We start from the raw sequence: 57,671 nt of genomic DNA, 5'->3' as shown, positions 1-57,671 counted from the left end.
CGCCGAAATAAGCGTCTCCGTCACGCTTGGAAAGCTTGTGCTGAGCGTCTCTCATAATATGCTCAACGTGAATGTACTGAGGGACCTCCCAGCCGAATGCCTCGTAAAGCAGATTATACTTGGGCGCAGAGGAAAGATACTCGTTTCCTCTTACAACGTGGGTAATGCCCATAAGATGGTCGTCGATAACATTTGCAAAGTTGTAAGTGGGCATACCGTCAGCCTTGATAAGCACCTGATCGTCAAGGATAGTGTTCTCAACGGTGATATCGCCGTAAAGCACATCATGGAAGGTAGTGCTGCCCTCGAGAGGCATTTTCTGCCTGATAACATAAGGAGTACCCGCGTCAAGCAGTCTCTGTACCTCCTCCGCAGGCAGATCGCGGCAGTGACGGTCATACATCATATTCGATACCTTTGCCTCCTGCTGAGCCTTGTGAAGAGCGTCGATCCTCTCCTTGGTGCAGAAGCAGTAATATGCGTGACCCGACTCAACAAGCTTCAGAGCGTATTCCTTGTACAGGTCCATTCTCTCCGACTGAATGTAGGGACCCACGGGACCGCCTACATCGGGACCCTCGTCCCAGTTAAGACCACATACTCTCAGGGTGTCATATATCTTCTCAACAGCTCCCTCAACGTATCTTTCCTGGTCGGTGTCCTCGATACGGAGAATGAAGTCTCCTCCGTATTTTTTCGCAATGATATAAGTATAAATGGCGGTACGCAGATTTCCGATATGCATAAAGCCTGTGGGGCTGGGAGCAAAACGGGTGCGTATTCTCTTTGAAACGTCCATTTTTAGCAAATTCCTTTCAGTTAAATTTTATATCAAGGGCAAAGCGGCTTCGGAAGCCGACATTACCCGTTTTACATCGCTGTTTATCTGAGCGCGAAGCTCGTCCGTATTGTTAAACCTTATCTCCGGGCGGATAAAATCGTAAAGTCTCACAACTATTTCTCTGCCGTAAATATCCCCCGAAAATCCGGGGAAATGGGTTTCTGCCAGGGGGATACCCGAGCTGTCCACCGTTGGCTTTACGCCGATATTGGTAATGCCTCTGTAAATTTTCCCGTCAAGCTCCGCATATGAAGCGTAAACTCCGAAACGGGGCATAACGTTTTTTTCGGGCATACTCTGGTTGGCTGTGGGAAAATTCATCGTCCTGCCCAAACAGTTCCCGTGTATCACCTTTCCGGTTATGGCATAGTTATGACCCAGCAGAAGATTTGCGGACTTGATATCCCCCTCGGAAATATATCTTCTGATGTCCGCCGAGCATATCCTGATACCCTTTTCGGTAACATCGTCCACCACGCAGAGCCTCATTCCGAGACGTCCGCATATTTCTTTAAGCCCCTCTGCCGAGCAGGCAGCATTTTTACCGAAGCGAAAATCCCTGCCGCATACAACTATACGGGCATTCAGAACTCCGCGGAGTATCTTTTCCGCAAAGTCCTCGGGACTCATATCCCTCACATCGGCAAAATCGGGAATGAATACATATTCGGCGCCCTCTTTTTCCAGCAGCACAAGCTTTGTTTCATCGCTGTATATCGGACGGTAGCCGCTTCCCTTAGTGTTTACAGTACCTGTTTTAAAGGTGCAGACCGCAGGAGCAAGACCGTTTTTTTCCGCCTCCTCCGCAGCCTTGTCAATGACCGCCCTGTGACCACGGTGTACTCCGTCAAAGATGCCGAGAGCGGCAGCGGTTCCCCTGCCGTCCATCTTAAAGCCGGGCGACAATTCTATCAAATCATATCACCTCAGAAAAAGTTCTTTTCCACCCGCAAAAGCCGTTCCGCAGGGCATATAGTGGCAGTCCCGATAAATCCCGAAACGCCGTATACGGCATATCGTTCGCTGTCACTAACTTCCCTGTTCACCCTGTCAATATCAAGCCGAACGCCGTTTCGGTACATTCTCTCCTGCGCTTCGCTGAGGCGAATTTTCGGCAGATATCCAAACACCTCCGCAACAGGCAGCAAAAATGTGGAGAAATCCCCTCCCCTGTCGGCTTCCTGCTGAAGTTCCTCAAGTGTAACGCAGTCGGACAGCGAAAATCCGCAGGCAGCAGTTCTCATGAGAGAAGTCATTATCCCGCCGCAGCCTATAAGCTCGCCCATATCGTGAATAAGCGTGCGGATATAAGTACCCTTCGAGCAGGCAATTTCCAGCCTGCCCGTCCTGTTTTCCTCGTTATATTCAAGAATATCAAGAGAATAAACGGTAATGGGACGGGGCTTGCGCTCAACTGTCACGCCCTGCCTTGCAAGCTCGTAAAGCCGCTTGCCGTTTACCGAAACAGCGGAATACATAGGCGGTATCTGCATAATATCGCCCCTGAACTTCTCCGCAGCCTTTTCCAGAGCCTCTCTGCTCACTGAAATATTGCTTTCGGAAAGCACCTTGCCCGTTGAGTCCTGCGTATCCGTGACAATGCCCAGCTGAAAGCCTGCTTCATACACCTTATCATGATCGGGCAGCATTTCGCTTGCCTTTGCGGCGCTTCCCGCAAAAACGGGCAGAACGCCTGTAGCCATAGGGTCGAGAGTTCCCCCATGTCCGAGACGTCTCATTTTAAGGATACCTCTCATTTTTGCGATTACGTCAAAGGAGGTGAAGCCCGCAGGCTTGTTTACGCATATAATTCCGTTAAGCTCGTTTACGACAGCCATAGATCAAACCCCATTGCAGGCGCAATTACCGACAAAAGCTTCAGCTTCACCTGAGAAAGATCTCCCTCAACGGTGCAGCCTGCGGCTCTCATATGACCGCCGCCGCCAAGCTTTGCGCATATATCAGAAACGTTAACGCTTTCTGCGCTTCTCATAGATACCTTGAATTTATTCGGCTCCTTCTCCTTGATGGTCACGCCCACCTCAACGCCCTCTATCTGCATGGGAATGGAAGCAAGCCCCTCAAATTCCTCCTGAGCAAGCCCTGTTTCCTTTACAGTCTCCGAGGTAACGGCTATCATTGCACATTTATCGTCAAGGTATGTTTCAAGATTGTTGATGACATACTGCTCCACCATAAATCTCGCCTTGCTCTTTATATCAAAAAGCTGGCGGTTTATCTTGGCAAAGGGAATACCGAAGCCCATAAGCTCGGCAGCTATCATATGCGCCTTGGGAGTGGTGTTTTCAAACTTAAAGCAGCCCGAATCGGTAGCGATGCCTGTGTAAAGGCAGGCAGCTACCTGTTTGTCAATGGGCATATTTCCCTCCTTGAGCACCTGATATATCACCTCGCAGGCAGCTGTGGCATTTCCGTCAAGAAGAAGCCTTGCGGCATATTTTGTATTGGAAATGTGGTGGTCTATGGCAAGATCAACATAATCCCCATAGACCTGCAGCTCTCTTCCGAACAGAGTCGTATCCGCCAGATCCACCGTTACGATGGTCTGGGGAGTGAACTTCATGGGAGCGTATTCGCCGTAAAGAAAGCTGTATCTTTTGGGAAAAGGGTCGGAGCAAAGAACGTTAGCCTTTTTTCCCATTGCCCGCAGAGCGAAGCAAAGCCCGAAACCGCTTCCCATAGCGTCTCCGTCGGGACTCAAATGGGTAAGGATATAAAAATTGTCGTTTGATTTCAGAAAGCCTGCAGCGTCTGCAATGCTTATGCTCTGAGATTTTCCGTTCATGCTCCTCGCCTCTCCTTTAATTTTTATTCTTCCTCTTCTCCGTCAGCTTCCTCATCGTCCCGTATATCCATATCCTCAAGCATTTTTGCGATCTCTGCGGAGTGCTCGATGGAATTGTCGGCAATGAATTTCAGCTCGGGACACTTTTTCAGATGGAGCTTGTTGGAAATTTCCTTTCTTATCATCCAGGAAGCGCTTTCAAGTCCCTTGACGGCGTTTTTGGAAGCCTCCATGCCGTCAAGATGGGAAATATACACCTTGCAGTGGGAATTATCTCCCGAAAGCTCGGTGCGGACTACTGAAACCAGTCCGAATTTTACTCTCGGGTCCTTGATTCGCTCGCATATGAGACCGGATATCTCTCTTTTTATGTCCTCGGATAATCTTGCGTTTTTAAAATTAGGCATATCTGCTGCGCCGCCTTTCTGTTATCAGTCGGGACGATATTCCTCAATGATGAATGCCTCGAAGATATCGCCTTCCTTGATATCGTTGAATTTTTCAAGTGTGATACCGCATTCGTAGCCCTCAGCAACTTCCTTTACATCGTCCTTGAAGCGCTTGAGGCTTGACATCTTATCCTCGGCGATAACAATACCGTCGCGGACAACTCTTATCTGGCTCTGTCTCGTTACCTTGCCGCTGAGAACGTAGGAACCTGCAACAAGACCAACGCTGGATATCTTGTAGACCTGTCTTACCTCGATGCGTCCCATAGCGATCTCTCTGAACTTGGGAGCAAGCATACCCTTCATAGCGGTGCTTATCTCCTCGATAGCGTCGTAAATAATGCGGTACAGACGGATATCAACGCCGTCACGCTCTGCATTGTCCGCAGCAACGGGGTCGGGACGTACATTAAAGCCTACAATAATTGCGTTTGACGCGCTTGCAAGCATAACGTCGCCCTCGGAAACGGCACCCACAGCTCCGTGGATAACTCTGATACGGACTTCCTCGTTGGAGAGCTTTTCAAGAGACTGCTTCACAGCCTCAACAGAGCCCTGAACGTCCGCCTTGACGATGATGGGAAGCTCCTTGATCTCGCCCTGCTCGATCTGGCTGAACAGGTTGTCGAGAGTTACCTTCTGATACTGCTTGAACTGCTCCTGCTTAGCCTCGTGCTTACGCTGCTCAACAAGCTCTCTTGCAAGACGTTCGTCCTCAACCGCATTGAAGATATCGCCTGCGGAGGGAACCTCTGCAAGACCTGTTATCTCAACGGGATAGGAAGGACCTGCCTCGTGTACAACAACGCCCTTGTCATTGGTCATAACTCTTACACGGCCCACAGCAGTGCCTGCGATGATGATATCGCCTGTGTGAAGAGTACCGTTCTGAACGAGAACAGTTGCAATAGGACCTCTGCCCTTGTCAAGACGTGCTTCGATAACAGTACCCTTTGCCAGTCTGTTGGGATTTGCTTTAAGCTCAGCAACCTCGGCAACGAGAAGGATATTTTCGAGAAGATCGTCAATACCCATACCTGTCTTTGCAGAAACGGGAACGCAGATAACATCGCCGCCCCATTCCTCGACAACAAGGTTATGCTCGGTGAGCTGCTGCATAACATTCTGAGGATTTGCACCCTCCTTATCCATCTTATTGATGGCAACGATAATGCTTACACCCGCAGCCTTTGCGTGATTTATAGCCTCAACGGTCTGGGGCATGATTCCGTCGTCAGCCGCAACTACCAGGATAGCGATATCCGTAACGGATGCGCCTCTTGCACGCATCGATGTGAAGGCTTCGTGACCGGGAGTATCCAGGAAGGTGATCTCCTTGCCCTTGCAGTTGACACGGTATGCGCCGATGTGCTGGGTAATTCCGCCTGCCTCGGAGGCGGTAACATTTGCGTTTCTTATCCTGTCGAGAAGAGATGTCTTACCATGGTCAACGTGACCCATAACAACTACAACAGGTGCTCTTTCAACACCCTCGCCGTCATCGTCGCTGTCATCGATAAGTCTCTCCTCAATGGTGATGATAACTTCCTTCTCCACCTTTGCGCCCAGCTCTTCTGCAACGAGAGAAGCGGTGTCAAAGTCGATGACCTGATTTATGGTGCACATCTCACCGAGACCCATAAGCTTCTTGATGACCTCGGTAGCGGTGACTTTAAGACGTGAAGCCAGCTCGGAAACCACGATCTCATCGGGGATAAGGACTTTGAGCTGCTGCTTTCTTGCACGCTCAAGCTCAAGTCTGCGGAGCTTTTCTGCCTCAGTCTCCTTTTTGCTGGAATACTGCTGCTTGTTTCTCTGAGCGGACTTCTGGGTGAGCTTCTGCTTCTTTGAGAAGTTATCCTTGCCGTGTCTGCCGCTTCCGCCGCCGTTCAGAGGAGCAATATTCTCGTACTTTTCGTTGTACTTGTCGATATCAACATAGCTTCCTCTTGTGTCAACGGTACGTGTCTTCTGCTCCACCTTTACGCTTTCTGCGGAGAAATTGCCGTCAAGCTTTGTCTTTGTGGACTTGTTGTCCGCGGGCTTGCTTTCCTGCTTCTTTTCGGAAGCCTTGGCAGCCTGATTTTTCTTCTGCTCGTTGGTTTTCTGTATCTGGCTCTCAAATTTCTCGACAGCGGATTTCTGAGTATCCTTGCGGATAGGAGCAGTCTGCTGAGGCTTGTTTTCAGCCTTGGGAGCGGCCTTGGGAGCTTCCTGCTTCTGAGCCTCAGGCTTTTTATTCTCCTTTGCAGGCGCGGGAGCCTTTGCAGTTTCCTGCTTTGCGCCCTTTTCGGCAGCATCTGACTTCTGAGCCTGCTTCGGCTCAGCCTTCTTTGCAGCAGGCTTTTTCTCGGCAGCAGGCTTCTTTTCCTCTGCGGGCTTCTGTGCAGGCTTATCGTTTCTTGATGCATAATAGGGATCGAAGCTGTCTACCTGATTATTCTGAGAATAATACTCGAGAATAATATTCAGCTCCTCCTGACTTACACTTGCGGACGGCTTCTTGGCAGCACCGAACTTTGCGCTAACAAACTCCGCAAGCTCCTGACCCGAAATTTTCAGATCCTTGGCTATATCGCTGATTTTATTTTTCGTCTGTGACTGTTTTGTACTCATAGGCTATAAGACCCTCCTAATATTACGTTACTGCCGTAAAAGCTCGTTTATCTTTTTAGCAAAGCCCTCATCGCATATGCCCATAACTCCCGCTTTTCTGCCCGTACCGAACTCTACTTCGGCAATGGTAACGGGAATGGTATGAACTTCTGCCGAGTTTTTATCGGCGAAAAATCTGACTTCCTTTTCCGTCTTTGCGGAAATATCCGAGGCAAGAAGAACAAGCTTGGCTTTTCCCGTCAGGATGGACTCCTTCACCGAGTCAAAGCCCATTGTCATTCTTCCTGCTTTTCTGCAAATCGTAAGCAGATCAAATATCTTTTGTTTACTGCCGTTCATTCAGCTCTCTCTCCATATTGTCGTAGACCTCGTCTGATATGCGGCATTCAAAGCTTTTCTCGAAGCGTTTTGCCTTTCTCGCAAGTCTGAGGCACTCCGCATTCGGACAAACATACGCTCCTCTTCCGGACTTCTTTCCCGTAAGATCGAGAGATATCTCACCCTCGGGAGACTTCACCGCACGGATAAGCTCTTTCTTTGGCTTCATCTCGCCGCAGCCGAGACACATTCTCATGGGTATCTTCTTAACGCCTGCCACAATATCACCTCGTTTTATCTGATGTATATATCAATGCGGATCACTCCACAGGATTTTCGGGCTTGATGTCTATCTTGAAGCCTGTAAGACGGGCTGCAAGCTTGGCGTTCTGACCCTTGTTTCCGATAGCGAGAGAAAGCTGATTGTTGGGCACGATAACGGTGCACATCTTCTCCTCGCCCTCGGCAATGTCAACTCTTATAACGTCCGCAGGAGCAAGAGCCTTTGCAATAAATACCGCAGGGTCCTCGTCGTAAACGATAATGTCTATCTTCTCGCCGCCCAGCTCTTCAACTATCTTGCTTATTCTGGAGCGTCTGGGACCAATGCAGGCGCCTACGCAGTCAACATTGGGGTCCTTGGAGCAGACAGCTATCTTTGTGCGTGAGCCTGCCTCTCTTGCTATGGACTTAACTTCCACCACGCCGTCATATATCTCGGGTATCTCAAGCTCAAAAAGTCTCTTGACCAGGTCCTTGTGAGTACGGGATATCTTGACGGAGGGCTTTCTGTCGGGGTTTATGATCCCAACTACGTAAATTTTGACAATATCGCCTTCGGTAAGTACTTCGCCGGGTATCTGCTCATTCTTGTACAGGCATATCTCATTCTTGTCAACAAGCATGATCGCGTTGCCTGTAGCAGGCTCCACCTTCTGAACGGTAGCGGAAATTATTTCATGTACCTTGTCCTTGTACTGAGCGATTATCTTTTCCTTTTCAAATTCCTTCACATCGTGCCTGATGGACTGCTTTGCATACTGAGCGGCAACTCTGCCGAACTTTGCGGTGTCAAGCTTGTAGGGAACAGCGTCTCCGCATACGCAGCCCGGAACGATGGTGCGCGCCTCCTCAATGTTTATCTCGTTAAGGTCGATAGGCTCGTCGTCAACAACATTTCTCATAACGCATACGTCAAACTTGTTTTCTGCAGGGTCAATGTCCACAAGAAAATCGTCACAATCGGGATATTCCTTTCTTACAGCCTTTAAAATACCCTGTTCGATCTTCTCCACAAGAGCGTCCAGCGGAATGTTGTTTTCACCTGCGAGACATTCAAGTGCGTCAAAAAATTCCTTATTCATTTTCCTTATATTCCTCCTGAAATTGTATTTTTAACTTATTCATCGCTCAGAAATTCTTCGGGCAGCTCCTCGTCGTCATAGAGCTTCACGAATGCGGTGTCGGACAATACTATCTCCTCGGTGCCCCGCTCGGTCTCAACGGTAATGCTGCCGCTTTCCTTATTATACGCTGTCAGCACGGCGATAAATTCCTTAACGCCGTCTTTTTCACGGATATATCTTATGCGCAGCGGACATTCAAGGAAGCGTTCAAAATGCTCCTGCCTTTTAAGCTCCCTGCCCAGTCCCGGTGAGCCGACCTCAAGCATATACTGCTCGTCGATAGGGTCACGCTCGTCAAGAGCCGCAGAAAGGGGTCTCGTCATAGCCTCGCAGTCGTCCATATCAATGAAGCCGTCGGGCTTTTCGATAAGGACCCTGAGATATCTGAGAGCGCCCTCCTTGTCGTAGGTGATGTCCCAGATGGTGAGCCCGAGACTGTCGGCAATGGGCTTTGCTATCTCAAACACAGCCGCCACCGTATTTCCGCCCTTGCCTCCCTTTTTAACTGCCATAAACATACCTCCATCAAACAAGAAAGACCGGATTGCTCCGATCTTTGCCTCAAACTATTGGTGTACTGTAATTATTATATCACATTTATCACTGAAATGCAAGGGCTTTTGAAAAAAATTTGTCGGTAATAGGTAAAAAAATACCGCTCTGCGCCTCGGAAATATGTACAAAATAGCATAAATACAGGCACAGAGACCGAAAAATCGCTCCCTGTGCCGTAATTATCAAAGCTCGGCGATGACCTCTACCTCTGCAAGAACGCCCTTGGGAAGCTTTGACACCTCCACGCAGGAACGTGCGGGCTTGCTTGTGAAATACTCGCCGTAAACCGCATTGAACGCTGCAAAGTCGTCCATATTGTCAAGGAAGCAGGTGGTCTTTACCACATTCTCAAAGGTGCAGCCTGCCTCGGCAAGAACAGCCTTGAGATTTTCGCATATCTGCCTTGTCTGGGCTTCTATCCCCTGAGCCTCAACATTGCCCGTTGCGGGATTGATTGCTATCTGACCCGATGTGAAAAGAAGATTTCCGCATTTTACTGCCTGAGAGTAAGGACCGATAGCGTCGGGAGCGTTTTTGGTGTAGATTTTTTCTGACATGATAAATTCCTCCTAAATAATTATTTATATTCATTGAGATAATTTTGCAGTCTTTCCGCAAATTTTCCAATGTGGATACCGTCAACAAACGAATGGTGTGCCTGAACCGAAACAGGGATAAATATCCTGCCGTTTTTCTCATAATATTTTCCCCAGTCAAAAAGCGGAGTGGCATTATCCTTCTTGCCGCTGTTTGTGTGGGAAATATGGGTATATGTTATCCAGGGCATGGGAGAACACTGGAAAACATCGTTTCCGAGAGGACCCGTAAAATATTCCCGCTGCTCCTTCGCCGTCCTTTTTGCAAGCTGAACGTATTCGTCAAGAGTGTCTGTCATGGGGACGTTTACCACCTTGAAAAGCTCTGTTTCCTTGTTGAGATAGGTAAAAGCCGTGTCAATGCTTTCAAAAAGCACTACCTTGCCGTCAGCAAAGCGGTATCTGAACTCTTCAATTTCATTGGCGCATTTGCAGACCGCATAGACCATGGAAAGGGTAAAGGAATATCCCTTTGCTTTAATTTTTCTCAGAAACTCTGTGATATCAGCCTCGAAGGTAACGCAGAAACACGGCTCAACGCTGTTTCTGAACACCATACAGTGCATTGCACGCTTCCACGTTTTTTCATCAATTATCGTGTATCTGTTCGGCATAGCTTACACCAGCTTAAATCCTGCACCCGTAAGTGCATTTCTTATCTGAGCGATATGCTCGTGATTTCTCGTTTCAAGGATAATTCTCAGGTAGCAGCCGTTGATGTCCGCACCCTCGTTTGCACGCTCGTGGTGAACGGAAATAACATTGCCGCTCAGAGAAGCGATAATATCCGAAACACCTTTAAGCTGACCCGGCTTGTCGATAAGCTCGATATTCAGCAGACAGGTCCTGCCCGATTTCAGCAGACCTCTCTCAATAACACGGCTGAGAATGGTCACGTCAATGTTTCCTCCCGAAACAAGGCATATGACCTTCTTGCCCTCTATCTCGGGTATCTTGTCAAACATAACAGCCGCCACGGGAACGGCGCCCGCCCCCTCGGCAATAAGCTTGTGCTGCTCCATAAGAGCAAGAATTGCGCTGGATATCTCGTCGTCGGTAACTGTAACTACACCGTCAACGTATTCCCTGCACATTTCAAAGGTGTTCACGCCGGGCTCCATTACCTTTATGCCGTCTGCAATGGTGGAAACGGAGGAAAGGCGCTCAATTTTGCCGTGTGCGAGGGACTGCTCCATGCTGGGAGCGCCTGCCGCCTGAACGCCGTAAACCTTTATCTCGGGCTTGAGCTTTTTGAGAGTGAACGCAACGCCGGAAATGAGTCCGCCGCCGCCCACGGGAACTACAACTGCGTCCGCCTCGGGCAGCTGCTCAAGAAGCTCCAGACCAATGGTTCCCTGTCCCGCGATAACATACTCGTCGTCAAAGGGGTGGATAAATGTGTAGCCCTTTTCGTCCCTGAGACTTATAGCCTTTGCGTATGCGTCATCGTAAACGCCGTCCACAAGACATATGTCCGCACCATAGGAACGGGTAGCCTCTATCTTCGAGATAGGCGCAGCGTCGGGAAGGCAAATAAGAGATTTTATACCGTTTTTAGCCGCAGCCAAAGCCACTCCCTGAGCGTGATTTCCCGCGCTGCAGGCAATAACTCCCCTTGCCTTTTCTTCGTCGGAAAGCTGGGAAATTTTGTAATATGCTCCTCTCACCTTGAAAGAGCCTGTTACCTGCAAATTCTCGGTTTTAAGATAAACGTCGCATTTGTCCGAAAGCTTGGGGGCAGGGATAATATCCGTTTTTCTGATGACCTCTTTAAGCTTGTAGGACGCACTGTAAACCATATCAAGTGTAAGCATAACCATTCTCCTTTTCATTTCGATATAACACGAATTTCGGAAAATAAAAAACCTCACCCCTTGTTATCAAGAGGTGAGGACAAATGTACCCACGTTACCACTCTTATTGCGCCGATAAACGGCGCCGCTCAGTCTGCCATCAAACAATAGCAGTTCTCTGTAACGGGAGAAGCCCGCTGCCGCCTAATAAGCATAGCCTTTCAGCCGCAAAGCTCAGGGGTGATGGGAGATTGCCTTTAAAGCCGCCTGCTCGCACCAAATGCAGGCTCTCTGATGACTTTTATGGGCGCTCCGTCCCCGTCAGCGCATTTGTAACATATCCGATACTTTTATTATAGCCTAAATTTAGGATTTGTCAAGTGTTTTTTTTCAAACAAATTCCCAAAATCAGTCAAGCACCTTTTTGATAGCCGCCATAAGTTCCTCATAGGTTTCATATGCGGGCATCTCGGGGTTGTCGTTCTTTATCTTATCTGTGCTCTTGAAAAGGAAGCCTGCCTTGCTTGCCTTTATCATACCCAGGTCGTTGTAGCTGTCTCCGCTGGCGATGGTGTCATAGCCGATGGACTGAAGAGCCTTTACGGTAGTGAGCTTAGACTGCTCGCAGCGCATTTTAAAGCCTGTTACCTCGCCGCTTTCGGAAACCTCGAGGGAATTGCAGAAAATAGTGGGCCAGCCCAGCTTCTTCATAAGAGGAGAAGCAAACTGTGTGAAGGTATCGCTGATGATGATGACCTGAGTCAGAGAACGAAGCTCGTCCAAGAACTCCTTTGCTCCGGGCATGGGGTCTATCTTTGCAATGGTGTCCTGAATTTCCTTGAGTCCCAAACCGTGCTCCTTGAGGATACCGATGCGCCATTTCATAAGCTTATCGTAATCAGGCTCGTCACGGGTGGTCTTTTTCAGCTCGGGTATACCGCTCGCCTCTGCAAATGCGATCCATATCTCGGGAACGAGAACGCCCTCAAGGTCGAGACAAACTATATTCATATCATATTTCCTCACTTTTCGTATTTTTTCTCCCGAACATTCGGGAAATTCTTATCTGATTATATCACATCATGCGCTCAAAGTCAATATTTCGGGAAAATTTGTGGTGATCCTCAGCTTACGAGTTATAACCCAAAGGGAAGATCTTGTCCTTTATCATATCCCGCATTTTAGTCACCGCAGGCATAAGCTCGGTAAGGCTGCCGCAGGAGTCAACACCGTTTGAAGTCCATGCCATAACGCCATTCCAGCCGTTGTTGTAGGCATTTTCGTAGTCCTCCTCGGGAGTTCTGCCGCTCTCGCTCTTAACAGCCGCCTCGCCTATGACACAGGGCTTTGTGCCGTCAAGTCCGAAGGAAACGGGAGACTGCTCAAAAGGATAGCCCATATATGCATTCTGCCAGAAATAATAGTGGGTGGAGTAAAAGTCAAGGTATGCATTCTCGCCGCCGAGAGATTTTAGAAATTCATCGGAAACATAGTTGCCGTCAAACTTGTCCGAGTTATACTTTATCATTCCCAGACCTACCGTTACCAGCTCGTCGGAATTTTCGTGAATGGCGGCGGAGCATTTTGCAAAGAAGTTAGAAAGCTTATCCCAGCCCACCTTGCCGCATTCTGCATTTTCATAGACCCAGTCGGGCTCGTTCATAAGGTCGATGCTCCAGAGACTGGGGCTGTTTCCGTATCTCTCCACAAAGGGGATAACGTATGAGTCGATATAAGACTGTGTGGCAGTATCATCGGATATCATCGTTCTGAATTTATCGCAGCCCGAGTTTCCGTCCTTGAAATGGTCAAAGGAAAGAAGGGTCGCCATTATGTAGATATCGTGCTTTTCCGCAAGCTCAAAAAGCTTGTCAAGGTCGGTCCAGTGCTGCTCGTCTATTGCCTGAACAGTTCCGTCGGATCTAAGGCGGACTATGCTCATTCCGTTGCAGTTGACCCATATTCTTGTGGCGTTGACCCCTGCCTCATGAAGCTCGGCAAAATGGCTGTCCCAGAAGCTTTCGTCAAAATTTCCGCCAAAGTCGTTCCAGTTCTGCCAGGGAGTATTTACTCCGTTTATCCAGAGCTCCTTGCCGTCAACCTTGAAGGTCGTACCGTCAACGGTAACGCGCTTTTTTTCATAATCATTGGCAGAAACTGCCGCAGAAGCTTCTTCCGCCGGAGCGGAATTGTTCTGAGAGTTATCCGCTGTATCGTTCTCTCCCCCGCAGGCTGTCATTGACAGCAGCACGGCTACAGACAAAATTATATCCATTACACTGCTTTTCATAAATTTTTATTTTCCTTTCCCGAGGTATACTCTGCGGTGAACCGCTTCAGCTTTTCATAGCTTTCCTCACTTATTATATGCTCGATCTTGCAGGCATCGTGCTCGGCGTTTTCGCGGCTGACGCTCAGCACGTCCTCAAGAAAACGGGTGATATTAACGTGCCTTTCGTAAATTGACTCCGCTTTTTTTCTGCCTTCCTCCGTCAGAAGTATCTGACCGCCCGCCTCAACGGTTATATATCCGCTTTCCTTGAGGATATTTACCGCTCTGCTTATGCTTGGCTTTGAATAATTCAGCTCGCAGGCAATATCCACCGAACGGACAAAGCCTGTTTTTTCGTGGAGCAGAAGTATCGTTTCAAGGTAGTCCTCGCCTGATTCGTATATGGGCATAACATCGCTCCTTTTCTGTTATTACCACATATTATAACATATCCGGTAATATTCTTCAAGAGCTTTTTGAAAAATTTGCCCGATCATTGCAGGTGTCATTCTTTTTGAGGCGTATGATACATAATAAAAAATCATATTATTGCTTTTTTGAGGTCGCTGTGTTATAATAAATTCACCAATATATCAGTTTATGAAATATAGGCTGTGCTGTCAATAATTTCCAAAAATCCATAGAAAGGATCATGAATATGTCCCGTAAACAAATACTTATCATAGACGATGACGAGGACCTGTCCTTTATCATATCCGAAATGCTGGACAGCTACGGCTATAGCGTGATCTGTGCCCCGGACAGCGAAAAAGCCTTTGAGCTTTTATCGGTAAATACATATCATCTTATACTGCTTGACATAAATCTTCCCGATACAACTGGCTTTGAGCTTTGCAAAGAGCTTCGCAGAGCATCAACGGTCCCCGTCATATTCGCAAGCGCCAGAACAAGCGAGACCGACCGGATAACGGGATTTGACATCGGCGGAGATGATTTTCTTCCAAAGCCCTATTCCATGAAGGAGCTTCTTTCCAGAGTAAATGCCCTTATCCGCCGCACCTACGGCTTTTCATCGGAAGAAAAAATCGTGAAATTCGGAAATGTAAGGGTGAACATTACTGCCAGGACCGTTGACAGGAGCGGCGAAAGCGTATCCCTGTCCCTGCGTGAATTTGACCTGCTGGCGTATCTCTGCGAGCATATAAATACAGCTGTCCCCAAGGACAAGCTGCTGTCGGAGGTGTGGGGAGCCTTTTCAACGGTTGAGCCGTCCACACTGACAGTGCATATCCGCTGGCTCAGAGAAAAATTAGAGGAAGACCCCGCCGAACCGCAGTTTATAAAAACTGTCTATAAGGTCGGCTATATGCTGGAGGTGAAGGAATGAAAAGAAAGCTTATCTCTGTAACAGCCTTATTTTCGGCGCTGATGATCATAGCTGCGGGCATACTTTATTTTTCTCAGAAGCAGTCGGATATCCGGGATAACAAAGCCGAGCAGCTTGTTGCTGTTAATGAGATCAAGCAGCTTGCAAAGATGGGCGAATATGAAAAATTGTCCGAAAAAACCGAGGAGCTTTCGGAAAGCATCCGCTCTGTGCCGACAGCTCCCGATGTGAGCGGCGGTATCTTTGTTATGTGCGGTATCTGTATCGTATTTTGTGGGGTAATATTCGGCTATGTGTATTTTGCGGTCCTGCGTCCCTTTGACAAGCTGAAAAGTTTTGCAGAAAAAATTTCTCAGGGAAATTTTGATATTCCTCTTGAATACGAACGCTCAAACTATTTCGGAGAATTTACCTGGGCATTTGACAGTATGCGCCGCGAGATAACCAAAGCCCGTTCCTGTGAGCGTGAAGCTGTTGAGAATAACAAAACGGTCATTGCGACTCTTTCGCATGACATAAAAACTCCCATTGCCTCTATCCGCGCATATGCGGAGGGACTTGAAGCAAATCTTGACGGCACTCCCGAAAAGCGCAGGAAATATCTTGGGGTGATAATGAAAAAATGCGACGAGGTATCGCGCCTTACAAACGACCTTTTTTTACATTCGCTTTCCGATATGGACAAGCTTAAAATCATTCCCGAGACCTTCGAGCTTTGCGGATTTATTGAAAATGCAGTAAATGAAATTGCGGCGGAGCATAACGATGTGCATTTCCGAAAGCCCGATTTTACCGCAGCCGTATCGGCAGATAAGAACAGACTTATGCAGATAACGGAAAATCTCATCAATAACGCTCGCAAATATGCAAAAACGGACATAGATATTTTTATCACACAGTCGGAAGGCAATGTTCTGATACATTTCCGCGATCATGGCAAGGGTATTCCCGATGAGGATATGCCCTTTATTTTCGGTAAATTCTACCGCGGAAAGAACTGCGGGAATGAGCAGGGCTCGGGTCTTGGGCTTTACATCGTAAAATATATCACAGAGCAGCAAAACGGCAATATCCTTTTGCAAAATCACAATGACGGGCTTGAAGCAACAGTAAGCCTGCCCATAATTCGGCAGGGTTCTTAGAACCTGTCTTCACAAGAAATGTGTGCGGATTTTCGAGCATAATTTTGTCTAAGACAAGGCAAAAATCCGCAGGCGGGCTTGCCGCCCGGCAAGGATTTTTAACGCAGTCTTAGGCAAAATTTGCCGAAAAGACGTGCGTATATGCTTGTGAAGACAGGTTCTTAATTACTTCTTAATAACTTTTGCGGTAGAATGGTATTATCATCAAATGAAAGGAACGGATATATGAAAAATACGATCTTATCGGCAAAAGGACTTTGCAAAAGCTTCGCCCATAACGGCGGTCAGATACATATTTTATCTCATGTGGATATGGAGCTTTACGAGGGAGATTTTACGGTAATAATGGGCGCTTCGGGCTCGGGCAAATCTACGCTTCTGTACGCTCTCAGCGGTATGGACAGAGCCACCGCAGGACAGGTCATTTACGGCGGGAAGGACCTGGTGAAATTGAATGAAAAGGGGCTTGCGGCGCTTCGGCACACCGATTTCGGATTTATCTTTCAGCAGATGCACCTTGTAAGCAATCTGTCACTGTTCGAAAACATTGCAGTTCCCGGGTATCTGAACAAGAAAAAATCAGCCTCACAGGTAAAGGAGCGTACCGAAAAGCTGCTGGAACAGATGGGCATTTCCCATATAAAGGCTCACCTTCCGTCGCAGGTCTCAGGCGGCGAACAGCAGAGGTGTGCCATTGCAAGAGCGGTAATAAACGAGCCTAAGCTGCTTTTTGCAGACGAGCCGACTGGTGCGCTCAACCGCAGAAATACAACGGAGGTTTTAAATCTTCTCACGGAGCTTAACAGGTCGGGGCAAAGCATTTTAATGGTAACACATGATATGAGAGCCGCCCTCAGAGCCACGCGTATCCTCTATATCGCTGACGGAAATATCATCGGCGAGCTTACCCTCCCCCCCTACTCCGCGGACGAGGAAAAGAGCCGCGAGACCCAGGTCAGCGCATGGCTGAACTCAATGGAATGGTGAGGTGGGGATATGGAAATTCTTACATTGCTTAGAGCTAATATCCGCCACAAAAAAGGCGCATTTATAAGCGTTATCCTGCTTATGATGATAATCACCCTGTCCTTTTCCGTGACGGTAAGCAACAATGATAACGTGTCGGACGGAATTGAACGCGCACACAAAGCTGCCGATACGGGAGATCTTGCGGCATTCGTTGCCGAAAGCGAGCTTGACGACAATATTCTTAATGCCCTTTCGGAAAATGAAAATACGGAGCGGATACGTGACGAAAGGGCATTGGCTGTTTTGTCATATAAAATAGGAGACCGACGTGGCAATTCTCCGTATTTCCTTCTGAAATGGGAAAACTCACTGCCTGTTTATGATGCAAATCTCATGGAATTTGAAGCTGCACCCGAAGCTCTGTCCGAGGGAGAGGTATATGTACCTGCAGCGATGAAAACAGTTTACGGGTGTGAGATCGGTTCGGAAATAACGGTGACAACCAAAAACGGCGAAAAAATATTTGCGGTCAAGGGCTTTGTGGAGGACCCCGCCTTTGGCTCAATGTCTATCGGGATAAAACAGCTGTTTATATCCGACAGGGATTTTGAGCGACTGTATTCCGAGGATACGGACGATGAAAACGCTGCGTTGAGCCTGCTTTTCCCATGCAGGATAATACATATTTTCCAAGCCGAAAACAGCGTGCTTTCCATAACGGAATTAAAAAAGGAGCTTAACCGTGAATGTCTGATAGTTGACATATCTCTCTTTACTCAGTCAAGGGAAAGCAGCGATGAGATAACAACTATATTTACCGATACGGGCACAAAAATGCTTTACGTATTTGTTATCCTGCTGGTGGTGATAGTAATGATAGCCATAAATCACAGCATCGTTACCACCATTGAAACCGAATATGTGAGCCTCGGTATTTTAAAGGCACAGGGCTTTACCGAGAACAGGATAAGACTTATCTATATTATACAGTATTTCTGCGCTCTTGCCATAGGCGGCGTTATCGGAATAGCGTCTTCGTTCCCGCTTACAAAAATCCTCGGAAAGCTGTTTCAGCCTATTACGGGAATAATGGTATCCACAAATATTTCTGTGGGAAAATGTCTGCTCGTTACATTGGGGATCATACTTATCTGCACGGTCTATATTATTATCGCTTCAAAAAAGATCGGCAGGATATCTCCCGTAAGAGCGATATCCGGAGGCGCGGAGGAGATATACTTTGACAGCCCCGCAAACATTCCGATCAAAAAAAAGCCTCTGTCATTTTTCATTGCGCTGCGTCAGATAACCTCCCACCCGAAAGCATATATCGGAACTGCGCTTATAGCAGCGCTCCTGATCTTCTTTATGGCGACCATATCAATACTTGCGGGCGGAATGTCGGCAAACAGTATGATAGAAGCCTTAGGCGCACTGAACGGTCAGGCGCAGGCAAAGCCCAACAATCATTTTGAGCTTTCGGATATGTCCGGAACCGAAGCCGGCATCAAGGAAATTGACGAAAATGTTTCTGTTGTTTTTTCAAGTACAACATATATGACCATTGACGAAACGGAAATGTGCTGCACGGTATACAGCAGACCCGATATTCTGAAAAATGTTCTGAAGGGCAGAGCGCCCGTATATGACAACGAACTGATGATAACGGAAAACGTCTCGGAGGAAATTGGAAAAAGAGTCGGCGACAAGGTGACTGTCAGCTGCGGCGGCGGCAGCGCCGAATATATGATAACGGGGATCTACCAGTCGGTACAGGACCTTGGAAGATGCTTTACTATGAGCTTTGAAGCGGCTTCGCAGCTGTATGATATCACTCCCGATATTATGCACATCACCCTTTCCGATGACAGCCTTGCGGACAGCACGGTAAAAATGCTCAACGAGACCTATGGGGATATCCTTGAAGCAGAGCTGACCGAGCAGGACGGCTATTCCGACAGTATGACGGGGCTGATAGATACGCTTATGAACGTTATAACAGGCGTTATCTACTCGGTATCGGCTGTATTTGCACTTGTGGCGGTGCATATGGTCTGCTCAAAGGCATTCCTGAGAGAAAGGCGTGATTCGGGAATTTACAAGGCTCTGGGCTTTACCTCGGGCAGACTGCAGCTGTGCTTTGCCCTGCGGTTTCTGATAATTTCGGTGATCGGCGGAGCGATAGGAACAGCTCTTTCGTTAATGTTTTCGGACAGACTGCTCAGCCTGCTGTTAAAAAACATCGGCATTTCCTGCTTTGACTCAAAGATCACCGCTTTTACGGCTGCGGTTCCCGTTCTGTTGATCTGCCTGTGCTTTTTTACATTTGCATATTTTTCATCGGGAAAAATCAAAAGGGTGGAGATCAGAGAGCTGGTTTCGGAATAAAAAAATGCTGTCGTATCAAAAATGATACGACGGCATTTTTTTGCAAACTATATTATTTATGAAGTTATAATACTATGTATCTCACTTTGCAGGATTTACATGGATCATAATATGCTTGACCTTCGGGAAATTGCGTTCGATCTCGTCATGTACGACCTCTGCAATATCATGTGCCTCCTGCAGAGTGTATGACGCGTCTGCCTGAATTTCCACGTCCACATAGATCTTATTTCCAAAAATACGTGTCTGAAGCAGATCTATTCCCATTACATTCTCATTCTTCATTATGCAGTCATGTATCTGCTTTTCTGTTTCCTCATCACAGGAATGATCTACCATTTTGTCCATAGCATCCTTAAAAATGTCAAAAGCTGCTTTTACTATAAACACAAAAATAACCAGACTGGCAATGGAATCCATTATCGGGAAGCCAAGCCTTGCTCCGCCTATTCCTATCAGAGCTCCTATGGAAGAAAAGGCATCTGAACGATGATGCCATGCATCTGCAAGTAATGCGGCGGAATCTATCTTCTTTGCATAGTACCTTGTGTACCAGTACATTGCTTCTTTGCTGACAATTGACACTATCGCCGTTATCAGCGCCATGATACCGGGGACCTGCAGCTCATTGTAATTACCGTTCAGGATAGTTTTAAACGCGTCTGCTCCTATCCCAAGACCTGTGATAAACAGGACCACAGCCAGGACAATTGCCGCCACACATTCCATTCGCTCATGTCCGTAGGGGTGCTCTTTGTCAGGGTCCTTTGCTGCCAGCTTAATTCCGATAATAACCACAAAAGTACTGAACACATCAGACGCTGAATGGATAGCATCGCTTATCATGGCATTGGAATGCGCTAATACTCCCGCCAGAAGCTTTATCACAGACAGCGCCACATTCCCGATAATAGTCACAAAGGAAACTTTATTTGCTGTTTTCTCATAATCGGTCTCTGAAGCATTTCTTGTTATTGTGTTGTTATTTTCCATTTCGGGTACCTCCGTATTTTTAAGATCACTCATTGTCACTTAATAAGCGGGGGTTTTACAGAACGGCTTTTTATAAAAAAGCATAAAAAAACACCCACGAATCAGTATTAGCAACTACTGTCCCGTGGATGAAAAAATTCCACTGTCACTCCATGTGACCCGACTCCATGACATTCTGTCACGGTCTGCTCAGTTTGTACTGTAGATTTTATGCAGTGCAAAGAGTTATATGTATTTTATCATATGTTTTGATATTTGTCAAGTGTTTTCGACATTTTTTTATATAAAACTTTTTATCAAATTGAGAATATGCTGTTTCTCTGTACGTTTCGCAATGCATTGGCGGCAGACCATTTCCATTAAAATTAGATTAAACAAATTAAAATATCTTTACGGATATTGACTCTATAAATGATATGAAGTATAATGTTTATACAAAAAAATTCAACATTTCAAAGGATATGTTTATGAAGAAGCTTAGAAAAATTCTTACCATATGCGGTGCTGTTTTTGCAGTTATATCAATGTTTCTTACAGCTGCAGCCACTCTGCTTTTCTATGTACCCGTGCAGTTAATGATCGCAGCGGCAGTTTTATCGGTCTTCAGTCTTGCAGGTGCTGCTGTTACCTCCGAAAAGAAAAAGATCCCCGTCATCAGATCATCGGTCACAGCCGCTCTGCTGTGCCTTGGGATCGTTTTCGGATATTTCTGCAATCCATATGCAAATTCTGTTTCACTCCGTTCAAGCGGATCTACAATGAATGCAAAGGATATCATATCAAAGGAAGCTGCCGAAGCTGACATAAAAGAAGCATTTGCACATCTGAAAAAAGTTCACCCGATGTTCAAGGATTCTGTTCCTCAGGCAGCAGAATCAGCATACGTGAACGCTCTTTCATCTATCCCTGCTGACGGGCTGACCTGCGCTGAGCTCAGAAGAAGTATAGAAAGTATACTTTCCACTCTCGGCGACGCTCACACATCTGTGGGACCGTGTCCCGCCGAAGAACGATATCCTGTTGACTATGCGGAACTGGTAAAAGGCAGGAGCTTACGGATAACAGAGATAAACGGAGAACCCTTACAGTCATTTTTTGATGCTCACAAGGAGCTGTTCTCATATGAAGCCGAAAGCTGGGCATTGGAGCAGCTCCGAAGCAACCTTATTTCAGACACAGGACTTGAATATCTCGGACTTGGCACCGATGTTACGCTGACATATGAAAACGAGAATGAGCGCGTTGAACGGCAATATACCGATGGGGATTTCATATCATATGCCGAATATATGGAGCGAAACGCTGCCTACTATGACCGTAATGAAAATTTCGTACACTACGAGCTCTATCCCGACGAAAACTATGCTCTTCTTACGCTTAACAGCTGTAATTACAATAATGAATACTGTGAAGCTCTGAAAAATATGTTTACAGAAATATCGCAGAAAGGCATAGAGCACGTTATCGTTGATCTAAGAAGAAACGGCGGCGGCTCGGATCAGGTAGCCTGGGAATTTATCTCATATCTCGGAACAGACAGTTTCACAACATTAACCTATGAACAGCGTCTTGGTTTCTTAACATTAAAAAGCAATACATCCGAATGGAAAACAGATAAACGAACTCCCGTATTTGCCGGAGATGTCACAATACTCACTTCCACAGAGTCATTCAGTTCGGCAATGCTTTTTGCACTCTACATCAAAGACAATTCTCTCGGAACAATAGTCGGAGAGATACCGGGTAATTCCGCCAACGGCTACGGAGATATTGCAACATTCAGTCTTAAAAATTCAGGTCTTATTATGAGCGTATCTACAAAAAAGTTCAGCCGTGCAATTGCTGACGCCGGAGATTACGTCATACCCGACACAGAATGCAGCAAGGGCGATGCACTTGAAATTGCTGTTTCGCTTTTTTCAGAATGAAAATTATCCCCTGTTTTCTTACACAGCACTCTATGCGGGTGCTGTGTTTTTTACTCCAAACCTGCCGGCAAAACGTACTCCTCTATCTTAATAAAATGAGGTGAAAAGATTTTTCAGATTACTCACTGTATCAAGCCTGACAATTACATTTTTGATATAAGTTCAAGTATTTCTTCCTTTTCGGGCATTACCTTCAATGCCCCTCTGCGTGTTGTGATAATGGCTGCCGCTGCGTTCGCAAAGGTAAGAAGCTCGCTCAGGTCATTCTCCGTAAGACGGTTTATATCGTGTTCAAGGATATAATTTAATGCACTTCCGCAGAAGGTATCTCCTGCGCCAGTGGTTTCAATGGTATCAACCTTGAACACTCCACACTCTGCCTTGATGTCCCCGTAATATGCACGGCTGCCGTTTTTGCCGAGTGTTGCAAAGGCAAGCTTTATATGGTACTTTTCCATAAGTCCCCTTACAGCCTTATCATAATCGGTTAGTCCCGTCATAAATTCAATTTCATTATCGGAGATTTTCAGAATATCGCATTTTTCAAGACCGTATTCTATCTCACGCCTTGCATCTTCAAGGGAGTTCCACAAGGGCGGACGGAGATTTGGGTCAAAGGAAATAAGCGCACCGCTTTCCTTTGCAATATCTACACCATATCGTGTAGCTTCACGCACACCCTCGTGTGTCGATGAAAGAGTGCCGAAGTGGAATATTTTTGCGGATTTTACTATATCGGCATTGATCTCCTCTTTTCCGAGCATCATATCTGCACCCGGGTCACGGATAAAGCTGAACTCTCTGTCACCGCCTGCAAGTGTGTGAACAAAAGCAAGAGTAGTGGGAACTTTGCTGTCCGTCACAAGGTTTGTAACGTCAATTCCGGCTGATTTTACGACCTCGGTAAGCTGTCTGCCGAAAATATCGTTACCCACCTTGCCGATAAATGCGGTTTTCTTTCCAAGCTTTTGCAGCATTGCAAGAACATTGCAGGGCGCACCGCCGGGGTTGGCTTCGAATATGGGATTGCCCTGTGAACTTATGCCGTTTTCGGTAAAATCAATAAGCAGCTCACCAAGGGCAACTACATCATACTTTTTCATTCAAAACACCTCATTCCGAAACGGCGTACATCTCATAATTTCCTGCGGAAATATCATCGGACAAGCCGTAAACCGTATTTGTCAGCACATACTCGCCGTTGTTGATGTACACTTCAATAAGGTTTTTATCAACATAAATATCAAGATGATTTCCCTCTTTTATTTCGGGGGTTTCAAAGACGCATTTTATCTCGTTATGCCCCGCAAAAACATTGGAACGGTCGGCGGTGATACGGTTATTATTCCTTGAAAGCTTATATCCACCTATGCTTATTTCCTCGCCGTTTTTCATATCAAGGCTGAGCTTGTAACCGCCCTCCCCTGCTTCATTCGGAGAGGAGATTTTCCTTGTAAACAGTTCAGCTGCATTAGGGTGGGGACGGAAATAAATATGTCCGTTTTTCACCTCAACTACCCTCGGGATACAGAATATTCCGCTTCTGTTTTTCTCAAAAGGCTCGGGCATTCTTGCCCATGCAATAATTACACGCTGTCCGTCCTTGTCGGTACTGCTCTGGGGTGCATACAAATCCTCGCCGCAGTCAAGCAGCTGCCAACTGTCGGCAATGTGCATTTCTCCCGTTTCCTCGTTGAAGTCGGCAAGAGCGCATATTGCCACTGCGTCATAAGGCTTTTCATCCTTTAAAAATCCCATTGGTGAGAATACGACAACGCCCTTTCCGTCCGTTTCAAAATAATCGGGACATTCCCACATCCAGCCCATTCCGTCTTTCTCGGAAAAGTTCAGATATTCCCAGTTCACAAGGTCGGTGCTTTTGTAGAAAAGCAGACGTCCTTTTTTATTTACGGTGCTGCCCAGAACCAAATACCACGCATCTTTTCCGCGCCATACTTTGGGGTCACGAGTATGATTTTTACAGCCGATATTTTTATCCTCAATAGGAGGAATAACGGTGAATTTGTCGTTAATATTATCAAAATCATAGCCGTTTTCGGAGGTAATGGAAAGCTGTGCAGCGGTAAATTCATCATTAAGACAAGCGTTTACATTTTCGGGGTTTTCCTGGGTGTAATCAACGCCTGTGTAGAAGATATGGAGCCTGCCCTTATGCTCAACAGCGCTGCCCGAAAAGCAGCCGCTGCGGTCATTTTTCTTTGTGGGATAAAGTGCAATATCCTTATGCTCCCAGTGTACAAGGTTGGTGCTTACGGCGTGTCCCCAGTGCATTCTTCCCCACTGCGGTGCATAGGGAAAATGCTGATAGAAAAGGTGATACTCGCCCTTGTAATATATAAATCCATTGGGATCGTTTATCCAGCCTTTTGGGGCTTTAAGACGAATAATATCAGACATAGCAAACCTCCGTATTCTTGTCAAAGAAATGTACTCTTGACGGGTTGAAAACAAAATCTATTTTGTCACCGATTCCGCTGATCTCATACTTTGATACCCTTGCAATGGTCTGACTGCCGCCGAATGTGAAATACAGATTATTCTCATTTCCCATTACCTCGGCATTCTCCACAACAGCACTCTTTTTGTCAGCTTCATATACGGATATGCTCTGTGGGTCAAGCTTGATGTCCTCTCCTCTGATTCCCATTATCATATCGCCGTCTTTGCCGTCCAGCTTTGACAGTACGGAAGCAGGAACGGTCATAGTTTCGCCGCCCGAAAACAGCACCTTATCGCCAACGAGAGTAACATTATAAAAATTCATCTGAGGAGAACCGATAAAGCCTGCAACAAACTTATTTGCGGGGTGTTCGTACAGCTCCATAGGCTTGCCCACCTGCTGAATAACGCCGTTTCTCATTATAACGATACGGTCTGCCATTGTCATAGCCTCAACCTGATCGTGAGTAACGTAAATGGTGGTGCTGCCAAGCTCACGGTGCAGCTTGCTTATCTCGTTTCGCATACTAACTCTGAGCTTTGCGTCAAGATTTGAAAGCGGCTCGTCCATAAGGAAAACCTTTTGGTTTTTAACGATAGCTCTGCCAAGCGCAACTCTCTGACGCTGACCGCCCGAAAGATTTTTCGGCTTTCTGCTGCGGTATTCTTCAAGCCCGAGAATGTTTATCGCCCAGTCGGTCTTGCGCTTTATCTCATCGGCAGGGACTTTCATATTTTTCAGACCGTAGGAGATGTTTTTCTCAACGGTCATATGAGGATAAAGTGCGTAGTTCTGGAATACCATTGCGATTCCTCTGTCACGGGGAAGAACGTCATTCACTTTCTTTCCGTCTATGTAAAGCTCGCCGCCCGTAATATCCTCAAAGCCTGCTATCATACGGAGCGTGGTGGATTTTCCGCAGCCCGAGGGTCCTACAAATGCGATAAACTCGCCCTCGTTTATTTCAAGGTTAAAATCGGTAACGGATTTTTTGTCGGCGCCGGGGTACTGCTTTTCAATATTTTTAAATTCAATAAAGCTCATATTTTAGCCCTCCTTGGAACCTGTTGATACAACGCCCTCGACGATCTGCTTGGAGAAAAGAGCGTAAATGATGATAACGGGGATAGTTATCATTGTGATAACTGCAAGAGTCTGTCCCATTGTTGTGTTGTCGTTTGATGTGATGGAGTTAAGACCTATCTGCGCCGTTAAAAGGTCGCTTGATGTGAATACCAGCGAGGGCCAGAGGTAGTCATTCCATACACCGAGGAATGTGAATACGCTTACCGTTGCCACGACTGTTTTTGACATTGGCAGCACCATTGTAAAGAAGTATTTCACGGGACTGCAATAGTCAAGCTGCGCAGCCTCCCACACATCATCTGGCAGGCTTACAAACACCTGACGGAACAGGAAGATATTAAAGGGGTTTACTATCATAGGAAGTATGTAGCCGAAAACCGTATTGAGCAGTCCCATCTTTGCAACAAACAGGAAGTTTATTGTGATAATGGTTTCCGAGGGGACTATCATCAGCATCATAATGATAAGCACCCAGCGTTCCCTGAACGGGAATTTTATCTTTGCAAGAGCATAGCCTGCAAGTCCGTTTACAATAACGCCTGCAACAATAAGTATCGCCGCATAGAACAGGGTGTTGAGCATATATCGGATAAAATCGGTGTTCTTTATAACGGTAACATAATTTTCAAAAAAGCTGCCGTTCAGCGCAGGAGGAATAAAGGCTCTCAAAGAGTTCATATCCGCCGTAATTGATGCGTCAGTTTTGAAGGAATTTGCAAGCATCCATATTATGGGAAAAAGGAAGAACAGGGACATTACAAACAAAACTACTGTGAGAATTATTCTCGGGATACTATTTTTTCGCATTGCTCTTCGCCTCCTTATCCTTTGTCAGAACGGATTGGATAATCGTTAGAATGATAACAAAAATCACAAAGATAACAGCCATTGCCGAAGCAAGTCCTATCTCCCAGTTTACCGTACCCGTTTCGTAAATGTCGTAAACAAGGGTGTATGTGGAATGTGAAGGACCGCCGCCCGTCATTACCATAGGCTGCACTATCATTCGGAATGCACCTATTGTAACGGTGATGAAAACGAAAACGCAAAGGGGTTTAAGTTCGGGTAAGGTGATGTCCTTGAACTGCTGCCAAGCACTTGCGTGATCCATTTCCGCAGCTTCATACAAAGCAGGATTTATTGCCTGCAAGCCGCCTAAAAAGATTATCATCTGATAGCCTACGCCCTGCCATACGCTCATTATTGCGATTGACGGGAGTGCCTGTTCTGCGCTGTAAATAAAGGGCTGTGCTTCAATGCCTATCTGTGCAAGCATTGTGTTCAGTATTCCCTCGGGGCTGTATATCTGCATCCAGAGATTTGAAACTACCGCAAGGGACATTACAACGGGAATGAAAAACGCTACCTTGAAATATTTCTTGCAGACGGTCGCCTTGTTGATAAGAAGTGCAAGTCCAAGTGCGCCAAGGGTCTGTGCAGGAACGATTATCAGAACGAATTTGACCGTGTTGAAGAATGCCGTTGTGAAAAGCTCGTCTTTGAAGATGTCCGAATAATTCTTCAGTCCCACAAAATGTGTAAGATCGGGGTTAAGTGCAAAGAAATCTGTAAAGCTGAATATCACCGTTAAAAGCATGGGCAGGAACAGAAACAGCGTCAGCAAAACAAGTGCAGGACCGAAAAACGCCATACCCATTATTGAATTTATCTTATTGGTTTTCATTTTCTCGTTTATAACGCTCCAGCTTAGCGTTTATCCTTTCTGTAGATTTATCCAGTTCGCTCTGTGCGTCCTTGCCGCTGAGCGCAATGCCCTCAAGTGCCTGCTGGAAAGAGGTGCTCACCTGCGGATAAACAGGTGTCTTGGGACGGGGGTGTCCGTAATCTCTGAGCTGCTCATAAAGATGACGGTAATTCTCGTCCTCGGTGAAAACGTCTATCTTGTCGTATGCTCCATAAGTCGAGGGCAGGCTCTTTGTAAGCTCGTAGAGAAGAAGTCCGCTTTCCTCATTGCTCATCCACTTTACAAGCTCTGTGGCAGCTTCGATGTTCTTCGCCTTTGAGGTTGCCGCATATGCCCATGAGCCTGTGGGAGTGTATCTTCCGCCGTCCCAACTGTCGCTTACAACATAAGGTGCAACGCCAAGGTCAATGTCGGGATAACTCTGATAAATTGTATTTACCTCCCACGCACCGTCGAATTTGAATGCCGCTCTGCCGCTTTCAAAAAGTTTTTCAATTGGTGCGGCAGACATAAATTTGTTTTCGACCATGCTGCGGAAATACTGCATCGCATTTGCAACAGGCTCGGAATTAAAGTAACCGCTTACCTCAAGTCCGCTGTCACTTACAAGGTCTGTGCCGCCCGACCATACAAAGGGAGCGTAATAGTAAATGCTTGCCTCACCAACAGGGAAGGTCATATCAAGAGGATAGCCGTTTTTCTCTGCCATGATCGGCTTCAGCTTTTCAAGTATCTCGGAAAATTCCGTCCACGTCCAAGGATCATCAGGTGTGGGTATTTCAATTCCTGCTTCGGCAAGAATTGCTTTGTTGTAATACAGTCCCACGCTTGATTCCATAGCGCCCAAAGCATAGAGTTTGCCGTTTACCGTTCCCTGCTCGATTATGGAATCAAGATAGCGGCTTTTCTCATCTTCGGAAAGCTCCGAAAGGGGCTGAATAATTCCGTTTGCGGCGTATGCGGAAACGTTGGGACCGTCCACTGTGATAACATCGGGAAGATCGCCCGACATAACGGAAGCGTTTATCTTATCGGAATAACCTCCGCCGCTGTCATTTCTCGGGATAAACTCCACGTTTGCGAAATACTTTCCGTTGAAATTTTCGTTAAAGCTCTGGACTGATTTTTTATATGCCTCGCCTTCGGGAGTATCCTCGATCGTATGCACCCACATGCTTACAAGTATCTCGCCCTCGTCAAAGCCTGTGACATCTCCGGGCTGAATTTCGCTTTTGCCGCAGCCCGAAAGGCACCCTGCAAGCAGCAATGCGGAAATCCCCGCTAATATTGCTTTCTTCATACTCCTGCTCCTTTCGTCATTTAATACTAATTCTAAACCAACCTATAGACAGATACGACAGCTATAATTTCGTCACTCTGCGTCAAGCTCCCTTGCAAGGCATCAAGCATTGCTGCGGTCGCTTTCCTTGATTGACAAAATTCTATCTGCCGTCCTTGTCTATAGAACGGTTTAGAATTAGTATATCTCGTTTTCGTAACCGGTAAAGTAACCGGTTACTTTGTGTTTACAGTATAACCCGAATATCCCAATATGTCAATAGCTTTTTTTCATCTTCATTAAAAATGTTCAAATATATTTTTCTGTTTTGTACGCATTTCACAAAACCGGTTACTTTACCGGTTACACTATTGAAATTACGGGATTTTTGTGATATGATAATATCAAGGAGGCTTTTGTATGAAAAAGAATGTGACTTTTAATGATATAGCAGAATATACGGGATTTTCAAAGACTACAATATCAAGATATTTCAACGACCCCGACTCGCTGACCCTTGAAAATCAGCAGAAGATAGCCAATGCTCTTGTTGCCCTTGATTACAAGGAAAACAAGGTCGCCCGTATTCTTGCAAACGGAAAGACCGAGTTTATCGGCATTATCGTGCCTAATCTGTTTTTGCATTATTATTCGGAAATGCTGGATAAAATACTTGCCACATACGATAAATACGGCTATAAATTTCTCGTCTTTGCAGGCAACGAAAACAAGGACACCGAGCGGAAATACATTGCGGAGCTGCTTGCCTACAAAATTGAAGGAATGATAATTCTCAGCCACACCATTCCCTCGGAGGAGCTTGCGACCTATAATGTGCCGATAGTAACTGTAGAACGTGAGGACAAGTATGTTTGCAGCGTAAACACGGACAACTATATGGGCGGTGTGCAGGCAGCGGGTCTGCTTGTAAAAAGCGGATGTGATGTGCTTATCCATATAAATTCGGACGTTTCAAAGGACGTCCCCGCTTATGGCAGAATAACAGGCTTCTGCGATATATGCAAGGAACAGAATATCCCCCACGAGCTTATTCTGACGGATATGGGAAACAGCTACTCCGCGACCTCCGCTGTTATTGAAGGTTTGGTTGAAAATATAGATAAAAAATACAGCGGAAAATGCAAGGGTATTTTTATGTCAAACGACACCCACGCAAATATACTTCTTAATGCAATTATCAGAAAATACGGCAGGCTGCCCGAAGATTATAAGATAGTGGGATTTGACAATTCTTCTATTTCAAGGGAGGCTGTTGTCCCCATAAGCACAGTCGGTCAGCAGATAGATGCAATGGCAAATGAAGCAATGGAGCTGCTGATGATGCAGATAAACGAGAGAAAAAAGCGGAAGCCGACACTTCTTGAAGCGCCTGTCCATAAGGTTATCACGCCTGTTATTTTCCGTAGAAGTACGACGGGTTGATGTGGGCATTTTTATAAAAACAACAAAAGGGGCGTGCAACAATTAGTCATTCTCTGCTTTTCGTTCCAATCTCTCAGCAGAATGTTTGAAAGCACCCGAAATCAGATAACCGATGTAAACAAATAACACCATTAGTGCAATGTGGTCAGCATAAAATAATACTGCCGATTCGTTATAATCAAGGAAAACAAATTCCGAGCGCAAGAACATATATGTGAGAAAATGACGTTTGATAAAAACCACTGCTCCATACAGAGCTGTCAATGCTGTAATAACGGTCAGTATGTATTTTAACGGATAATGCTCCGACTTCTTTTTTACTATCATTGTGAAAAACTCGCTGTGAAGTCCTAAATGCAGGCTCATCAGGGCAAAGCCCCAATATGAGCCTACTGAGATAAGCTTTCTCATACTGCACGCCGCCTCAGTTCAAAAGTCCCGTTTCCGACAGCCACTTTGAAACATCATCTGATGAGTTTCCGGCAGACGAACTGCTGATATGCAGCCCCTCGGTTATTTCTGCATCGGGTTCAAGCTCTGCTATGGTGCGCAGAGTTCCCGAAAAACCGCTGCCTCCGCTGGTGCAGAAGGGAGCAATAGTTTTGCCCGACAGGTCGTATTCATCAAAGAAGGTATATACTATCATAGGCATATCAGCCCACCAGTTGGGATAACCGATAAAGATCGTGTCATGATCCGATAGGTCAACACTGCCCGATATTAGAGGACGTGCTCCGCTGCTTTGTTCATTTTGCGCAATATCCAGCAGCTCGTCATAATCGTCGGTATATGGCGTTTCGGGTATAAGCTCAAAAATGTCCGCACCAGTCTGAGCAGCTATCTCGTTTGCAACGGCTTCCGTATTACCCGACCAAGAGAAATAAACGATCAATGCAGCATTGCTTTCGTCCTCCTGTGTATCTTCGGTCGTTTCCGCTGCGGTTTCTTCGGATATGACAGCACTTTCTGTTTCGGGCACTGTTTCTTCGGTCGATTTTGTGCTTTCTGACAGCGATACAGCAAAATTTTCACTTGTCGGTATATTCGCTCCGGACGGCGCTTCATTATTTGCACAGGCGGTCATTGATACCGCAGCAATTGCAGCAAATATGAAATTAAATATCTTTTTCATAGTGATCACTCCTTTGATTTTTTTAGCTTATACCTAAGATAATCCAGACATTCAAGCTTCTTTTCCTTTTTATGCATTTCCTCAAGTATGGCGCTGCGTTTAACTTCAAGGATCTTAAGGCGTTCCTTTACAGTCGATACTCCTGTCTGTTCTAAAAGCATATACACCTTGATATCCTCTCGCTCAAAACCAATGTCCCTCAAGGTCATTATTGTGCTTATTCGTTCAATGTCGCTGTCGTCATACTCCTGTCCCTGCGGCTCATATTCATCAAGTATCTGAGCAGGAATTTTGTATCGGCGCAGCACTTCTTCTCTGGTCATTACGATACCTCTCCGGCATTTTTGTACTGATTCTCGTCCACAGGCTCCAGCCATTCGGTTTTTGAATTATCTCCGGGAACTTCAACCGCAAGATGAGAAAACCAGCTGTTTGCCGCAGCTCCGTGCCAATGCTTTACGCCTGCAGGAATAGTGACAACCTCGCCTGCTTTAAGATGACGTGCAGGCTTGTCCCATTCCTGATATATACCCTCACCGTCAACGCAGATAAGTATCTGACCGCCGCCTTTTTCGGCGTTGTGGATATGCCAGTTGTTGCGGCATTTGGGCTCAAAGGTCACATTTGCAATAAACACCGTTTCCTTTGGGTCGGTCAGCGGCTTTAAGTATGATTTTCCTGTGAAATATTTCGCATATTCGAAGTTGAACTCGCCCTGTCCGAAAAATCCGCCGTGTTCATCGGCAGCCTGTTCGTCCTTATATACCTCTTTTGCCATTTTGAATGCCGCCCAGGCATTGGGCCAGCCTGCATAAAATGCAATATGTGTCAGTATCTCCGCCATTTCATCACGGGTAACTCCGTTCTTTTTTGCAGAAGCAAGGTGATACTCAAGGGAATTATCCACAATACCCTTTCCGATAAGCGCAGAAACCGTTACAATACTCCTGAATTTAAGGCTCAGCTTATCTTCTCTTGACCATATTTCTCCGAACAGAACATCATCGTTAAGTCTTGCAAATTCGGGAGCAAAATCTCCCAGACTATCTCTGCCTGCTGTTTGTTTTATCATATTAAACACCTCCAAAAAAATCAGGCATAGCCGTTTTGACTATGCCTATATTATATATCCGATCATCAGAAATGTAAAATACTTATATTGTATCTTTAGATATGCTTAAAAGGTATTCCTCCGCAAAATCTATAAAAGCATTTATCAGCGGAGATACTATCTGATTTTTCTTCCATACCATAACAGAGCCTATATTAAGCTGTGGCTTCATCGGGACAAAGCACAGACCGTCGTATTTCGCTTCAAGACGGATACAAAGAGCTATCCCCATTTTATGCTGTACCATTACGGCAACATTGTACAGAAGATTATATGTAGCGGCAATATCAAGGCTGTCGGCATTTTTTCCGAACCACGCCAAAAACTCATTCCGTACCAACGCTCTCTCCGAAACAAATAGCCGTCTGTTGATAAGGTCCTGTGGCGTTACGTATTCCCGCCCCGCCAGCTCATCATCACAGCGAACAAGAACGCCCCATTCCTCCTTTACAGCCATACGGATAAATTCGTATTTTCCTATGTCCACAGGCTCGCAAAGCAGTCCCAGATCGAGAAGTCCCTTTTCAAGCCTATCCTTTATGCTGTCGGCGTTTGCGCTGAATATCCTGTATTTCACCAAGGGATTTTTCTGCTGAAAACCTGACATTATTTCGGTGAGAGAGGAAAAGCTGATAAGCTCGCCGCTTCCTATTGCAATTTCGCCGCTTAGCTGCTCGGACCTCATAAAATCAAGCCTTGTCTTTTCCGCAAGGTCTATCATTTCCTGCGCCCTGCGTTTGAGGAGCATACCTTCGTCGGTCAGCACTATCCGATGATTGCTCCGCCTGAACAGCTTTACTCCAAGCTCGTCCTCCAGCTGCATCAGCTGACGTGACAGCGTAGGCTGAGTAACGTGCAGAAGCTGCGCCGCTTTAGTGATATTTTCCTCTCTTGCCGCCATAAGAAAGTAATTTAATACCCGAAGTTCCATTTTATCCGCCTCCATTTTATTCAGTATAACATACTTTTTTCGCTTTTGCAACATCTCTCTTGCGCAGATATGCCTTTAAAGCATAATTCGGCATAAAATATAAGCATTTGCAAAATATATCCCGACAATGTATAATATACTCAGGTGATATTTTTACAACAAAATTAAATCGGAGGTATTGTTATGAGTAGAAAATTAGTTGCATTTTTTTCGGCAAGCGGAGTAACAAAATCGGCTGCCCAAAAGCTGGCAAAGGCATCGGGAGCCGACCTGTTTGAGATAAAGCCTGCACAGCCTTATTCAAAAGCAGACCTTGACTGGACAAACAAAAAGAGCCGCAGCAGCATTGAAATGAGTTCGCCCGATTCACGTCCCGAAATTGCAGAAAAGCTTGACAATATGGCGGATTATGATGTTGTGTTCGTGGGATTTCCTATTTGGTGGTATGTTGCTCCCACGATCATTGACACGTTTCTTGAAAGCTATGATTTCTCGGGTAAAACAGTTATCCCCTTTGCGACCTCGGGCGGAAGCGGCATGGGAAAAACCGAGGAAGTGCTTCACAAGATATGTTCTGCAAATTGGAAAAGCGGCAGGGTAATAAACCGTGCGTCCGATAACGACCTTTGCAAATGGGTCGCTGAGCTTAATGTATAAGGAAAGGTGATATTTATGTTAGGAAATTTCGTTTACTCAAACCCCACAAAGCTCTATTTTGGCAAGGATTCGCTGGATAATCTATCCTCTGCTTTGAACGGTTACAACAAGATAATGCTTGTTTACGGCGGCGGTTCCATCAAGAAAAACGGTCTTTACGATAAGATCGTAAAGATACTCCTTGACAGCGGCAAGGAGATGATCGAGGACGGCGGCGTTATGCCTAATCCTACTGTTGAGAAGCTGTACGAGGGCAGCAAGATCGCAAGAGATAATAACGTTGATTTTATCCTTGCGGTAGGCGGCGGCTCGGTATGCGACTATTCAAAGGCGGTTTCAATTTCGGCATACTGCCAGGGCGACCCTTGGGATAAATATTTCATCAAATTTGAAGAACCCGACTGCAAAATAATTCCCGTAGGCTGCGTGCTGACAATGGTAGGCACAGGCTCGGAGATGAACGGCGGCTCGGTCATCACAAACCACGCTCAGAAGCTAAAAATCGGTCACGTTTTCGGTGAAAATGTGTTCCCGAAATTTGCCATATTAAATCCCGAGGTGACCTTCACTCTTCCCGAATATCAGATGAAGGCAGGCTTTTTCGATATAATGTCCCACATTTTAGAGCAGTATTTTTCGGGTAATGATGACAACACCTCCGATTATATTATGGAGGGACTGCTTCGTTCACTTATCCACAGCACAAAAATTGCAGTTAAAAATCCCACCGATTACGAAGCGAGAAGCAATATAATGTGGACAGCTACATGGGCGCTGAACACCCTTGTTGCAATGGGCAAATCCACCGACTGGGAGGTGCATATGCTGGGACAGGCAGTAGGCGCTCACACAGACGCAACTCACGGAATGACACTCTCTGCGGTTTCTCTGCCTTATTATCGTTACATAATGCCCTACGGTCTTGACAAATTCGTAAGATATGCGAAAAACGTATGGGACATTGACCCCACAGGCAAGTCAAAGGAGCAAATTGCTTCCGAGGGACTTGCGGAAATGGAAAAATACATGCGTGAGATAGGTCTTGTGATGAACATATCCGACCTTGGCGTTACCGAGGATATGATAGAGGGCATTGCAGACAGCACCCTTATTATGACAGGCGGCTACAAGGTGCTTGAACGTGACGAGATCATTAAAATTCTCAGGGAAAGTATGTAAATTGAGTTTTCCGAATAATTTTTTCTCAAATCAAAGAATTTTCCACCTTTTCACCTGCTTTGTCTACTTACAGATTTATAATAGTGTGCTATAATAATTTTCAGCAGATAATCATTCGGAGGTAAATACTATGCTGAAACAGATAAATATTGAAAATGCACATCTTCTGCCGGGACTTTTCAAGGAGCGTGCCGATCTAAACAGGTCGTATCTTATGGAGCTGAAAACCGAAAATCTTCTCCAGAATTTCTACCTTGAAGCCTGCATACGCACCGACAGGGATATTTCCGAAATGCACCTTGGCTGGGAATCCCCTACTTGTCAGCTGAGGGGACATTTCCTCGGTCATTGGCTGTCTGCCGCTTCCATGCTTATTGCACAGAATAACGACTGTGAGCTGAAAGCAAAGCTTGATATTATCATTGACGAGCTTGAACGCTGTCAGAAACTGAACGGCGGAAAATGGATAGGCTCTGTTCCCGAAAAATATTTTCAGTGTCTTGAAAAAAACGAGTATATCTGGTCGCCGCAATACACCCTGCACAAAACTCTGCTGGGACTTTATCACAGCGCGATGTATGCAAAAAATGAAAAGGCACTTGATATTTTAAACAATGCCGCAGACTGGTATCTTGACTGGACTGCGGATATGCAGAACAAAAACCCCCATGCCGTTTACAGCGGCGAAGAGGGCGGAATGCTTGAGGTATGGGCAGGTCTGTATCAGCTTACGGGAAACGAAAAATATCTCACCCTTGCGGAAAGATATTCTCACCCGTCCATTTTCAAAAAGCTTGCCGATGGCGGCGACCCCTTATCAAACTGCCACGCAAACGCAAGTATCCCATGGGCGCAGGGAGCTGCTAAAATGTATGAGATCACAGACGATGAAAAGTGGCTGGGTCTTGTAAAAAGCTTCTGGAAATGTGCTGTCACAGACAGAGAAGCCTTCTGCACAGGCGGTCAGAACTCGGGCGAATTCTGGATACCACCCCACAAGCTTGGTATGTTTATCGGAGATCGCACCCAGGAATTTTGCACTGTATACAATATGGTTCGACTTGCGGACTATCTTTTCCGCTTTACGGGTGATACCGCATACCTTGACTATATCGAGAAAAATCTCTACAACGGCTTTCTTGCCCAGCAGAACAAATTCACGGGAATGCCTGCGTACTTCCTGCCAATGAAGTCGGGGAGCATGAAAAAATGGGGCAGCAAAACCAAAGATTTCTGGTGCTGTCACGGCACAACGGTGCAGGCGCACACGATTTATCCTCAGCTTTGCTTTTATGAGTACAGTGAGAAAAACCGCCTTGTTATCGGACAGTACATCAACTCGGAGTACAAGCGCAGCGAAAATGTCACCGTCAGTCAGAGCGTGGATATGAAGTATTACAACGATGGTGCCTCCTTTGACGAGCACGATGACAGCAGAATGTCACGCTGGTATATCAAGCTGAATGTCAGGGCGGACAAGCCCGAAAGTTTTACTCTGTCCCTTCGTATTCCCGAATGGACGCAGGGCGCTCCCATCATATTTATTAACGGCGAGGAAATAAAAAATGTGACTTCAAAAAACGGTTATTTTGATATAGACAGAACTTGGAAAAATGATACTATAAACATCTATTTCCCTGCGGCGCTGACAATATCTTCTCTGCCAGATATGCCGAAGCTTACGGCATTTGCGGAGGGACCTGTTGTGCTTGCGGGACTGTGCGAAAAGGACTGCGGAATATGTATGAAAGACGGTGAACCCGAAAGCGCTCTTGCATACACCACCGAGCATACATACAGCACATTCCCGTGGCAGCAGAGCGTTTACCGCACTGTTGGTCAGCCCGAAAACTTCGATCTTGTTCCGCTTTATGACATAACCGACGAGCCATATACAGTATATTTTACAAAGAAAAATCTCAGTTGATATTCTTCCGTCCGAAGGAATTTTTATACTGCGAGGGAGTGATACCCTCAAGCTGTTTAAAGACCTTCATAAAATATTTTTCGTCCGAGAAGCCGCAGGAAAATGCGGCTTCTTTTATTGTAATGTCATAGTTTGAAAGCAGCGTTTTTGCTGTTTTTATCCGCAAACGGTTTGTATAGCGGACAATTGAAATTCCCGTGCTTTGCTTGAACAGAGATGAAAGATAATCCGCACTATATCCCACAGCTTCCGCAAGCGACCTTACATCAAAGGGTAGATAATAGTGATTTTTTATCCACTCCCTTGCCGATACCACAGCCAAAGGAAGCTTATCGGAGCTGTCCCGATCACGGAAATATTCTTGGGTCAGCTCCATAAGCAGCAGACTCATTGCATAGTCGGACATATTTTGTGTGTACAGCTTTTCTTCAAGTGACATATCCATAAGCTGATGGAAAAGCTGTGCAGTTCGTCCCGAATCGGACAAAGCCAAAGCTTCGGGCAGCAGATATGTATATTCGCTGCTGTCATTATTTACTGTTTCAAATCCGCAGTCCGACCGAAAATGTGCCCAAAGATAGGACAATCTCCCGTCAGAGGGACGGTGTCCGTAATGCTCCTCCCCTGCTTTGAGAAAAATATACTGTCCCGGTACAAGGGAAAATGGGGCGTTATTTGCGGTAATATAAAGTGTTCCCTCGGTTACCATGATAAGCACGTTTTCATCGAAGCTGCGGCGGTGATGCAGAAATCCCGACGGGCTGATAAGCTGTCCGCAGACCAAGAATTTAATCGGATCATTTGTTTTACAGCCGAATATCCTCGGCTTGTTTTGTAAACTATCTGACATTTTATTCTCCATAATAAATTAAAATTATAAACTTATAGAAAAAATTCCGATTGCTTATATTGCTTATATTATATCACAAAAAATAACAGCTGTCTATTATCGTCAAATAAGAAATAATGCATTCCGTAATATCATCTGAGTATTTATAACGCTCAAATGCTCCTTTTTGCAGATTTCGTTTGCTTTTACCTGAGAGAATAGGAAGTGTATTCAATTCGGGAGAATGAGGGTTGATTTTAGCAAGCATTGAAAATGTGTACAATTTTCACGGAGATATATGTATTGATAGTAGACACAAGCCTTGCAAACAGCATTTTCCTATGATATAATATAATCAGTTTAGGAGTGTGAGATCATGTACAATGCAGTATATCCCGTTCCGGGAAATGAAACAAAGCTGCCGTTCTATCTTTCGGGAATAGGCAGAACCTCGCCGGAATTTCATATTAAACGTGACAGCGGACTCAGCTCACATCAGTTTCTGTTTACCAAAAAGGGCAGGGGCATACTGATCGTTAAGGACAGAAGGTACACCCTTGAGAAAAACTCTCTGCTTTATCTGCCTCCCGGGCTGCCCCATGAGTATTATCCCGAAAGCGGCGAGTGGTCAACCTGTTGGATCGTGTTCAGAGGTGATATGCTTACAGACATTATGAAAAAAATGGGCTTTGAGCGTGAAATGATCGCCGCAAATGCCGACCTGACCGGTTTTGAAAAGCTGTATAACAGATTATCGGGTCTTGCCGCCGACAATCTTCACAGCAGTAAAAAATGTTCCCTGCTTATCTATGAAGCAGTGCTTCTTGCAGGAGATATTTTTAACGGAAAAAAATCTGCCGACAATACGGGAAATATGATCGTTGACGAGGCGGTCCGGTATATAAATGAGCATTGCTGTGCCGATATATCTTTAAATGAGCTGTCCGAGCTTTCGGGAGTTTCTCCGCAGTATTTCGGGAGGCTTTTCAGAGAACGCCTTAATATGCGTCCTATGGAATATATCGCACGTATCAAGGTTTCACAAGCTAAGATAATGCTGCTTGATTCTAAAATACCTATTTCCGAGATATCGGAAAAGCTGGGCTACACCAGCCCTACATATTTCGGGATCGTATTCAGAAAATATGAAGGAATATCTCCTTCAGAATTCAGAAAAAACAAAGGAACTGTCATTTAAGTTTCAAAAAGTTAGAGTTGTCACTTATTTAAGATTGACTTGAAGCCTTTTTCGATATATATTTATTGTAGCAAGTATATTGAAAGAGGTGCTTTTTTTGAGTGTATTAAAAAGAATATCTGCTGTGATGCTAAGTGCGGCAGTAATGTGTGTAAGCGGAAATACAATATATGCGGAAAATGAAACGGGAGTGAGAAGTGTGAATATAAGGATAGACGGAAGCAAGGCAAACACAAACGAAAATTTTCTTTACAGAGGTCAGGGAATGATAAGCTGCAACGGCTCGTCAAGGCTTCTCCTTGATTACAAGGAAAAAAGCCCCGAAAGCTATTGGCAGATACTTGAATATCTGTACGGCAGGAACGGGCTCAGATTTACTCATTTTAAGGTGGAAATGGGTTCTGATGTGAATACATCATCGGGCACCGAGCCTACAACTATACGTACTGAGGACGAAAAAGCCGATGTAACAAGAGGAACAGGCTTTCAGCTCGCAGCAGACATAAAAAAGATAAATCCCGATGTTACTCTGGATATGCTCTGGTGGAGCGAGCCCCGCTGGGTCACAGATGCCGAAGATGTGAATGCAGCACGCTACAAGTGGTACAAGGAAACTCTCGACGCTGCATACGAGACATACGGACTTGAATTTGATTATGTCAGTGCAAACAGAAACGAACGCGCAATCGACACCGAGTGGATAATCTATCTTTCCAAGGCTCTCAAAAGCGAAACAGACTGCCCTTACGATTATTCAAAGATCAAGATTGTGGCAGCAGATGAATGCGGTACATGGAATATTTCATGGCAGATGACGGATAACGAGGAGCTGCGGAATGCGGTTGATGTTATAGGCTCCCATTACACAAGCTTTGCCGATGAACGCACAAAGAAGCTTGCGGAAAATTTCGGCAAGGAAATATGGTTCTCCGAGGGCAGCTCTCCTATGACCTATGCGCAGTCAGTATATCGTTTTGACGAGGGAAATTCCGGACTTACAGGAATAAACGGCGTGCTGGATATTGCAAACCGTATGATAACCATGGTAAGCGGCGGATATATGACAATGTACGAATATCAGCCCGCAGTTGCCGCATATTACGATGGAGTTACCTACTGCCAGAAGCAGCTGATAAATGCAAACACTCCCTGGAACGGATATTATACCCTTGACAGCGGATATTTTATGAACCTGCATTTTTCACAGTTCATAGATAAGGGCTGGAGCTTTATCAACGATGCCTGCAATGCTGACGGCAAGGCAGGCGGCGACGGTCATGCCATAGTTGACGCAAAATACAGCTACATTACTGCCTGCAGCCCGGAGGGCGATTACAGCACTGTCATCACAAATACGACCTCCTCTCCCATCACATATGGATTTGAAGTATTTGATCTTGCAAAGTCCGACAATGAAGTTTATGTGTGGGAAACAAGAGGTCCCGAAAGCGGTCAGGCTTATGATGCGAATTATTTCAAAAAAGTGGGTACCATCACTCCCGAAAACGGGAAATACTCTGTTACCGTTAAGCCATATTCAATGGTGACAGTTTCGACTGTTGATGTTCCCGAGACAGACTATACTGTTCCTACAGAAGCCGATAACACCGTTCTTTCTCTCCCATATTCCGATGATTTTAACTACACCGATGAATTTCTCTCCGCAAGAGGCGGCGCTCCCCTTTACACTACCGATGAGGGCGGTGCATTTGAGGTGACCGAAAAGGACGGAGAAAAGGTGCTCATGCAGAAGATCACCCGTAATATCAAGGCGGATGAATGGGGCGGCACACCCGAGCCGACCACCAATTTCGGCGATGACCGCTGGTACAATTACAGCGTAAGTGCAGATGTGCTTACAGACGGCGAAAAAAGCTATGCAGGCGTAGGTATGAGATATATCCTTGCTGACAGCGGAATGAGCGGTTATGGAGTTATCCTTTACGAAAACGGAAGCTGGAATTTTATCACAGGAAAAGAAGCGGCAGAAGGCGGCGAGATCGAAGGCTTTGATTCTTCCAAGTGGCATAATGTAAAGATATCCGCACTTTATGATGATGTATCAGTTTACATTGACGGTGAAAAGGTACTTGACTATAAGGCTGACGGTGCGGGATATTCCGCAGGAAGAGCGGCGCTTTACAGCTCATACAATAACTGCTGCTTTGATAACGTAAAGGTTGAGGCAACAGATACCATTCAGCCGTATGTTAACAAGCTTGATAATTTTGACAGCGCATTTTCCTACAGCACCGACGGCTGGAGCCACAGCACAATGGACAGCTTCAAAAACTACAAGCGAACAATTTCCAAGGGCACAGAAGGCGCATTTGCCGAAATAGAATTCGAAGGCACGGGCATTATCCTCACCGGTGCCCAGAAGGGCGAAGCCGTTGTTTCTGTTGAGATAGACGGAAATGTTATTGAAAAAGAGCATACTGTTTCCAAGATGTCAAACAGGCAGTCATTCTTCTCCATAAACGGACTTGATAACAGCAGACACACACTTAAATTCACAGTTGTAAGCGGTGAGTGTTCGGTCGATGCGGCACAGGTGCTTTATGACTATGAAGCTGCCATTGCAAAGGCTGCGGAAGAACAGGCAGCAGAGGAACAGCCTGTTTCCGATGCCGACAGCTCCGAAACAACAGAGGAAGGAGCTGTTGAAACCGAGGCTGTGCAGGAAAATTCCGAAAACGGCATGAAAACATCTCCCGCAGTTCCAATTGCGGTCGGTGCGGCAGCAGCGGCTGCAGGTGCGGCTGTTGTTATCGGCAGAAAAAGAAATAAAAAGTAAAAGCAATTTCGGAGTTTATTATGTTTGAGATCACAGACAAGTTTTATCTGAACGGAAAGCCATTTAAAATAATATCGGGTGCTGTGCATTATTTCCGCACAGTTCCCGAATATTGGAAGGACAGGCTTGAAAAGCTTGTGAACATCGGCTGTAATACGGTTGAGACCTATATTCCATGGAACTTCCACGAGCCGAAACAAGGTGAATTTATATGGGACGGTATGCACGATATATGCCGCTTTATAGAGCTTGCACAGGAACTGGGACTTTATATTATCATAAGACCCTCCCCCTATATCTGCTCCGAATGGGAATTCGGAGGACTGCCCGCATGGCTGCTGAAAGACCCGAAGATGCGTCTTAGGTGCTCATACAAGCCATATCTTGATGCGGTGAAAAGCTATTACAGCGTTCTCATGCCGAAGCTTGTGCCATATCAGACAGGTAACGGCGGCAATATCATTCTCATGCAGATAGAGAATGAATACGGCTACTACGGCAATGATACTGCATATCTTGAATTTTTAAGAGATACAATGCGTGAGCTTGGGATAACTGTTCCGTTCGTTACATCGGACGGTCCTTGGAGCGAAGCAGGATTTAAATCGGGAATGGTGGACGGCGCACTTCCTACGGGAAATTTCGGCTCATCGGCCAAATGGCAGTTTAGTGAAATGAAACGCTTTATCGGTGATGACAAGCCGCTTATGTGTATGGAGTTCTGGAACGGCTGGTTTGACGCATGGGGCGAGGAGCATCACACAACAGAGCCTGAAAAGGCAGCTCACGAGCTTGATGAACTTCTTAAAAGAGGCAGCGTTAATTTCTATATGTTCGAGGGTGGAACGAATTTCGGATTTATGGCGGGAAGAAACAGCGGAAACAAGACAGCTGACGTTACCTCTTACGAATATGACGCACCGCTTTCCGAGGACGGACAGATCACAAAGAAATATGAGCTTTGCAGAGATGTTATTTCCCGTTATACCGATATCAGTGAAATACCGCTTACAACAAAAATAAAGCGTGCTGACTTCGGAAGGATAAAATGCACTGCAAAGACCGACCTTTTCAGCACGCTGGAAAAAATATCCGAGCCTGTACCGTCCCTTTATCCTCTTAGCTTTGAAGAGCTTGACTGCTACTACGGCTACGTTCTTTACCGACTTAATATAAGAAATAACGAGCGGGTCGATAACGTAAGATGTGAAAACGCTGCTGACAGAGTGCTGGGATTTAGAAACGGTAAGTATGCTTTTACCGCATTTGCGGAAAATATATGGGAGCAGTTTGAGATTTCCCAAAAAACCTGCGGCGGAACTGTTGAGCTGCTTGTTGAAAACATCGGCAGAGAGAATTTCGGCACAGGTCTTGAGCAGCAGCGAAAGGGTATCTTAAACGGTGTCAAGATAAACGATCACAGACATTTTGGATTTGATATGTTCCCCTTGCCGCTGGACGAAGAACAAATCGGAAACATTGATTTTACCAGCGGCTATGCTGCCGGTATACCTTCGTTTTACAGATTTGAATTTGATGTGACCGAGCCTGCGGATACCTTTCTTGATACGGAAGGCTTCGGAAAAGGCGCAGCCTTCATAAACGGCTTTAATCTCGGCAGATTTTGGGATATCGGTCCGCAGAAAAGGCTGTATCTTCCCGCCCCGCTTCTGAATAAAGGGAAAAATACCATTATTATTTTTGAAACAGAAGGCAAAAGTTCAGACAGTATTTATCTATCCGATACAAATCTCCATTAGAATTATGGGGTAGAAATCGACGCAAAAGCTTTGCTGTAATCCCATAAAATTATCTGTTATATTCATAAGCGTTCCTCCTTGAGTTTTTCATAAACTCTTTCCATATCAGGCATTGCAGGAATTGCGCCGGAGCTTTTCCGCTTTTTGCAAGGCTGTACAAAAATCCTCCCCAGATACATCGCCTGCGCCTGTGGCATCAATAGCTTTGTTTTTAAAACCGTTTACAAGGGTTCCTCCCTCTGCGGTTCTCACATAAGCACCATTTTTTCCGAGAGTGACCGCCGCAATTTTTACTCCCTGTGAGATCAGCTTTTCGAAAGCACGTTCATAGTCAGCTTCTCCTGTCAGAAGCTCTGTTTTTTCATTTGAAATTATATTTTGGAATTTTTACCAACATATAAAAAGCGCCCGTATGATAAGCCATTGTCTATCATACGGGTTGTTTCAGTTCATATCATCAAAAAATTTCTCTGTAAAATGCATTGCCGCTCCGATTGCGGAGGCTTCTTTTTCGTATCGGCAGTTTTTCAGATAAAGCGTATCGTTTTCAAACTTGTTGTATTCAACTTTATATATATCGAGCCGCCCACGCTGTTGCTGAGAGACAAGTAGATCATATCCCCGTTAATATTTCATTTCCGCAAATAATGCGCTGAGAATTAAAATTATTTTAACTATACAAAATAAAAATTAGAATAAAATTAAAAATAGGAGCTTACTTGTAAAATATCCGTAAAAATCACTTTCTGTCTTGCAAAAGGAATAATAACGTGATATAATTGATACAAATCTAAAGGACGGTGATAATATGAAGCTGCTTATTGCCGAGGACGATCCCGATCTTAACAAGATACTTGTAAAAAAGCTCCGTGCGGACGGTTTTGATGTTGAAAACTGTTTCAACGGCGAGGAAGCCGTGGACAGGCTGCAATTTGCCGATTATGATATTGTGATAATGGATATTATGATGCCTGTAATGGACGGGATAGAAGCTGTCCGTCTTATCAGACAGCAGGGGATTTCCACTCCCGTCATTTTTCTGACGGCGAAGGACGCTGTTTCGGATAAGGTCAAGGGACTTAACATCGGTGCAAATGATTATGTAGTCAAGCCGTTTTCATTTGACGAGCTTATCGCAAGGATAAATGCGGTAACAAGGACGGCAGGCGGTAATATTTCAGATGTCATAGCTCTTGACGATCTTTCCATTGACATTGGAAGCCACATCGTTAAGCGTGGAGATGATACGATACCTCTCGGCGGAAAGGAATACTATTTGCTTGAATATCTGCTTATGAATAAAAACAGAATTCTTTCCCGTGAAAAGATATTATCCCATGTTTGGGAATATGATTTTGAAGGCGGAGAGAATATCGTTGATGTTTATGTTCATATGCTCAGAAAGAAAATAGACCTTCCCGGAATGAAAAAGCTCATTCACAATGTACGAGGGATAGGCTATGTTATGAGGACAGATGAATGAAAAGAAAAAGCATCAAATTCCGGCTTACCTTATGGTTTACTGCTATCCTGACTGTGATAAGTATCGTAATACTTTTAATAGTCATAATTGCTTTTCAGGCGCTGGGTACAAGAGATACGAAAAATCTTCTTACAGACTGCATAAACAAATACGCAGAAAAAATATTGACTCATAAACCGGTTTCGGACGCTTTTCAGAGCGATCAAGAAAATATGGAAGTAAAAAGCACGGATTTTTTACAGCACAGCGTCCAGATAATGGCATATCATGAGAATGGTGCACATTCACTGGGAATATTCAAATTCGATGAATTTGACAATATACCTTACAATCCCTCTGATACACCCACAGAAATAATTCTTGACGGCACAAAATACTATTATTATGATTCCTGGATAAGGCTACCCCATGAGCCCGATATCTGGATAAGAGGAATAATACCTGCGGAAGAAAGTATGTGGAGCATATTGTCCTCGCATAAATATCTGCTCCTGCTTCTGCCTATGCTGACAGCACTTGCATTCTGCGGCGGATATATGCTGACAGGAAAATTCCTAAGACCTGTCGCACGGATAAACAGCACCGCCGAAGAAATTCGCCGCAGCGGTGATCTTACCAAACGTATAGAGCTTCCCGATACGGGAGATGAGCTTTACGAGCTGTCACAGACCTTCAATTCAATGTTCGAAAGCCTTGAACAGACCTTTGAATCACAGAAGCAGTTTACGTCAAACGCTTCCCATGAGCTCAGGACTCCCGTAGCTATTATTCTTGCGCAGTGCGAATATGCTGTGGAGAATGCATCCGATAAGGACGAACTGCTTGAAGCTATCGAAGCAATTCAAAAGCAGAGCTATCGTATGTCCCATATGATAGAAACGCTGCTGATCTTTTCACGAATTGAAAATCATACCGATAAGTATATCAGAACAGATACCAACCTTACAGAACTGCTTTCTTCTTTATGCCAGGATCACAGCATCATATCCGAAAAAGGGATAACGGTCTCATTTGAGTGTGATGAAAATATAACTTATCCCGTCAATAAGGAGCTTTTTGAGCTGATGGTGAATAATCTTATAAGGAATGGTATCAGATACGGAAATGAAAACGGCTTTGTAAAGGTCAGACTTGAACGAAGTGACGATAAAGTCATTATTACTGTTGAGGATAACGGCATTGGTATCGCAGAAGAGGATATGCCGCATATCTGGGAACGGTTTTATCGTTCCGACAAATCAAGAAGCACAAAGGGGCTGGGACTGGGCTTATCCCTTGTCAGAGAGATAGCCGAATACCATAACGGAACAGTAAGTGCAAAAAGCACTGAGGGAGCGGGAAGTACATTTTATGTAGCTTTTAATTCCGCTTCACAACGGCAATGATGAAATGAAAATACTTTGAATGTGCAGTTCTGCGATAAACAGGTACTGCACATTTTTTATTACCTTTGCTTTTTAATTTTCCTTTAAGAATTATCTGATATCATACAATTATTGAAAACACAAACCGAAAGGAATGATTGTTATGAAAAAATCAATTAAAACTATCGCACTTATCAGCGCAGCGGTAATGTCATTATCTGCTATACCTGCTGCAACCGGTTATGCATCGGATAACACTTCCGCAGTATCCTCATCGCAAAGCACAAGTCTGTCTGTCAAGTACGGAAAGGTCACCTCCATAAGCGGCACCAAGGTCAAGCTTGCATTAGGCGAATATACACAGCCGACTGCTCCCGAAAATGCTCAGAATGGACAGACTCCTCCTACTCCTCCCGACGGAACCGGTCCCAACGGCAATCCGCCCGAAATGCCCGGAAATGGCAATCCTCCTGCAATGCCCGGGCAGGGCGGTTCAGATAATGGCGAGCCTCCTGCTAAACCCGATGGTGAAGCTCCGGACGGTGCTCCCGGCGGTGGATCTGGTGAATTTACGGTAAACGGCAAAACGCTTACATTAAATATTACTAATGAAAAGGTGCTTAAAAAGAACGGGAAATCAGCTTCACTTTCCGATATTTCCGAAGGGGATATCTTAAAGCTTACTTATAATTCCAAAGGAAAGATCAGCGGCATTGAAATTATGGGCGGAAGTATGAATACTCCTCAGGGCGGCGGAATGGGAGCGCCTGGTATGCAGGAAAAAAGCAGTCTTGAGCTTTCTGCCAAATATAATATCAATTCAGGCAGCAAGGGCATAACATCAAAAAGCATAAGTCAGACCACAGCCGACAGTTCCGCAGTGCTTGTTACAAACGGAGCTTATCTTAAAATGACCGATACGACTATCACAAAAACAGGTGACAGCTCCAATACGGATAACAGCAATTTCTACGGACTGAACGCTGCAGTTGTTGTTCAGCTGAATAGTACGGCAAAAATCACAGGCGGTCAGATAACAACCAATGCGGAAGGTTCAAATGCGATCTTTGCAACCGGTGAAAATGCCAAGATAAACGTTTCGGGAATGAAAATATACACAAAAGGCAATTCATCAAGAGGTCTTGACGCAACATACGGAGGAAGCATCACCGCATCTGATATGTACATAAAAACTATCGGCGCTCACTGCGCTCCCGTTGCAACCGACAGAGGCGGCGGAACGATCGTTATCAATTCAAGCAAGCTTTTTGCAAGCGGAGACGGTTCACCGTGTATCTATTCCACGGGAGATATTACGGCTAAAAACTGCTCGGGCAAGGCAACAGATTCACAGATCGCAGTTGTTGAGGGTAAAAATTCCATAACACTTACCGGCTGCACATTTATCGGCGCTGGCAAGAACGGTGTAATGCTTTATCAGAGCACATCTGGAGATGCTGCTGTCGGCACGGCTGTATTTACTTCGGAGGACAGCACGCTGAAAACCACATCTGACGGACCTATGTTTTATATTACAAATACCGACGCTGTTATCAATCTTACCAATACCAAGCTTGTGTTCAGTTCGGGAGTGCTTTTTAATGCGGCAGGAAACAATACAAATAATTGGGGAAAGGTCGGCAGCAACGGCGGAGATGTAACACTTAATGCCGATTCTCAGACGCTAAAGGGCGATGTGACCTGCGATAATATAAGCTCGGTAAGTATGGTTCTTAAAAACAAGACTTCATTCACCGGAGCTATAGACAGTGAAAACACAGGAGATGTTACTGTTACACTTGACAAAACATCCAAATGGAATGTCACTGCCGACAGTTATGTTACAGCGATTGTTGATGCAGACAGTTCCTTCTCAAATATTATTTCTAACGGACATACTATCTATTACAGCGCATCCGACAGCAGAAACAGCGCTCTTGGCGGCAAAACTATTACCCTTTCAGATGGCGGCAAACTTGTTCCTGTAAAATAAGTATCAAGAATGTGATACTGTTTAACTTTAGCAAACACATCAAAAGCCCATCAAATAACTTGACGGGCTTTTGCCATTTATCCGTTAAGAATTACATTAAACTGCTCATAAAGCTCCGCAGCCTTTTCACCGGTGGCAGCCTTGCCGTAAAGCACTGCGTTGCAGGCTTCCTGAAATGCATCAAGCATATCTGTGTTCTCCATAAAGGGCTGGATAAGCGCCATTGAATCAATATTAGCGCTCATCACCTGAAAGGCGTCATAGTGAAGCCCCTTGAGCATATCATGCTGTTCAAGATAATCTCTGGAGGAACGGCTCAGGGGTATTCCCTTTTCAATGCCCTGAAGCTCGGATATTTCGTCGCTGTTAAGGAGAAAATCCAGGAGAAGCGCTGCTTCCTCCGGGTGTTCGGTCTTGGCACTTACCGCATACAGCGTCGCAGGCTTTGTGTACCAGCCCTTAACGCCATCTGTACAGCCTGTGTAGCTGCCTACGGCTATCTCGTTCCCGTCCTCACGGGCGGGTCCCATATAATTTTCCGCGTCACTGAGCCACGCCACGGTTCCCGCATAGGTGCCGTTTCTGATATCGTTCCTGTCAAAGTATTCTACCTGAGGCATAACATGACCGTTTATCAGTTCGGTGTAAAAATCAAGCATTATCCCAAGCTCTTCCCTGCCGAAGCCCAGCTGCCCGTCTTCAGACATGAATGTCTTGCCGCTCTGCTGTTCGGTGTATGCGGTTATGAAGAACATTGCGGATTTTGCAGGCATGGCAATGGGATAGACCTCGTCTCCTATTACCTCTGCCGCATTGAAAAGATCTTCCCATGTCTCGGGAAGCGCCAGACCGAAGCGGTCGTAGATGGTTTTGTTGTAATATACAGTCTGAGTGTTCAGCGCTATGGGAACGGCATTGAGCTTTCCGTTTCTTATGCCGAAGCTCAGCTCGCTTTCCGAAAACTGCGAAAGATCAAAGAACTCGCTCAGCTCATAGATATCGTAATAGCCGTTTCCGTCAGCGGAATATTTGTCCAGCCAGGGAAAGTTTATGAGCATGACATCGGATTCCGTGTCCGACATCATCTGAATGTTGTATCTCGTCTGATAGCCCGACCATTCAGAGTAGCTGCATTTTACGCGGATATCGGGGTGGATCTGTTCAAATTCCTTTACCGCCGCAAGAGTATATTCGGTTCGCGTGTCGTTCCCCCACCAGGAAAGGGATATCTCGGTGTATTCCTCCTGATTGATGATCACAGGCTCGGGCGCACAGGAGGTGAACATAAGCAGGGCTGCCGAAAGGGCTAAGAGCTTTCTTTTAAGCATTATCATCAGCCTCCTCCCTTACATCGCTGTAAATGGTGAACGTGTCCTTGCCCTTGTGCTTAGAGGAGTAAAGAGCGGCGTCGGCACATCTGTAAAGCTCTGCAAAAGTATTTCCGTCATCGGGGAATACCGCAGCACCTATACTTGCGGATATCTTGTAATCCCCGCTGCTGCCTGTGTAATTGTTATGAAATGCGTCGCAGAGAGCGCAGCATTTTTCATTGATAAGCGTCAAAAAGTCCTTCTGCCTGTTTGCGGGAATATTGAGAAGAATGCCGAATTCATCTCCGCCTATTCTTCCGAGGCAGTCGGAGGAGTTGAAGGTCAGTCTTAAAATGTTGCCGATATCGGCAAGTACCTTGTCGCCGTAAGCATGACCCAGATTATCATTGACCCCCTTGAAATTATCCACATCAAGGAGAATAACGGCATGGCGCTCGCCATCTGCGGCGTTACTCAGCATATATTCGGCGTTCTCTTCAAAGGAAAGCTTGTTGTAAATGCCTGTAAGTCTGTCAATGTTAGCTTGGGTGTTAAGCTTTGTAACGATACGGTTCACGGGATTGGTAACGTGAATGGACAGAAGCGTGCCGAGAATCATTGCGATAACTGATGTAACGGCTGTGATAATAATAGTATATCTGATAACGATATTGCGCTCGGCAAGGATTATCTGTGTTGGAGCGGAGCAGATGACATACCAGCTGTCGGCGCAGGTGTTGACGGTGATAAGGTACTCATCGTCTATGAATGAAGCAGCGGTGCTGTCTCCTATCCTGTCAAGTATCTCGGCAGGCAGCTTTGAGCCTGTTTCCTCATTTTCGCTGGAATACATTATGTAATGGTCTTCATTAACAAGTCTTACCGTTGTATCACGCATATCATCGGGTCGGACGAAAACGGTTTCCAGCTCGGAGGTATAAAAGGATGCCACAAGCAAAGCATTGTCGTTTATGCGCTTGACATAATAAATGCGTCTGAAATCATCATTATAGCCTGTTGACCAGCCGTCCTTGGAACGGTTTCTTGTAACGGTCTGTGCCATGTCATTGTAAAGATCGTCTCCGAAGAGATTTGTGGTTCCGTTTGACACCTTTCCCACAGTGTGGTCATCGCTGTAAACTATAAAAAAATCCACATAGTTTTCCATAATGCACAGGTCATAAAGCTTGTCCGAGATAAGCTTTTCAGTGTTGAGAGCCTCATATTGATCGGAATTTTCGGGAGATGAATAATAGCTGACTGCCTTGTCCATACCGAAAACCAGAGTTGAGACGGATTCGAGCTTTGAAAGATATGTGTTGATATTAAGCTTCATCTGGACGTTAAGGGCATATGTAAGGTCGCTGACCTTTGATTTTAGCACCATGTCATTTTTTCTGATGGTAAAGGAAGCCATAAATATCGCGGCAATGATAATTATCAGAGCATGACCGAATATCATTATCAATTTTATCTGTTTTATCTTATCGCTGTTTTCATTTCTGTGCTTTTTCATTGTCCCGCCCCTTTTTTATAGCTTTATTTATATAATAACATATTTTGCTATATTTTTCAATATATTTTTATATTTTTTATTATTTGTAAACCAAAAAAATAAAACGGAATGCCGTGACGGATAATATGATTCCTCACGGCATTTGGGCAATATTATCTTATCAGATCTTTGTGAATACGTCTGTTTCGCTTTTGAGCATTGTTGCAATACGCATATTATCGTCCATTCTGCTGCTGATTATGTCCATGTCCCGAACGATGCATTTTCCTTATACTGTTCTCCTGATCTTACGAAAGCTTAAAATTCGGGAAGAATATGCTCGGTCATATATTCCACAAGCTCGTTTGCATTATTTGCAAGCTTTGTTACGGCATTGGTAACAATACTGTTGATACGCTGAATATTGTTTGCGGATTCACGGCTGGAGCCGGCAAGCTGTCCGATCTGACATTGATGCGTTTTGTAAGATCTCCCTCACATCTGTCGATATCGCCGATAATATTTTCAATATCTCTTTTTGCTATGGTAAGAGGGCGGATAACTGCCAGCATTACGATAATAAACAACAGCTTCGGATATCTCCGAACTATCCGTTTGACTGTTTTCATTTTCGGCGCAGGAACAAAATACTGCCGCTGTCATAGTTCCTGCAAGAAGTAATGACAATATTTTCTTGTTTCTTCTCATAACGATGGCTCCAAAAGGAGCATCACCCTTTCAAAATTATATATTTTATCGAAAATCAGCCTGTTATAGGGATAACTGCACCCTTTTGAGAAAACAAGGAGTAAAAATAAAGGAGATTTTTCCTGCCAATATATGCTATATCTGCATTTTTTGAACTATTTCCGACAGCCGAAGAATATGTACCGAATATGCCGCAGACCGTCCCGTATCGTCCGCAGATGTGACCTGCCGCTGCGTCCGTCAGGGTCCAGCGTTACAGGTATTTCTGCGATAGCCGCACCTGAAAGAGCGAACTTTCCGATAATTTCGGTAGCAAACTCCATGCCGCTGCAGGAAAGCCCCAAGGCAAGCGCGCGGTATGTGAAGAACTCGTGCAGGTAGGAATGATTATTCAGTAGGAAAAATCTGGCAAACGGCAGCATACCGAGTATCAGCATGGTAAGGTTAAAGCTGCGGTCAAACAGCTCACGGCTGCGAAACAGGTAGAATACCGCACCGAACCCCACTGCGGATATCAGAAGTCCCGCCGCAAAAGCATTCCGGTCCACACGGCCTATGCCGCCGAAAAGAGTCGAAAGGTTTGCTGCCGGGGCAAGGAAAAACTGCTCCACAGGTGACAGCTGTTCCGCTTCGCCTGCAATTCGTATCTCGGCGGAAGTAAGCGCTGCTATGAATTTGTTTTCGCCTGTGACAAGGCTTGCAGCGCTCCATTTCACGAGAAATGTCCCTGCGTAGGACAGCCCCCACGCCGAGCCGCATTTGAGTATCAGCAGCATATTGCTCCGCAGATCGGGGAGCCTGTTTTCCTGCTTTCTCATAATGAACACGATAAGCAGCGGGATAAGTATGGTCAGCGTTTCGGCGGTCAGAAAATCAAAGAAAGCAATCATGACCCCGGATATCACGGCAAGTATCGAAAGTGCCCCGTCATTCTGTTCAAGCAGGATATACAGCGGGAGCAGCAGGAGCGTTACCAGTACGGCGGGCTGATATTCCATTGACAGACGGATATCCCACACATGAACGCATAAGAACGCCGCCGCAAGCCCACCTGCTGCAAAATACTGCCGTTTTTTCAGCAGCAACACAGCGTTTGCAGCCAGCAGAACGAATGCCGCCGCTGTTCCGATAAGCTTTATGCCGCTGACATCGGTAAAGAGCATAAGCGGACGTATGACCGCCGCCATTCCGTGCCAGTAGCGGGTGTAGTCTGTGTTCGGCTCGGCAGTACCCGTAACGGCGCAGTAAAGTCCCCAGTTCTCGCCGTAGTCGTCCGTGCCGTCATTGCCGTCGTAGTAGGCGGTGTTCAGCGCGGAGCCGAACGGGTCGCCGCCGCCCATGTTCCAGGTCACGTTGAGCAGTATCGCGTCGGCATAGTTATCAGGCACCAGCCGCATTTTTGATTCGTTGGGGAAAGGCTCCTTGTCCTTAAAGTACAGTGCGCTTTCAAGCATATTGTCATAGATAAGCTCGTTCGGAATTGCCGCCGCAGCGGTCAGCGTCGCCCACAGCACCAGCAGTACCGCCGCAAATACAGCTGCACGGCGGAGTATCGCAGTAATAATTTTCATATTATACCTCACAAAAATTTCTTCTTTTATTCTATTACATAATCGGATTTTATGTCAATAGCGGGTTTGTCTTTTGTTTCACCCTTTTGGGTGAGTTGTTGTAATATTTCCGAAACTATCTTGACATAGTTTTGTTTTTGGTGATAATGAGACTAATAATAGGTTTATTATGCAATAAAGAAAGGATGATCTATTTTGTTCAAGAAACGACTAAAGGGGCTGCTTGCCTTGGTGCTGGCAGGCTCTATGGCTCTGACGGCAATGCCAATTACGGCTTCGGCAACAATTTCTAACCTATATTTTAATGGCAGCGATATAACATCTGATTTAGATGATATAATCGCTGGCACTACCACAAATGAGGATATCACTTCTCACCTTGACGCCAACAGCTTTTGGACAATTATTTCAGATTGAAATACGGAATATGCAGATTTTGCCACCGGGGATAACCTTCAAGCAAAACTGAGTGAATTGGAAAACCCTGCAACAAATTATTATAAAATTTATTTGAATAACAAGCATACAATAGCTGTTACAGAAAGCGACCCTTCACAAACTAATATAATAATAGATTACGCAAGCAAGGTTACGGTAGATGATTTTTCGGATACCGCCCAGACCGATATCAGCAAAATAGCGGAAAATGCCGGAATGGATTCTCCCTTAAAGGAGCTTAAAGGCTGGACAGCATGGTATGGAGCAGTTACTTCCGGATTGGATAATGGAGTACTTATTGAATATTTAGCTCCCTCAAAAGCAAAGAAGTACGGTACGGCAGATTTCAAAGTCAACGATCAGCTGACTATTGAATATATCAAAGCAGCGTATGAGGCTTGTGCCGCAAATTTTAATTCTTTCAATGAAACTGCATTTGTCATACAGCTTAACACCGAGTATAAGACCTTTGAGCTTCCCGTGTATGACGGCTTGGGCAAAGATACCGAAAAAACAATAAGCGTTACTAACAGCTCTACCGGTGCGTTAGATGATTTCACCGGAGAATATATGCTGACATATCCCGGCGGTTGCTTTGGCATAAAGGCAGACGGCAGCTATGGTAATATAACCACCAAAGAGGATCTTTGGAAAACTATCGAATACATTGCCAATGATAAGGGCGAATTTGACGTGACTAAAGCAAAGCTCGTCAGATATGTTAATTATTATATCAGTTACGATAAAACTTTCACATCAATCAATTTGTTAAATAACGTCACAGATAACGCAGGCATAAACTATCTTAACGCCAGAAAGACCGATAAGAGTATCTGGGAAATACGCAGTTATGACAGCGCTGCCGGTAGCTATACTTATAAAATGGTATCGGGCGGTTCGTTCGATACCGGGCTGAAGGAATATTTACAGACCTACGACTGTAACGGTACTGTCTATTTGAATAATGAGAAATATATCTATATCACTTCAATAGATCCCACAACGTGGAAAATAAATGACAGTGGGGATTTCAAATTAGACGAAAAAAGCGATGACGGTACATATAATTTCATAAGCTTTGATTCCGAGGATAAATATCCCGTAGAGGTTTCAGACCTTGCCGCCGCACTTACATCCGAAACGAATCCTACGGCGGGCAAGAAGTATGACATCGAAAACTGGGAATTCTGGTACAGTTATGTAAACAGCGGTTCTGCAAAAACGAAGAGCAAAAGTACTGTTGCCCCCAAAGATGAAATAAGCTTTGATTATTATGACGGACTGGACAACTATAACACTGGTCTCGTATATTTTCCTGAGGTCGATATTGAACCCGCTGTAACAGTGACAGCTCCCGTTATCGGAGATACCCCCGCAGCAACAGTCACCATCCCCGAAAATGACGGCTATTCCGTGACCGCTGTAAGCTGGTCTGTTGACGGCATTCCCCTGACTTCCGGTGAAAAGTTCAAGGGAGAAACGCAATATACCGTTGAAGTAACGCTCAAAGCAGATGAAGGCTTAGAATTCATAAGCACAACTCCCGCAGAAATAAACGGCGAAGCTGCGGACACAGCACTGAACGCTGACGGCACGCTGACCGTTTCCTACACCTTTGAAAAGACCGCCAAAGCACAGGTAACAGCAATTGAAATTTCCGCTCTTCCCACAAAGACGACCTACTTCATCGGCGATAAGCTTGATGTAACAGGCGGCAAGATAAAGGTTTACTATGAAGACGAAGAAACCGAAACTGTTGATATGACAGCAACAATGGTCAGCGGCTTTGACAATACTAAGGAAGGAACACAGACCCTTACCGTAACCTACGGCGGAAAGACAGCAACCTTTACTGTAACCATTGATAAGGGTGAGGTAACAATTATACCTTCCGATGATAATGTAGGCGGCGCTATTATTGATATGCCCATAGAAGAGCTTATGGCTGCGATACTTGATGAGGAAGATCTTGAGCTTATTGCTCAGGGTGTGGATATTGGCGTTCTGATGGCAACTGTGACTATCGACCCCGAATATGTTGACGAAACGGATAAGACTGCTATTGACAATGTTCTCGACGATTTTAACATCGGCTGCTATCTTGATGTAAAGCTGTTCAAGACATACAGCAATGGAGATCCCGACAAGCAGGTAACAGATCCCAATGCTCCCATTACGATAAGCTTTGAGGTGCCTCAGTATATTATAGATCAGTACCCCGAAGATGAGTATACATATTCTGTATTCTGCAGCCATAACGGAGTAGGTTATCCTGTTCAGTGCCTGTATGACGCAGCCACCAATACAATGACCTTCACAAGCGATAAATTCTCCACCTATGCTCTCGGTGTAAAGCCTGTGCAGGCTGAACCTGCTGAACCTGTTGAATACACGATAACAGCAGACAGCCATGTTACAGTACAAAATACCGCAAATGCAGGAGATATTGTTTCAGTGATCGTTGAGGACGGCTACACAGCTGCCGTTACGGACGCATACGGAAATGTTATTGCTTCCATTACGGGAACAGGCTCATTTACAATGCCTGCTTCCGATGTAACTATCACCTGTGAAAAAATAACAGATCCCGAACCAACCAATCCGATCGTATATTATTCGATCTTTACAGACAGTCATGTTTTTGTAAACGGCACAAAACATAAGGCAGGCGATACCGTATACTACCGTGTAGATAATTTCTACGATGCTGTTCTTTATGTTAACGGCAAAGCATTTGACAAGATCAGCGGCTCCGGCTCCTTTACAATGCCCGCAGCTGATGTAAGAATAGTATCGGGCATGGATGGAATAACATATGCTACGCTCACTGCCAGCGTTGAAAAAGTATATGTTTTCTCTTATGATTCTGATATGAACCTCATTAAAACATCAGGCACAATAAAGAAAAACAATTACATTATCATCGACCTCGGCGAGGAGTATGCAGGCAGAACAATAACCATCTATAAGGGCAGAAAATCCAAAAAAACAGTGGTAGCAGAAGGCGTACTCGATGAGAACGGCAAGTTTAAATTTGAGAATGCAGGCTTTGGCAGCAACTACACTCTTATAATCGGCGATTAAGTTGATCGCTTGATAATATACAGCACCGCAGATACTGATTTTTCTGCGGTGCTGTTTTTTTTATCCGGGGACATTCTCCATTTTTGAAGTGGAATCGTGCTTTTGCCTGCCGATTACTATTATCATATATTTTCTCAGTTTTATGGTATCGGATATTCGTTATGCTCAGTATTTATCATACAGCCTGTATGCCTTGTTTGTCAAGCATAACATTTTATTCCCTGTTTTTCAGCACTTCAGCAGGAGTGATCTTTTTCAGCTTTGCAGTAAGCAGACCGTTCACCGCAAAGTATATCAGCATAATTCCAAT

Annotated in this window: 50 protein-coding genes, 1 riboswitch and 1 other annotated feature (1 of these 52 running past the window's edge); of the genes, 17 read left to right on the top strand and 33 right to left on the bottom strand. The window is 45.3% G+C overall.

Going from position 1 to position 57,671, the window contains the following annotated elements; all coding sequences use genetic code 11:
- The 16 genes from gltX to ACI4J0_RS02035 all read right to left on the bottom strand — a co-directional run.
- Window positions 1-799, bottom strand: partial view of a glutamate--tRNA ligase gene (gene gltX / locus ACI4J0_RS02110; protein ID WP_439764162.1) — the 5' portion only. 665 nt of this gene lie to the left of the window's left edge; 799 of the gene's 1,464 nt are visible here — the first part of the coding sequence; the start codon lies at window positions 797-799; its stop codon lies off the left edge, out of view.
- A 27-nt stretch (window positions 800-826) separates the two neighbouring features.
- Window positions 827-1,756 (bottom strand): riboflavin biosynthesis protein RibF, encoded by a 930-nt coding sequence (ribF, locus tag ACI4J0_RS02105; protein WP_439764161.1) that lies wholly within the window; start codon window positions 1,754-1,756, stop codon window positions 827-829.
- A gap of 11 nt (window positions 1,757-1,767) precedes the next feature.
- A complete protein-coding gene (gene truB, locus ACI4J0_RS02100) occupies window positions 1,768-2,679 on the bottom strand; it encodes a tRNA pseudouridine(55) synthase TruB (RefSeq protein ID WP_439764160.1) in 912 nt (303 codons plus the stop codon).
- Complete coding sequence (locus tag ACI4J0_RS02095) at window positions 2,667-3,647, bottom strand: DHH family phosphoesterase (protein WP_439764159.1); 981 nt, start codon at window positions 3,645-3,647, stop codon at window positions 2,667-2,669. The genes truB and ACI4J0_RS02095 overlap by 13 nt, the downstream gene beginning before the upstream one ends.
- Before the next feature lie 23 nt (window positions 3,648-3,670).
- Entirely contained in the window at window positions 3,671-4,054 is a 384-nt protein-coding gene (gene rbfA, locus ACI4J0_RS02090; RefSeq protein ID WP_439764158.1) for a 30S ribosome-binding factor RbfA, read from the bottom strand.
- Window positions 4,055-4,078: 24 nt separating this feature from the next.
- Window positions 4,079-6,712, bottom strand: coding sequence for a translation initiation factor IF-2 (infB, locus tag ACI4J0_RS02085; protein WP_439764157.1), 2,634 nt, complete (start codon window positions 6,710-6,712; stop codon window positions 4,079-4,081).
- Between the two features lie 27 nt (window positions 6,713-6,739).
- Entirely contained in the window at window positions 6,740-7,051 is a 312-nt protein-coding gene (locus ACI4J0_RS02080; RefSeq protein WP_439764156.1) for a L7Ae/L30e/S12e/Gadd45 family ribosomal protein, read from the bottom strand.
- Window positions 7,038-7,286 carry an RNase P modulator RnpM gene (gene rnpM / locus ACI4J0_RS02075; protein ID WP_439764231.1) on the bottom strand — a complete coding sequence of 83 codons (249 nt, stop codon included), beginning with the start codon at window positions 7,284-7,286 and terminating at the stop codon, window positions 7,038-7,040. Before rnpM ends, ACI4J0_RS02080 begins: the two co-directional genes overlap by 14 nt.
- 64 nt (window positions 7,287-7,350) lie before the next feature.
- Window positions 7,351-8,394 carry a transcription termination factor NusA gene (gene nusA, locus ACI4J0_RS02070; RefSeq protein WP_439764155.1) on the bottom strand — a complete coding sequence of 348 codons (1,044 nt, stop codon included), beginning with the start codon at window positions 8,392-8,394 and terminating at the stop codon, window positions 7,351-7,353.
- A 35-nt stretch (window positions 8,395-8,429) separates the two neighbouring features.
- Window positions 8,430-8,948, bottom strand: coding sequence for a ribosome maturation factor RimP (gene rimP, locus ACI4J0_RS02065; protein ID WP_439764154.1), 519 nt, complete (start codon window positions 8,946-8,948; stop codon window positions 8,430-8,432).
- Between the two features lie 225 nt (window positions 8,949-9,173).
- A complete protein-coding gene (locus ACI4J0_RS02060) occupies window positions 9,174-9,548 on the bottom strand; it encodes a RidA family protein (protein WP_439764153.1) in 375 nt (124 codons plus the stop codon).
- A 20-nt stretch (window positions 9,549-9,568) separates the two neighbouring features.
- The gene (locus tag ACI4J0_RS02055) at window positions 9,569-10,201 is read right to left on the bottom strand and encodes a CatA-like O-acetyltransferase (protein ID WP_439764152.1); all 633 of its coding nucleotides are present in this window, start codon (window positions 10,199-10,201) and stop codon (window positions 9,569-9,571) included.
- A gap of 3 nt (window positions 10,202-10,204) precedes the next feature.
- On the bottom strand, window positions 10,205-11,401 hold the full coding sequence (ilvA, locus tag ACI4J0_RS02050; protein ID WP_439764151.1) for a threonine ammonia-lyase: 1,197 nt from the start codon (window positions 11,399-11,401) through the stop codon (window positions 10,205-10,207).
- A gap of 66 nt (window positions 11,402-11,467) precedes the next feature.
- Window positions 11,468-11,714, bottom strand: a binding site (T-box leader).
- Between the two features lie 74 nt (window positions 11,715-11,788).
- On the bottom strand, window positions 11,789-12,391 hold the full coding sequence (gene thrH, locus ACI4J0_RS02045; RefSeq protein WP_439764150.1) for a bifunctional phosphoserine phosphatase/homoserine phosphotransferase ThrH: 603 nt from the start codon (window positions 12,389-12,391) through the stop codon (window positions 11,789-11,791).
- Between the two features lie 118 nt (window positions 12,392-12,509).
- Complete coding sequence (locus tag ACI4J0_RS02040) at window positions 12,510-13,670, bottom strand: cellulase (glycosyl hydrolase family 5) (protein WP_439764149.1); 1,161 nt, start codon at window positions 13,668-13,670, stop codon at window positions 12,510-12,512.
- Entirely contained in the window at window positions 13,667-14,062 is a 396-nt protein-coding gene (locus ACI4J0_RS02035; RefSeq protein ID WP_439764148.1) for a metal-dependent transcriptional regulator, read from the bottom strand. Before ACI4J0_RS02035 ends, ACI4J0_RS02040 begins: the two co-directional genes overlap by 4 nt.
- 248 nt (window positions 14,063-14,310) lie before the next feature.
- Here ACI4J0_RS02035 and ACI4J0_RS02030 point away from each other — a divergent pair, with 248 nt between their 5' ends.
- The 4 genes from ACI4J0_RS02030 to ACI4J0_RS02015 all read left to right on the top strand — a co-directional run bounded on the left by ACI4J0_RS02030 (window position 14,311) and on the right by ACI4J0_RS02015 (window position 19,499).
- On the top strand, window positions 14,311-15,000 hold the full coding sequence (locus ACI4J0_RS02030; RefSeq protein ID WP_439764147.1) for a response regulator transcription factor: 690 nt from the start codon (window positions 14,311-14,313) through the stop codon (window positions 14,998-15,000).
- A complete protein-coding gene (locus tag ACI4J0_RS02025; RefSeq protein ID WP_439764146.1) occupies window positions 14,997-16,142 on the top strand; it encodes a HAMP domain-containing sensor histidine kinase in 1,146 nt (381 codons plus the stop codon). The genes ACI4J0_RS02030 and ACI4J0_RS02025 overlap by 4 nt, the downstream gene beginning before the upstream one ends.
- 225 nt (window positions 16,143-16,367) lie before the next feature.
- Window positions 16,368-17,129, top strand: a complete 762-nt coding sequence (locus ACI4J0_RS02020; protein ID WP_439764145.1) for an ABC transporter ATP-binding protein — start codon at window positions 16,368-16,370, stop codon at window positions 17,127-17,129.
- Between the two features lie 9 nt (window positions 17,130-17,138).
- A complete protein-coding gene (locus ACI4J0_RS02015) occupies window positions 17,139-19,499 on the top strand; it encodes an FtsX-like permease family protein (protein WP_439764144.1) in 2,361 nt (786 codons plus the stop codon).
- A gap of 81 nt (window positions 19,500-19,580) precedes the next feature.
- Here ACI4J0_RS02015 and ACI4J0_RS02010 read toward each other — a convergent pair whose 3' ends face one another.
- Window positions 19,581-20,492, bottom strand: coding sequence for a cation diffusion facilitator family transporter (locus ACI4J0_RS02010; protein WP_439764143.1), 912 nt, complete (start codon window positions 20,490-20,492; stop codon window positions 19,581-19,583).
- Between the two features lie 115 nt (window positions 20,493-20,607).
- Window positions 20,608-20,695, bottom strand: a riboswitch (NiCo riboswitch).
- A 264-nt stretch (window positions 20,696-20,959) separates the two neighbouring features.
- Here ACI4J0_RS02010 and ACI4J0_RS02005 point away from each other — a divergent pair.
- Entirely contained in the window at window positions 20,960-22,420 is a 1,461-nt protein-coding gene (locus tag ACI4J0_RS02005) for a S41 family peptidase (RefSeq protein ID WP_439764142.1), read from the top strand.
- A 143-nt stretch (window positions 22,421-22,563) separates the two neighbouring features.
- On the opposite strand, the gene ACI4J0_RS02000 is transcribed toward ACI4J0_RS02005, so the two are convergent.
- From ACI4J0_RS02000 to ACI4J0_RS01975, 6 genes are read right to left on the bottom strand one after another with little or no spacing between them, the layout of a single operon-like run.
- The gene (locus tag ACI4J0_RS02000; protein ID WP_439764141.1) at window positions 22,564-23,523 is read right to left on the bottom strand and encodes a PfkB family carbohydrate kinase; all 960 of its coding nucleotides are present in this window, start codon (window positions 23,521-23,523) and stop codon (window positions 22,564-22,566) included.
- A gap of 10 nt (window positions 23,524-23,533) precedes the next feature.
- A complete protein-coding gene (locus tag ACI4J0_RS01995; protein WP_439764140.1) occupies window positions 23,534-24,838 on the bottom strand; it encodes a glycoside hydrolase family 32 protein in 1,305 nt (434 codons plus the stop codon).
- Complete coding sequence (locus ACI4J0_RS01990; RefSeq protein ID WP_439764139.1) at window positions 24,831-25,925, bottom strand: ABC transporter ATP-binding protein; 1,095 nt, start codon at window positions 25,923-25,925, stop codon at window positions 24,831-24,833. Before ACI4J0_RS01990 ends, ACI4J0_RS01995 begins: the two co-directional genes overlap by 8 nt.
- 3 nt (window positions 25,926-25,928) lie before the next feature.
- Window positions 25,929-26,774 (bottom strand): carbohydrate ABC transporter permease, encoded by an 846-nt coding sequence (locus ACI4J0_RS01985; protein ID WP_439764138.1) that lies wholly within the window; start codon window positions 26,772-26,774, stop codon window positions 25,929-25,931.
- Window positions 26,761-27,651 (bottom strand): carbohydrate ABC transporter permease, encoded by an 891-nt coding sequence (locus tag ACI4J0_RS01980; protein WP_439764137.1) that lies wholly within the window; start codon window positions 27,649-27,651, stop codon window positions 26,761-26,763. Before ACI4J0_RS01980 ends, ACI4J0_RS01985 begins: the two co-directional genes overlap by 14 nt.
- A complete protein-coding gene (locus tag ACI4J0_RS01975) occupies window positions 27,638-28,972 on the bottom strand; it encodes an ABC transporter substrate-binding protein (RefSeq protein WP_439764136.1) in 1,335 nt (444 codons plus the stop codon). The genes ACI4J0_RS01980 and ACI4J0_RS01975 overlap by 14 nt, the downstream gene beginning before the upstream one ends.
- Window positions 28,973-29,371: 399 nt before the next feature.
- On the opposite strand from ACI4J0_RS01975, the gene ACI4J0_RS01970 reads away from it, so the two are divergent.
- A complete protein-coding gene (locus tag ACI4J0_RS01970; RefSeq protein WP_439764135.1) occupies window positions 29,372-30,394 on the top strand; it encodes a LacI family DNA-binding transcriptional regulator in 1,023 nt (340 codons plus the stop codon).
- Window positions 30,395-30,436: 42 nt separating this feature from the next.
- Here the strand turns inward: ACI4J0_RS01970 and ACI4J0_RS01965 are convergent, their stop codons facing one another.
- From ACI4J0_RS01965 to ACI4J0_RS01945, 5 genes are all read right to left on the bottom strand, one after another.
- Complete coding sequence (locus ACI4J0_RS01965; protein WP_439764134.1) at window positions 30,437-30,805, bottom strand: hypothetical protein; 369 nt, start codon at window positions 30,803-30,805, stop codon at window positions 30,437-30,439.
- 13 nt (window positions 30,806-30,818) lie between these two features.
- Window positions 30,819-31,526, bottom strand: a complete 708-nt coding sequence (locus ACI4J0_RS01960) for a flavodoxin (protein ID WP_439764133.1) — start codon at window positions 31,524-31,526, stop codon at window positions 30,819-30,821.
- A gap of 5 nt (window positions 31,527-31,531) precedes the next feature.
- Window positions 31,532-31,849, bottom strand: a complete 318-nt coding sequence (locus ACI4J0_RS01955) for a MerR family transcriptional regulator (RefSeq protein WP_439764132.1) — start codon at window positions 31,847-31,849, stop codon at window positions 31,532-31,534.
- Complete coding sequence (locus tag ACI4J0_RS01950; RefSeq protein WP_439764131.1) at window positions 31,849-32,598, bottom strand: carboxymuconolactone decarboxylase family protein; 750 nt, start codon at window positions 32,596-32,598, stop codon at window positions 31,849-31,851. The genes ACI4J0_RS01955 and ACI4J0_RS01950 overlap by 1 nt, the downstream gene beginning before the upstream one ends.
- A gap of 82 nt (window positions 32,599-32,680) precedes the next feature.
- Complete coding sequence (locus ACI4J0_RS01945; RefSeq protein ID WP_439764130.1) at window positions 32,681-33,568, bottom strand: LysR family transcriptional regulator; 888 nt, start codon at window positions 33,566-33,568, stop codon at window positions 32,681-32,683.
- 183 nt (window positions 33,569-33,751) lie between these two features.
- On the opposite strand from ACI4J0_RS01945, the gene ACI4J0_RS01940 reads away from it, so the two are divergent.
- The 3 genes from ACI4J0_RS01940 to ACI4J0_RS01930 all read left to right on the top strand — a co-directional run bounded on the left by ACI4J0_RS01940 (window position 33,752) and on the right by ACI4J0_RS01930 (window position 37,331).
- Window positions 33,752-34,225 carry a flavodoxin gene (locus ACI4J0_RS01940; RefSeq protein ID WP_439764129.1) on the top strand — a complete coding sequence of 158 codons (474 nt, stop codon included), beginning with the start codon at window positions 33,752-33,754 and terminating at the stop codon, window positions 34,223-34,225.
- Between the two features lie 15 nt (window positions 34,226-34,240).
- Complete coding sequence (locus ACI4J0_RS01935) at window positions 34,241-35,404, top strand: iron-containing alcohol dehydrogenase (RefSeq protein ID WP_439764128.1); 1,164 nt, start codon at window positions 34,241-34,243, stop codon at window positions 35,402-35,404.
- A gap of 130 nt (window positions 35,405-35,534) precedes the next feature.
- Entirely contained in the window at window positions 35,535-37,331 is a 1,797-nt protein-coding gene (locus ACI4J0_RS01930; RefSeq protein WP_439764127.1) for a beta-L-arabinofuranosidase domain-containing protein, read from the top strand.
- Here the strand turns inward: ACI4J0_RS01930 and ACI4J0_RS01925 are convergent.
- Complete coding sequence (locus tag ACI4J0_RS01925) at window positions 37,324-38,181, bottom strand: AraC family transcriptional regulator (RefSeq protein WP_439764126.1); 858 nt, start codon at window positions 38,179-38,181, stop codon at window positions 37,324-37,326. The genes ACI4J0_RS01930 and ACI4J0_RS01925 overlap by 8 nt on opposite strands.
- A gap of 355 nt (window positions 38,182-38,536) precedes the next feature.
- Between ACI4J0_RS01925 and ACI4J0_RS01920 the strand changes: the two genes are divergently transcribed.
- The 3 genes from ACI4J0_RS01920 to ACI4J0_RS01910 all read left to right on the top strand — a co-directional run bounded on the left by ACI4J0_RS01920 (window position 38,537) and on the right by ACI4J0_RS01910 (window position 43,915).
- On the top strand, window positions 38,537-39,358 hold the full coding sequence (locus tag ACI4J0_RS01920) for a helix-turn-helix domain-containing protein (protein ID WP_439764125.1): 822 nt from the start codon (window positions 38,537-38,539) through the stop codon (window positions 39,356-39,358).
- A 97-nt stretch (window positions 39,359-39,455) separates the two neighbouring features.
- Window positions 39,456-42,155, top strand: a complete 2,700-nt coding sequence (locus ACI4J0_RS01915; RefSeq protein WP_439764124.1) for a glycosyl hydrolase family 59 — start codon at window positions 39,456-39,458, stop codon at window positions 42,153-42,155.
- A 20-nt stretch (window positions 42,156-42,175) separates the two neighbouring features.
- Window positions 42,176-43,915, top strand: coding sequence for a glycoside hydrolase family 35 protein (locus ACI4J0_RS01910; RefSeq protein ID WP_439764123.1), 1,740 nt, complete (start codon window positions 42,176-42,178; stop codon window positions 43,913-43,915).
- Window positions 43,916-44,020: 105 nt separating this feature from the next.
- On the opposite strand, the gene ACI4J0_RS01905 is transcribed toward ACI4J0_RS01910, so the two are convergent.
- Window positions 44,021-44,263, bottom strand: coding sequence for a PfkB family carbohydrate kinase (locus ACI4J0_RS01905; RefSeq protein WP_439764230.1), 243 nt, complete (start codon window positions 44,261-44,263; stop codon window positions 44,021-44,023).
- Window positions 44,264-44,723: 460 nt separating this feature from the next.
- On the opposite strand from ACI4J0_RS01905, the gene ACI4J0_RS01900 reads away from it, so the two are divergent.
- From ACI4J0_RS01900 to ACI4J0_RS01890, 3 genes are all read left to right on the top strand, one after another.
- Entirely contained in the window at window positions 44,724-45,398 is a 675-nt protein-coding gene (locus ACI4J0_RS01900; RefSeq protein WP_439764122.1) for a response regulator transcription factor, read from the top strand.
- Window positions 45,399-45,610: 212 nt separating this feature from the next.
- Complete coding sequence (locus ACI4J0_RS01895) at window positions 45,611-46,783, top strand: HAMP domain-containing sensor histidine kinase (protein ID WP_439764121.1); 1,173 nt, start codon at window positions 45,611-45,613, stop codon at window positions 46,781-46,783.
- 142 nt (window positions 46,784-46,925) lie between these two features.
- Window positions 46,926-48,755 (top strand): hypothetical protein, encoded by a 1,830-nt coding sequence (locus ACI4J0_RS01890; protein ID WP_439764120.1) that lies wholly within the window; start codon window positions 46,926-46,928, stop codon window positions 48,753-48,755.
- A 77-nt stretch (window positions 48,756-48,832) separates the two neighbouring features.
- Here ACI4J0_RS01890 and ACI4J0_RS01885 read toward each other — a convergent pair whose 3' ends face one another.
- From ACI4J0_RS01885 to ACI4J0_RS01875, 3 genes are all read right to left on the bottom strand, one after another.
- Window positions 48,833-50,089 carry an ABC transporter substrate-binding protein gene (locus ACI4J0_RS01885; protein WP_439764119.1) on the bottom strand — a complete coding sequence of 419 codons (1,257 nt, stop codon included), beginning with the start codon at window positions 50,087-50,089 and terminating at the stop codon, window positions 48,833-48,835.
- A complete protein-coding gene (locus ACI4J0_RS01880) occupies window positions 50,076-51,581 on the bottom strand; it encodes a GGDEF domain-containing protein (RefSeq protein WP_439764118.1) in 1,506 nt (501 codons plus the stop codon). Before ACI4J0_RS01880 ends, ACI4J0_RS01885 begins: the two co-directional genes overlap by 14 nt.
- A gap of 842 nt (window positions 51,582-52,423) precedes the next feature.
- A complete protein-coding gene (locus ACI4J0_RS01875) occupies window positions 52,424-53,839 on the bottom strand; it encodes a hypothetical protein (RefSeq protein ID WP_439764117.1) in 1,416 nt (471 codons plus the stop codon).
- Between the two features lie 195 nt (window positions 53,840-54,034).
- Between ACI4J0_RS01875 and ACI4J0_RS01870 the strand changes: the two genes are divergently transcribed.
- Together ACI4J0_RS01870 and ACI4J0_RS01865 are read left to right on the top strand one after the other, a co-directional pair.
- Entirely contained in the window at window positions 54,035-54,256 is a 222-nt protein-coding gene (locus ACI4J0_RS01870; RefSeq protein WP_439764116.1) for a hypothetical protein, read from the top strand.
- A 237-nt stretch (window positions 54,257-54,493) separates the two neighbouring features.
- Complete coding sequence (locus tag ACI4J0_RS01865) at window positions 54,494-57,361, top strand: bacterial Ig-like domain-containing protein (protein ID WP_439764115.1); 2,868 nt, start codon at window positions 54,494-54,496, stop codon at window positions 57,359-57,361.
- Window positions 57,362-57,671: the final 310 nt, after the last annotated feature.

The sequence above is a fragment of the Huintestinicola sp. genome (genome assembly GCF_051882455.1).
In the GTDB taxonomy this organism is placed as follows: domain Bacteria; phylum Bacillota; class Clostridia; order Oscillospirales; family Ruminococcaceae; genus Huintestinicola.
This window is presented reverse-complemented; position numbering and strand designations above follow the sequence as displayed.

Excerpts from the sequence above, each read along its gene's own strand:
- ACI4J0_RS01935 (WP_439764128.1), top strand. The coding sequence starts at position 34,241 with ATGTTAGGAAATTTCGTTTACTCAAACCCCACAAAGCTCTATTTTGGC.
- ACI4J0_RS01965 (WP_439764134.1), bottom strand. The coding sequence starts at position 30,805 with ATGAGAAAGCTTATCTCAGTAGGCTCATATTGGGGCTTTGCCCTGATG.
- infB (WP_439764157.1), bottom strand. The coding sequence starts at position 6,712 with ATGAGTACAAAACAGTCACAGACGAAAAATAAAATCAGCGATATAGCC.
- ACI4J0_RS01995 (WP_439764140.1), bottom strand. The coding sequence starts at position 24,838 with ATGTCTGATATTATTCGTCTTAAAGCCCCAAAAGGCTGGATAAACGAT.
- ACI4J0_RS01895 (WP_439764121.1), top strand. The coding sequence starts at position 45,611 with ATGGAAGTAAAAAGCACGGATTTTTTACAGCACAGCGTCCAGATAATG.
- ACI4J0_RS02040 (WP_439764149.1), bottom strand. The coding sequence starts at position 13,670 with ATGAAAAGCAGTGTAATGGATATAATTTTGTCTGTAGCCGTGCTGCTG.
- thrH (WP_439764150.1), bottom strand. The coding sequence starts at position 12,391 with ATGAATATAGTTTGTCTCGACCTTGAGGGCGTTCTCGTTCCCGAGATA.
- ACI4J0_RS02010 (WP_439764143.1), bottom strand. The coding sequence starts at position 20,492 with ATGGAAAATAACAACACAATAACAAGAAATGCTTCAGAGACCGATTAT.
- rimP (WP_439764154.1), bottom strand. The coding sequence starts at position 8,948 with ATGGCAGTTAAAAAGGGAGGCAAGGGCGGAAATACGGTGGCGGCTGTG.
- ACI4J0_RS01925 (WP_439764126.1), bottom strand. The coding sequence starts at position 38,181 with ATGTCAGATAGTTTACAAAACAAGCCGAGGATATTCGGCTGTAAAACA.
- ACI4J0_RS02095 (WP_439764159.1), bottom strand. The coding sequence starts at position 3,647 with ATGAACGGAAAATCTCAGAGCATAAGCATTGCAGACGCTGCAGGCTTT.
- ACI4J0_RS01940 (WP_439764129.1), top strand. The coding sequence starts at position 33,752 with ATGAGTAGAAAATTAGTTGCATTTTTTTCGGCAAGCGGAGTAACAAAA.
- ACI4J0_RS01960 (WP_439764133.1), bottom strand. The coding sequence starts at position 31,526 with ATGAAAAAGATATTTAATTTCATATTTGCTGCAATTGCTGCGGTATCA.
- rnpM (WP_439764231.1), bottom strand. The coding sequence starts at position 7,286 with ATGAGAATGTGTCTCGGCTGCGGCGAGATGAAGCCAAAGAAAGAGCTT.
- ACI4J0_RS01975 (WP_439764136.1), bottom strand. The coding sequence starts at position 28,972 with ATGAAGAAAGCAATATTAGCGGGGATTTCCGCATTGCTGCTTGCAGGG.
- ACI4J0_RS01920 (WP_439764125.1), top strand. The coding sequence starts at position 38,537 with ATGTACAATGCAGTATATCCCGTTCCGGGAAATGAAACAAAGCTGCCG.
- ACI4J0_RS02035 (WP_439764148.1), bottom strand. The coding sequence starts at position 14,062 with ATGCCCATATACGAATCAGGCGAGGACTACCTTGAAACGATACTTCTG.
- ACI4J0_RS01880 (WP_439764118.1), bottom strand. The coding sequence starts at position 51,581 with ATGAAAAAGCACAGAAATGAAAACAGCGATAAGATAAAACAGATAAAA.
- ACI4J0_RS01875 (WP_439764117.1), bottom strand. The coding sequence starts at position 53,839 with ATGAAAATTATTACTGCGATACTCCGCCGTGCAGCTGTATTTGCGGCG.
- ACI4J0_RS01950 (WP_439764131.1), bottom strand. The coding sequence starts at position 32,598 with ATGATAAAACAAACAGCAGGCAGAGATAGTCTGGGAGATTTTGCTCCC.
- ACI4J0_RS01980 (WP_439764137.1), bottom strand. The coding sequence starts at position 27,651 with ATGAAAACCAATAAGATAAATTCAATAATGGGTATGGCGTTTTTCGGT.
- ACI4J0_RS01890 (WP_439764120.1), top strand. The coding sequence starts at position 46,926 with ATGAAAAAATCAATTAAAACTATCGCACTTATCAGCGCAGCGGTAATG.
- ACI4J0_RS02000 (WP_439764141.1), bottom strand. The coding sequence starts at position 23,523 with ATGAAAAAGTATGATGTAGTTGCCCTTGGTGAGCTGCTTATTGATTTT.
- ACI4J0_RS02015 (WP_439764144.1), top strand. The coding sequence starts at position 17,139 with ATGGAAATTCTTACATTGCTTAGAGCTAATATCCGCCACAAAAAAGGC.
- ACI4J0_RS01985 (WP_439764138.1), bottom strand. The coding sequence starts at position 26,774 with ATGCGAAAAAATAGTATCCCGAGAATAATTCTCACAGTAGTTTTGTTT.
- ACI4J0_RS01885 (WP_439764119.1), bottom strand. The coding sequence starts at position 50,089 with ATGATAATGCTTAAAAGAAAGCTCTTAGCCCTTTCGGCAGCCCTGCTT.
- ACI4J0_RS02005 (WP_439764142.1), top strand. The coding sequence starts at position 20,960 with ATGAAGAAGCTTAGAAAAATTCTTACCATATGCGGTGCTGTTTTTGCA.
- rbfA (WP_439764158.1), bottom strand. The coding sequence starts at position 4,054 with ATGCCTAATTTTAAAAACGCAAGATTATCCGAGGACATAAAAAGAGAG.
- ACI4J0_RS02025 (WP_439764146.1), top strand. The coding sequence starts at position 14,997 with ATGAAAAGAAAGCTTATCTCTGTAACAGCCTTATTTTCGGCGCTGATG.
- ACI4J0_RS01990 (WP_439764139.1), bottom strand. The coding sequence starts at position 25,925 with ATGAGCTTTATTGAATTTAAAAATATTGAAAAGCAGTACCCCGGCGCC.
- ACI4J0_RS01955 (WP_439764132.1), bottom strand. The coding sequence starts at position 31,849 with ATGACCAGAGAAGAAGTGCTGCGCCGATACAAAATTCCTGCTCAGATA.
- ACI4J0_RS01910 (WP_439764123.1), top strand. The coding sequence starts at position 42,176 with ATGTTTGAGATCACAGACAAGTTTTATCTGAACGGAAAGCCATTTAAA.
- ACI4J0_RS01900 (WP_439764122.1), top strand. The coding sequence starts at position 44,724 with ATGAAGCTGCTTATTGCCGAGGACGATCCCGATCTTAACAAGATACTT.
- ACI4J0_RS02060 (WP_439764153.1), bottom strand. The coding sequence starts at position 9,548 with ATGTCAGAAAAAATCTACACCAAAAACGCTCCCGACGCTATCGGTCCT.
- ACI4J0_RS01865 (WP_439764115.1), top strand. The coding sequence starts at position 54,494 with ATGGATTCTCCCTTAAAGGAGCTTAAAGGCTGGACAGCATGGTATGGA.
- ACI4J0_RS02030 (WP_439764147.1), top strand. The coding sequence starts at position 14,311 with ATGTCCCGTAAACAAATACTTATCATAGACGATGACGAGGACCTGTCC.
- ACI4J0_RS02080 (WP_439764156.1), bottom strand. The coding sequence starts at position 7,051 with ATGAACGGCAGTAAACAAAAGATATTTGATCTGCTTACGATTTGCAGA.
- ACI4J0_RS01945 (WP_439764130.1), bottom strand. The coding sequence starts at position 33,568 with ATGGAACTTCGGGTATTAAATTACTTTCTTATGGCGGCAAGAGAGGAA.
- ACI4J0_RS02055 (WP_439764152.1), bottom strand. The coding sequence starts at position 10,201 with ATGCCGAACAGATACACGATAATTGATGAAAAAACGTGGAAGCGTGCA.
- ilvA (WP_439764151.1), bottom strand. The coding sequence starts at position 11,401 with ATGCTTACACTTGATATGGTTTACAGTGCGTCCTACAAGCTTAAAGAG.
- ACI4J0_RS01930 (WP_439764127.1), top strand. The coding sequence starts at position 35,535 with ATGCTGAAACAGATAAATATTGAAAATGCACATCTTCTGCCGGGACTT.
- truB (WP_439764160.1), bottom strand. The coding sequence starts at position 2,679 with ATGGCTGTCGTAAACGAGCTTAACGGAATTATATGCGTAAACAAGCCT.
- ACI4J0_RS02020 (WP_439764145.1), top strand. The coding sequence starts at position 16,368 with ATGAAAAATACGATCTTATCGGCAAAAGGACTTTGCAAAAGCTTCGCC.
- nusA (WP_439764155.1), bottom strand. The coding sequence starts at position 8,394 with ATGAATAAGGAATTTTTTGACGCACTTGAATGTCTCGCAGGTGAAAAC.
- ACI4J0_RS01970 (WP_439764135.1), top strand. The coding sequence starts at position 29,372 with ATGAAAAAGAATGTGACTTTTAATGATATAGCAGAATATACGGGATTT.